We start from the raw sequence: 57,671 nt of genomic DNA, 5'->3' as shown, positions 1-57,671 counted from the left end.
ATATTCCCGAAGTATTGATCGACAATACCGACCGTAACCGCACATCACCCTTTGCTTTTACCGGCAATCGCTTCGAGTTCAGGGCTGTGGGTTCATCGGCAAATTGCTCGACAGCCATGATCGTATTGAATGCTGCCGTAGCTGCCCAATTGACCGAATTCAAGAGCGAAATCGACAAAAAAATGAAAAAGGGCATGAAAAAAGAAGAAGCCGTTTACGACACGATACGGCTCTATATCAAGGAAAGCAAACCTGTCCGATTTGAAGGGAACAATTACAGCGAAGAATGGAAAATTGAAGCCGAAAAACGCGGCCTCGATTGCCAAACCGGCGTTCCGCTGATTTACGACGCCTACACTTCCGATCAATCGGTAAAGATGTTTGAAAGCACCGGAGTCATGACAAGAAAAGAACTGGAAGCCCGCAACGAAGTAAAATGGGAAACTTACACCAAAAAAATTCAAATTGAAGCACGGGTGTTGGGCGATCTGTCCATTAACCATATCATTCCCGTAGCTACACGATATCAATCGGTTCTGCTCGACAATATCTGTAAAATGAAAGCGGTATACGACGAGAAAAAAGCAGCCGGATTGACAAAAGAAGACGCTTCACTCGTCGAGGAAATAGCCACACACATTGCGGCTATCAAGAAAAATGTGGACGATATGGTGGAGGCACGAAAAGTAGCCAACAAGATCGAAGACGCAAGAGAAAAAGCCATTGCCTACCACGATACGGTGCTCCCCTACTTTAATGTCATACGTTATCATGTAGATAAGCTCGAACTCGTTGTTGACGACCAGATGTGGCCACTCCCAAAATATCGCGAATTATTGTTTACGAACTAATTGTAAGGCTATCTGTTGAGTAAGCACACCTGATTGTTTTTCGCCAAAATTCAGCCGGTTTTTTCATTCCGGTGAATTCTCTACAAAAGTGAAGTACTATAAACTAAACCCCTAAAGTTTTTTGTTTACCTTTAGGGGTTCAGTTTTTAACGGACACTCTTCTATTTACGAAAATAAGCCGACTATCCTTCCGTTTTAAACAAACTCATCTCCAAAACGGAACTTTACTTCGGTAACAAAATGTTTGATGCGTTGTTCTTCGCTTTTTTTACAAATAAGCAAAGCATTATCCGATTCTGCCACAATGTAGTCTTCCAACCCTTGAATAACCACCACTTTCCCGTCACTCATGGCAACAATGTTGTCATAACTTTCAAAATACAAGGCTTTGCAATTCAAACTGGCGTTGTTGTTTTCGTCTTTTTCTGCCATCTCATGCAGCGACCCCCATGTTCCCAGATCACTCCATCCGAAATCAGATGTTATGACATAAACATTTTCGGCTTTTTCCATTAAACCGTAATCGATAGAGATATTCGGACAAAATGGGAAGCATGCATCGATAAAATCTTTTTCCTTCGGTGTATTAAACACATCTTTTCCCTCGTTGAATTTGTTGAATATATCGGGCAAATAATTTTTATAAGCCTCTAAAACAGTATTTACATTCCATAGAAAAATTCCCGAATTCCACACAAATTCTCCGCTCTCATAAAACTTCTGAGCCAGCTCGCGATCCGGTTTTTCGGTAAACGTTTTAACTTTGTGAACGCCGTCGATATTCTCTTCGCTCACTTGAATATATCCGTAACCTGTTTCAGGTCGGCTCGGCATAATACCCAGCGTCAGCAACACCGGATTTTTTGCCACAAACTCCAATCCTTTATTAATATCGGCAATAAACCGATCCTCCTTGAGAATCAAATGGTCGGAAGGAGCAACCACGATATTGGCATCCGGGTCGATCGATCTGATTCGATAGCACGCAAAGGCGATACAAGGTGCAGTATTCCTCCTCATTGGCTCTCTGAGTATCTGGTTCTCGGACAATTCCGGCAACTGTTGCCGCGTTATTTCGGCATACGCATCGTTAGTTACAATAAAAATATTTTCAATGGGAACAATTTTTTTAAAACGATCGAAAGTACTTTGCAATAACGATCTCCCTGTTCCGAAAAAGTCCAGAAACTGTTTGGGCTTTTGTTCTTTACTGAAAGGCCAGAAGCGGCTTCCAATTCCTCCGCCCATAATTACACAATAATTGTTATTTCTCATCATCAATGTTGAAAAGATTAATACGCTATATTAAATACGTTTGTTTCAAAAAAAAAAAATATTTTCCGCAAATTCATTATGTTAACACTTTTACAACCCTTTTTGTTTTCATGTTCATTCATGCTTTAAAGGTAAAGAATAAAAATAGATTTACAAAGCCGTCCGGATCAAAAAAAATAGAGAAAAGAGTTTTTATTTATCGAAAATATATGTACTTTTGCATCCGATCTTTTCAAGAGATGCCCAGATGGCGGAATTGGTAGACGCGCTGGTCTCAAACACCAGTGGATTCACCTCCATGCCGGTTCGATCCCGGCTCTGGGCACAGATTAGGAACATTAGTTATTCTTCAGACAATTAAAACTGATAGGAACCCGAGCCGGAATTTTTTATTGCGTTAAATTCTGGTCTCGGCATTTTTATTTTTCAGAGCAAGATGAGGATTCTCTACCAAGAGAAATCTACCCTTCAAGTGTAATTACGAATTCATTCCCATCACCTTCAAGAAAAAGACGATAACGACTGTTGCCTAACCTCTCTATTTTCCCCTGTGAAGATTGCGGCACACTTTTGCTTGAAAAAACCAAATATCCTTTACCGCCGGGTGAAACGACCTTTATTGTTTTTTTATCCATAAACACCCGAATATCACCATATGGTGTGGGAACAGACCCTTTTATCCACTCCAAACCGCCCAAGGAAGGTTCAATGGAAAATTCTTCATACCCGGGTTTGACGGGTGATACCCCTAAATAATATTTCCCAAGCAGGTAAAGCGGACTTGCACCCCAGGCATGACATAAACTTTTGCCGAAGGGACGACCATACATAGCATAATGCTCGCTCCCTTTCTCCGCAGGGTTGTATTTTTCCCAAAATGAAGTAGCTCCCAATTTCAGCATCCCACCCCAATATGTTTTGATTTCTTTTGTGACATATGGCTGTTCGCCAAGAGCACAAAGCGAGGCCAGCTCATAAAATCGCATATAAGGTGTAGTGATTTTCATGACGGAATCGTTCAACAGGACATTTTTTTTAATAGCCTGTTTTTTTTCGTCATCAACATAATCAAACAATACAGCAAAAATATTGCCGTAGCGGGTAACCTGTTCACTTTTCATGCCGCCTTTTCGGTTATGAACAAAAGCTTTTTTTTGAGTGTCCCAAAAGTAAGTCTCGAGTTTAGAAAAAAGCGCATTGCTCAAAACAGTATACTTCTTTTCGTCTGTTTCGTTACCTGTAATGCCCGCGCAAAGCGCCATCGTCTGCAGACTTTTGCAGAAAAGCAATTGTTCGAAGCAAAGTTCGCCTTGTTTATCCATAAATCCGTCGGCCCAATCCACAAAAACCCAGTCTCCGGACAATCCTTCCACCATACCTTCGGCATTTGTTCTTCCAAGTACAAAATCCATTAAACCGACCATCCTTGGATATATTTGTCGGATAAAATGAAGATCGCCGGTATAGAGATAATAATCGTAAATACTCATAAACCAGTAGAAAGTGTAATCCATAATGGTATTGATATGCGAAGTTACAGGATCTTTCCCGCGCAACAGGTTGATCGTGCGTGTTACTGTATTTGTATCGAAAAAAAGGTAATAATTCATGAGGTAACTTTGAATAGCATCACCCGACCATGCCCACCTGTCACGCTTGATACCGTCGAGAAAAACTTCGCGACTAGTCAGATGCAACGTATAAGCAGCAACATCCCAAATGCGGTTTATTTCCTCATCGTTACAACGAAAAGACCCCCTGTAATCAAGAGGTGCGTATTCATACTTCATTGATATATTTTCGAAACGCACACTATCCTCGTTCTCGATATACACATAGCGGAAAGCTTTTGAATCGAGGAGCGTCAACTCCTCGGGATTATCGCTATTCACCTGTATTTTATCCAGCGTTTCGCATGCATCGACAGAAAGCGCTTCTTCACGCGATTCGCCGTAATAAATGCAAACCTCACCCCTCCCACGCAGTTGATGAAACGTTACATAGCCGAAAGTTTCTTTACCGAAATCGACTAATGTTCCCTTACCGGTTTCGGTTATGCTTAGAGGACTCATGGCCACTTGGCTCAACTTGAATAACGAAGGGCGTTGCTCGGGACTATTAAAATTCAATGCTGCTGCATTCATGTAAATGGTGGCCGATTTATCGGAAGCTTTTCCCGACTCGTCGATCCATTCCTTATCTTCGAATGTGACTTTCCACGAAGAATCGGTAACCACCGTTTTACCCTCTACATAAATTGTCGGCACGCAAGCCTGATTGTGCACCTTGATATTCAATACATGTTTTCCCTCAGGCAACATCATTCTTGAGGGTGCACCGTTTTGAAGTTTGCCATCGAGTTTCACATTATAACGTCCTTCAACATACAGGCGAATTTCTTCAGGCGCCTTCAAATCGAATTCCTTAGAAAATTCTACCAGCACATAATGGCTGTCCATTTTCCAGAAGGGTGGAAAAAATGCGCCTCTTTCCGTCCTTCGGTTGTTGACATTGTTTCCCAGCCAGATATCGTAATCACCCGGATATCCTATCCAGGTTGCCTGTCCGAAACAAAACAATTTTACCGACAAAAGGAGCAAACCAAAAAGAAAAAATCGTTTAACAAGCATAGATTTTAAATTATTTATACCGTAAATATTGATATTTCGGTTTTAATCCGGCATTTATCTTCACCGAATCATGTACCATAGGACCATTATTTTCCCAAACGACACCGGGACCATTGGCATTCTGTAAGAATTTTTCAGCATCGCACCAATTGTTTTTCACTTCAATATATGAAGATCCCTCATCGGTATAAAGATAAAACCAATGATCAGGATTATGAGCATAAGGCGAAAGTACGATGTCGTGAACATAATTTTCGGCTATTATGCTATGGGGTTGCGAAGAAAGCGTGTAAATTCCCGCAACATCGTGCATGTGTTTGGCAAAATGATGCACATTATTGCCCATAACACGATTGTTTCTCATGCAGTTGTCGCTTCGGGTCCACCCCCACCCCATGCTGATGCCAGTATAAGGCAAATCGCATAATTCATTGTGACGGATAAGAATGTCTCTCACATATCCGGCACAAATTCCTACACATCCCCAGTCTTCGTTGCCGATATCGGTAATATAATTGTTTTCGATAAACTGACCGGTACAAATCTCTCGCTCGTCCTGTGGACGATAGGGCAAATGGGTTTCAACGGAAGGCTCGGAAAACATGCCGATCTGCATGCCGTTTCCGGCAATATCGCGAAACAGACAACCAACAACTCTTGTATCATGCGTTGTTTTCTTGAAATCTAAGCCACAAGAACCAAGATGCTCAAATGTGCAGTTCTCGAAAACAATGTGGTGAGCACCTTCTACTTCCACTGCTGCCGGCGGACGGCCAATCCATGCCTGATTATCCAGCGGATGATCTTCTGCATCCCTTTGAAGTTTAGGGACCAATCGATAAGCATCGAGCATGTACATCCCCGCCTGTAAGGGTACATGCCCTTTCTCGGACGGACGCAGCCAGGTAGTATAATTGAAATGGATATTCTCGAAACGAATATGGGCTACCTGTCTGTCAGCTGTCCCCATAACTTCCACAAGTGTTTCCGCAAAGGGTATAACGGCAGAAACGCTTTCCATTTTTTCTCCGGGCAAGGGATAATAATAAAGGCGGGAATCAGCTTTATCGAAATACCATTCGCCAGGTCGGTCAAGCAGCTCCATGGCATTGGTGATATAAAACGGCGAGTTGACACCTTTACCCATCATTGGTCTAGGCCAGGGATGTTCAAACTGAATCCGGTTTTCGGGGGAATGAAACGTTATCCCCGCCGAATCCCCGTTGAATATGATCGATTGGATCCTCAAAACAGCTATCTCCCACATTTGATGCAATACGAGTTCCGCATGAGGAGACTTCGCTATACTCGCTACCGAACTTGTCGGCACCCAAAGAATTTCGTTTTGGATATCATCAGATATAATCCTGTCCATCTGCCTGAAATCAGTAATATTTCGTGTCCTCGTTGCTTTTCTTCCGTTGACCCACAATTGCCTGAAGTTAATCACGTTACCATTAACTAAGGGAACATCAACCATCCAAATTTTATTCAGCACATCAGCAGGCAAACCCCCAATTCTGCCGGCTAGTTTCCATCCGGATAACTTCACGCCGCCGCTGATAACCACATGATCGCCATCAATCCCTTTGATAAGTGTTGGAGAACTCGGCGTTCCCGAGTCTTCCGGACGTATCAAAAGAGGTTCATACTGGCAATATATTCCTTTCCCCAAGAAAATATTTATTCCGCTCGTTATCGACGGATCGTTCAGCCGCCTCATTTCTCTTGCCTTACGCAAAGCGGCATGCAGCGTTTGAAGGGGATGCTCTCGCGATAATCCGCTGTTTCTGTCGTCGCCGGAAGGTGAAACCCAGATATCTGCACTCAACAGTTTAACTACTGCCATTATAGCCACAAACAACGTTACTATTCTTCTTTTCTTCATTATATTCATTGCATTCATCTCGATACCGGCATCCAAACCGTCATTTCGCCTTTTCCTCTGTTACCCCAGGCATAATACGGAATCAACCGTATCGATATCGTTTGTTTCTCATTTTTCATCGGTCGATAAAGGGTATTTCCCCACGAAGTGTTATCCGATATAACGTTGGCCTTGCCCTCGAGACAAACAACCGGACTGTCGGCGATTTCCATTTTTTGCGGAGTCAGCTGAATGTTTGCCGGCAACATAATTGCATCGATAGTATGCCCACTTTCCATATCGACCGATTCCATACAATATACCAACGGACCTCTCTTGACGACTACCTGATTGCGGGTTTCTTCAACCAAAGGATTGGATTCGATCAACTGCGTTTCCATGTCCAAATTCAATACGATAATGTCTCCTTTTGCCCACTTTCTATTTATTTCGGCATACGAACCGGATTTTAAGGAAATATTCACAGGTTTTCCGTTAACTTTCAATTGTGCATCGGAACACCATGCCGGAATACGAAAATAAAGAGAAAAATCCTTTTCTTTGGAAACCTCATCCAGTTTAATAGCAATTCTCCCATCCCAGGGATAATCGGACGTCTGAGTAAGCCGTATCTTTAATCCGTCAGGTAATGTCGTATTTAATTCGTTGCCTCCGTAAAGATGAAACCAAATTCCCGAATCGGAAACGGAATAGCAATAATTCTGCACTTCACAGAGTGTTCTCACCGTATTTGGAGGACAACAGAAACAACTGATGTACGATGTTCTTTCTTTTGGCCAACGCAGCACGTAGGGAAAATCCTTCGAGATGCGCAACGGATTGGTGTAAAAAAACTTTTTGCCGTCGAGACTTACCCCCGAAAGGATGCTGTTATAGAGTGCAGTTTCCACAATCTCGGCATATTTTTCTTCACCCGTCAGTTGCAGCATCCGCCAATTGAACAGCAAATTTCCAATGTTTGCACAAGTTTCGTTGTGAGCAGTAATGTTGGGCAGTTGGTAAGCACGACCGTAAGCTTGATGTATTTTCTGAATGGAATCGGGTTCATAACACGTACCGTCGGGAGAAACTCCATCGTATAAAGCCCCGCAACCTCCGGTTATATACATTTTTCGGTTGACGATATCCTGTTGAATCAACTCCAAATTTTCTTTCAATTTTTGTTCTCCTGTTTCGGCATACACATCAGCAACACCCGCATACAGATAATTGGCTCTCACAGCATGCCCCATTGCGGTTGTCTGCTCACGAAAAGGAATCCTGTCCTGATTATCGTCGGTTCCGTTTTCGACCATTCCACGGATATCGATGAGGTTTTTTGCCAAATTCAAATAAGCCGGATTACGAGTAGTCCGGTACATTTCAACCACGCCCATATAGTGAGAAGGACATATGGCATTTCGTGCCAATTCGGCAGACGCCGTTTCATAAAAACGACACAGAAAATCGGTTGCTTTGACAGCTATATCCAACAATGTCCGTTTACCTGTAGCTCGATAATGCACACAAGCTGCCGTCATGAGATGTCCGAGATTATAGGTTTCAAAATTTAACCTATCGCTAAACGCCGTTTCTTCATTCGTTTGGTTTCTATCTTCTATAATTACGGGAGTATGAATATAGCCGTCGGCACGCTGTGCTTTTCCTATAGTACGAATGATGCGATCCATTAAACTGTCGAGTTTTGGATCGTTGGTCATGGCATAAACCGAAGCCATGCCTTCAAACCATTTATAAAAATCGCCATCGTGAAAGGGAGGACCGGAATGGGCACCCTCCTTCTCTCCGGCAGCAATTTCGAAATTTCTGAAAGAATGGGATATTTCCGGATCATTCAGCGTTTTCCACATACTGAGAATCAGGGTATCTTTATACACTTCAAACCGCTCTGCCCAAAAGCCTTTCGTCCATCGCACGTCTGTCATAGCCACATTCTTCAGTTTAACATGATTACTGTGGCTTGTATTCATCAAACCTTTTTCCTGCGCCGTCAACAATAACGGAAAAAGTAAAAAAAAGCATACGATCTTACCGGTTTTCATCATCAAACACCTATTTTCATCGATTATCACGAAGTCTTATATAATATAAACGTTAATCGATGCGGCTTTGTACTCAAAAAAAGTAAGATCAGAATGCACCATGAAAAAGACTTGCCGATTATGCCGAAATACTATTTCCTAAAAGGGGGCTTAACAACTTCTGCTTTAACAGGTTTGTTACGGATATTGATATAAAGGGGCGTTCCGGGCTTGGCATATTCGGGCTTTACATATCCCAACCCGATGCCGACTTTCAATACCGGAGAGATGGTTCCCGAAGTAACCTTACCGATCGTCTCGCGATTATCGTTCTCTATTTCGTATCCTTGACGGGGTATCCCTTTATCTACCAACATAAAACCGCATAGCTTACGAGGTACTCCGGCAACTTTTTCGGCTTCCAGTGCTTTGCGTCCGATAAAATCGTTACCGTCCACAAATTTGGTAATCCATCCCAATCCCGCTTGAAGAGGAGTGGTCGTTTCATCAAGATCGTTACCGTAGAGGCAAAAACCCATTTCCAAACGTAGTGTATCTCTTGCTCCCAAGCCGGCAGGTTTTATCCCGAATTCTTTCCCTGCATCGAAAATAGCATCCCATATCTGTTTCCCGAACTCGGGATAAAAATAAAGCTCGAAACCTCCGGCACCTGTATATCCTGTGTTGGAAATAATGACCTTGTCCACTCCGGCTATTTTCCCGGTAACAAAAGAATAATACGGAATCGATGAAAGATCGACATCAGTAAGTTTCTGCAGCGTATCTTTGGCTTTCGGGCCTTGCACAGCCAATTGTGCCATATAATCGGATGCATTTTCGAGTGATGCCCCCATCGTATTCTGTTGCAAGCACCAAGTCCAGTCTTTTTCGATATTGGCCGCATTGACCACCATCATGTATTTTTGATCTTCGTAGCGATACAATACAAAATCGTCGATGATGCCTCCGTTTTCGTTCAACATGCAGTTGTACTGTGCCTTTCCAACACCAATAGCCAATGCATCGTTAGTGCCTATTTTTTGAACAAATTCGGCAGCTTTGGGTCCTTTCACCCAAAACTCACCCATATGAGAAACATCAAAAACGCCGACAGCATTCACCACCGTCAAATGTTCATCGATTATTCCCGAATATTCGATGGGCATGTTGTATCCTGCAAATTCATGCATTTTTGCACCCAGTGCAATATGCAAATCCGTAAAAGGTGTTTTTTTCATATCTGTATACTATTGATTATGCTTCTTCTGCTACTATTTCCACTATTTTTTCGATTACTTGTGTGGCTTTTTCCAACGACTGAACAGGAATAAATTCATAGCGGCCGTGAAAATTGAGTCCTCCGGCAAAGATGTTGGGACAAGGCAATCCCATAAACGACAAGCGTGCGCCATCCGTACCCCCGCGTATAGGTTTCACTCGAGGTGTCACCCCAACGTTCTGCATTGCACGAAAGGCATAGTCAATGACATGCTTCACAGGTTCAACTTTTTCGCGCATGTTGAAGTACTGATCACGCAGTTCGAGTTTCAGTCGATTGGAATAACGCTCATTAAGAAACGACACGGCATCCTGCATGATTTTTTTGCGCATTTCAAACCTATTGCGTTCATGATCCCGTATAATAAACGAAACCACAGCCTCCTCAACCGTTCCATTCAAAGAAATCAAATGGAAAAATCCTTCATACCCTTCCGTAAATTCAGGACGTTCATTTGCAGGCAACAGATTTATCAATTCATTTGCCACATGCAAGGCATTGATCATTTTATTTTTGGCATAGCCGGGATGAACATTCCGCCCTTGAATGGTAATTTTTGCCGAAGCCGCATTGAAATTTTCATATTCAAGCTCGCCAACTTCTCCCCCATCTACCGTATACCCCCATTCGGCTCCGAATTTTTGCACATCGAACTTATCGGCGCCGCGACCGATTTCCTCGTCGGGAGTAAAGGCAATACGCACTTTACCGTGTTTGATTTCGGGATGATCGAGAAAGTGTTGCATGGCGGTAATGATCTCAGCGATACCCGCCTTGTCATCAGCTCCAAGTAATGTAGTTCCATCGGTTACAATCAGATCTTCACCTATATGATCCAACAGTTCAGGGAAATCATGAGGCGACAGAACGATATGCTGCTCCTCATTAAGCACGATATCATTGCCTGTGTATTGTTTTACAATATGGGGTTTCACATTTTCTCCACTCATGTCGGGACTCGTATCGAAATGGGCAATAAACCCTATTGTCGGGATACGCTTTTCACTATTTGCCGGCAATGTTGCCATTAAGTAGCAATTGTTGTCCAATGAAACGTCGGTCATCCCCATTTCAATCAGTTCTCTTTCGACTTCCTTCGCCAAATTAAACTGTTTTAACGTACTCGGCGTCTGATTGCTATTCTCATCGGACTGCGTATCGATTTTTGCATATTTAATAAATCTGTCAACTACATTTACCTTCATCGTGATGATTTTTTTTTAATAGATAATCAAATTCGTATTTTAGTTTTGAAATTTTGGGAAAAAGATTTACCTTTGCATCAGGGTAAGTCCTATACGGCCAGCTCCCAAAGAATCCCCCAGGTCTTGATCGAAGCAAGGGTATTTGGTTGAAGCGGCGCGATATAGTAAGCTTACCCTATTTTTTATCCTTTTTTCCATACTTCCATCTTCTCACAAGCACCTTTCGGGTGTCATATTCATAAATATAGCGAATATAAATATTATTTTCTATAGAAAATAAATGATTTGCAACAATTCGCGACAACTTCTTGCAGAGCGTTAAATTTTTGCATATAAAAAAACGGCCAATATCCCATAACCCTTTGATGCTTTTATGAAAGGCTGCTTCAAAATATTGCGTAATGCATATTTATAAGCTTTACCAAGGAAAAACCGATCGGCATATTCATTGATCTTTTCAACCGTCTTATCTGTCATCGGCATCTGCTTTGTACGTTGCATGTAAGAAACATATTCTTTTGCAATAAACGTAGACACATGAGGAGAAAAACTCAACCGGGACAGATTTTTCAGATAGCGTTTACCATACTCGATAAACTCCATCCTGTTGGTATCCACAATATAAAATTCATATCTGTCGGAATCGATAGTATACTTCCATAGAATATTCCCCGGGCTATAATCTTTATGAAAGATTCCTGCACAATGAAGTTCTGCCGTATATTGGGAGAATGCCGTAAGCAGCGCATCATTTTTCTCGACACCGTCTAAATAAAGGCGCATGGTGTTATATTTTTCAAGATAAGAGCAAAGAAAATAGCTATTACGTAATTTCCCGTACCTGAATTCTTCAATATACGCTATTGGGGTGGGTGAATGGAATCCTCTTCTTATGATTTCCAGGCTGTTTTCATACGATCGTTCGGCTTTTGATTTACGAAATGTAGCATAAACAATGCTGTTAATGAAATTGGGTATTGCAAATTTTTTTACGATAATATCACCGTTATCAAGCGTAAACCTTTTTAAGGTATTACGTCCTTGATAAACAATGTCGCCATCTTGATCGAACAATTTCGGAATTGTATTCACAAACTCCGAAACAGTACGATTCGTGTTGTATGCAGGAGCAATAATCGTTTTGACCGTATGTCGCCGGAAAAAATTATGCATATCGTGAACTCACCTCGAAACCCTACTGAATAAGTCGTGCGACAAAGTTAATACTTTTTGTCATAATCTTCGTAAACAGGACCGCTCATAACGTTACGATATAGATTCAGCCTTCAGTCAGACCAAAAACAGAAAGCAAAACTCACGAATATAATCAACTAAAATACGTATTTTTGCATAAAATATCGAATTAACATGTCTGTTTACGCTCCATTTGCCAAACCATTATATGTAATGTTAAAGCCGGTTGGCTCATTCTGCAATTTGTCTTGCGATTATTGCTATTATCTCGAAAAATCGAAATTCTATACGCAAAACAAAAATCATGTAATGAGCGACGAACTCCTTGAACGGTTTACCCGAGAATACTTGGAATCACAAACCATGCCTCAAGTACTTTTCACATGGCACGGAGGAGAACCTTTGATGAGACCGCTCTCTTTCTATAAAAAAGCATTGGAATTGCAAAAACAATATGGCAGAGGAAGGCAAATCGATAATTCCATACAAACCAACGGAACACTGCTTACGGACGAATGGTGTGCCTTTTTCAAAGAAAATAATTTTTTGGTCGGAATATCTATTGACGGTCCTCAAGAATTTCATGATGAATATCGTCGCGACAAGATGAACAGGCCAACATTTCAACGGGTAATGCGAGGCATCGAACTGCTAAAAAAACACGAAGTTGAGTTTAACTGCATGGCCGTTGTGAACGATTATAATGCCGATTATCCCCTTGAATTTTATCGATTCTTCAAAGAAATCGGATGCCAATTTCTTCAGTTTACACCTATCGTTGAACGAATGACCAACGGACAGCTCCATCCTGCACTTGCCTCTGTTACAGAAAAAAAAGCCGAATTAGCGCCTTTTAGCGTTACACCACAACAATGGGGAAATTTTTTATGCACAATTTTCGATGAGTGGGTAAAAAACGATGTGGGAAAAATATTTGTTCAGATCTTTGATTCTACTCTTGCCAACTGGGTAGGAGAACAACCCGGGGTTTGTACAATGGCAAAAACATGCGGACATGCCGGTGTAATGGAATTCAACGGCGATGTTTACTCATGCGACCATTTTGTTTTTCCGGAATACAAACTGGGAAATATTTATACAGAACCATTGGCCGGCATGATGTATTCCGAAAAACAGTTGAAATTCGGGAACGATAAATTCGACAAACTACCACGTCAGTGCAAAGAATGCGATGTGCTGTTTGCCTGCTATGGTGAATGTCCAAAAAATCGGTTTTCAACCGATAAATATGGCGAAACGGGACTAAATTATTTGTGTAAAGGATACTTCCAATTTTTTCACCATGTAATGCCTTATATGGATTTCATGAAAAAAGAATTGATGGAACAACGACCTCCGGCCAACATAATGAAATGGATCAAGCAAGGGAATCCATAATAATAATCTGTTTGTATAATTAAAAAACCGGATTATCACATAATAATCCGGTTTTTTACGGTTATATTTACTCAACACTATCAGTTTTCTCCCTTTCGTGCAGAATAACTGATTTTGAGTGCATATGCTTTCCTTAGAGCCTGTTTTACATCACTGATGTACTTCATCTTTGTGTTTTCGTCTGCCTTGATGGAAACTGTCATAAATTGCTGATCCGCTTCATTCAACCTCGACTTTTCTTGAGCAATATAATCCTGAATGTCCGAAACCTCCGCAAGTTTATCGTTCAATTGCATCCGCGTTGCACTCCCTAACCTGGGATCGAGCGGAATACCTATATTGATATAGGTTACCAGAGACTTCTTCTCCAGCTTCTGAACTTCCGATGCTGTAGGAAGAGTGAATCTTACAATTAAAGTTTCCGAACGCATGGATACAGTTACCATAAAGAAAAACAAAATAGCAAAGACCAAGTCCGGCATTGAGGCAGTATTTAATTCAGGCACTTCCCGAGAACCGGCTGATTTATTAAATTTTCCCATTACTTTCCTCCTCCCTGTTGTACATAATCTTTAGGTTCTGCCTCCGAAATCCGCTGTGGATACAATTTGTTGATCTGTTCTTGCTGTTCCGGGAGCAATTCATTATACGATCTGCCAAAATATTTTTTGGCTGCTTGATCACGCAATTCGTTATAAGCTTTTACCAATTCGTTTTGAACGGCAATATAGGCTTTGTAACTGGTTGTTGCATCATTTTGTAAAGATATCACGTGATCGGGAGTAACCAAAACTTTACCAATGGGGGGACCGAAATCCTCTTCAATCAGTTCGGGCAGGTCGGGACGATTGTTTGCATTCAAAACGAATTCTTTTACTTTCTCTTTTAAGGGCACTTTCCCCCCTGTTCCTTGCAATTCGGCAATATTGTTATACCATTCATCACCGGCTTGGGTTCTCACCATAACCTGGTTTTGATAGTTAACCAATACCACCATCAGGTTTCTTCGTTGAACGTCCATTTTCTGGAGCTGTTCCTCATTTTGCGGAGGAGGAGGCAACCGACGTGCCAACCCGCTATCGGTGTCCATTGAAGAAGTCATGAGGAAGAAAGTAAGCAAAAGAAAAGATACGTCCGCCATCGAACTTGAATTAAGATTCGGCGTCTTTCTTTTTTTCTTCTTTGCCATAATTTCTTTTATCTTTTAAATTAAATTCCCTCACAAAAGGGATAAAATTATTTTTTCCCCGATTTTAACAGCGGAGAAAAAAGGAGAGCCAAAACATTAACCACCACCATAAGATAGATACTGTATAGCCACATATCGGTAATTTTCAAGAAAATAGGAACATTCTCCGATCCTGTGTAACCAACAATATTCAAAGGTGTACCGCTACCTATTGCGAAAGTGATAATCAACATTGCAACAAACACCAAAACGACCAAGAGCGACCTAAAAGCACTTTTGGGTCTCGCTTTCCATGAGGAGATAAAATCGGAAACAGCAAATGCAATCAGTACTAATACTGAAATCGCCAACAAAGCATAAACCCAATACATCAATAAATCCGTAAACCTGGGTTCAGAAATTGTCGGCACAACCCGCTCTTCAACCGGAACCTCGCCCCCCAAAAGAAAAACCGCCAATATCAAAACCGTAATTCCCATGATGGCATATAATACCATTTTGGAGGTTTTATGTATTTTTGTTACTGCCATAATAAATTACAATTTTTTATATTTAACATTGTATTTGATCACTTGATCAAGAAAAGTAATGGAAGCATCTTCCATTCTGTTAAGGATACCTTCCAGTTTATTGAGAAGATAATTATAAAATACCTGAAGAATAATGGCAACGATAAGACCAAATACCGTCGTGATCAACGCAACTTTCATACCGGCAGCAACAATTGTCGGGCTGATATCACCTGCTCTCTGAATATCGTCGAATGCCTGAACCATACCGACAACTGTTCCCAAGAATCCGAGTGAAGGAGCAATAGCGATAAACAAGGTGATCCACGATAAATTTCTTTCGAGCAAACCGCTCTGTACTCCACCGTAAGATACAATGGAACGTTCTACCACATCCGGGCCTTCTTCGAGACGGAGTAAACCCTGATAAATAATGGAAGCTATCGGGCCTCTCGTTTCACGGGCAATATCTTTTGCACCTTCTACATCACCATTACTGAGGGCTTCGCCGATTTTTTTAAGAAGAGTTTGAGAATCAACATCAGCCAAACTTAAATAAATGATTCTTTCCAACGCAAAAGCCAAACCTAAAATGAATACCAGTGCAATAGGAGACATAAAAGTTACACCCCCTTCGATAAACTTCACTTTAAGAGCCTGATGAAAACCGCCAGATGAGGTTTCTTCAACAGCCGGTTCAGCTTCGCTTGCTGCAGGTGCCGCAGCTACTTGTTCGCTTTGAGCAGCAGTATCTGCAACTGCAGTAGAATCTTGCGCTAAAATAACCGATGGCAATCCTACCGACATCATGCCGAGAATTGCTAAAATTGCAAATAACTTTTTCATTGTGTGTTCAATTTTTTAGGATTAATGATCTGAATTTGTTTATAAATTAATTATTCTACTTATTATTATATTCATTATTTCTCTGAATATCCAAACGCAACAAAAACTACTAAAATTTCCCTCTTTACTGAATATTCTCTGCGGAGAGAGCGGGATTCGAACCCGCGATACACTTTTGGCGTATACACGCTCTCCAGGCGTGCCTCTTCAACCACTCGAGCATCTCTCCTAACGGAGATTTTCAGAAAACGGCCGCAAATTACAAAAAATATTTCATTTGCACTCCATTCAATAGACAAAATTAAAGAATTTATCCCATATATATCGCTTAAATTCCATTTAAATTTTTATAAAAACTGCCTCAAATCAACAAAAACCTCGAATAAATTCCTATTCCCAATTACTTATATCAACTAGTTTTGCCGCATTTTGCGTAGTAATTCGGGCAACCTCTTCTACCGGGATACCAAAAATATCGGACAACTTCTTCGCTATCTTCGTTAAATAAGCCGGTTCGTTACGTTTTCCTCTGTAAGGTACGGGAGCCAAATAAGGGGCATCCGTTTCCAACACAATCCGTTCGATATCGCAATCTGCCAACACATCGGACAAACCGGAATTTTTAAAAGTAACTATTCCGTTTATTCCAACAAAAAACGAAGGCAGCTTCAGTATAGTATTTAACTCTTCTTTTGAACCTCCAAAACTATGAAAAACACCTCGAAGTAAATGCATGCCCACATTTTCGATACTTTGCAATACTTCACTATTTGCATTTCGTAAATGAATTACCACCGGCAGATTCATTTCAATACTCCATTGCAGCTGTTTTTCAAAAGCTTTGATTTGCTGCATCTTAAAGGTTTGATCCCGGTAAAGATCGATGCCTATCTCGCCTATACCGATATAAGGGTTTGTTTTCAGTTCATGATAAATGATATCCAATTGATATTCCCAATCTTCCTTTACAGCTGTTGGATGTAACCCCATCATCGGGATAAAAAAGGAAGAATCGGATTGAACCGTTTGTTTAAGTAATTCTATGGAGTCGATATCGATGTTGGGCAACAAAATTTTAAGCACACCGGCATTTTTAGCCCTGATGACCACGTCATCAAAATCGTCATGAAAATCAGGCAAGTAAAGATGTGCATGCGTATCGATAAAATTCATTCTTCTACTGTTTCCCCTTTCCTGTAGTAATACACCACCCCATATTCCCGATTCCTTTCAAGACGTTCGCTCAGGGGCAAATCTTTGTTAGTTTTTTCTACCTGCTCCCAAATATCGAAAATAATGCTGTCTACGATTTCTCTTGCTTCCGTCACCTGATTTTGCAGGCGCAGTGTCGCCTTTTGATGTATTTTCTGAGTTTGATACCCTTCCTTAAAAAGCGAAAACATTACCTTCACTTTCGCAATAGTAGGATTAAATATGGGTACTCCACCCTTTTGAATACGGGATTCTTCCCCTGCGATTATTTTTTCGCCCCACTCAAGAAGAAGTTCGTTTGAAGAAAAATCAGGAACCAACATATGCTGATTTTCCAAGCCATACAATTTCAAATGTTCAGCTTTTATTTCGGAACGAATAATACACATATATAACACTTGCACAAAATGCGAAAGATACATGCGTGCATTTTTTGCTTTCTGCTGAAATAATATATTTGCCTTTACCTGTATATCAAAAGCTTGTTGATATTGATCGTATAGCCGCTCAAAGCGCGAAAGCACATTTTTGGCCTCCTGAAGTGTTTTCATTTCAACCGCCAATTCTTGAAAATCTGTACTTGAACATTTTTCGACAGCAGTTTTCAAAGCACGAATACGTGCGTTATCGGTATTGGGTAATCTGCGATAAGGCATTATCAATTCACTTTTTAAGACTTTTCCGAAATAAGCTATTTCACGCTTGGGTTAATTATTTATCCCGTTGCATCAAATTATCAGCCAAAAGTAACAGCTCTTTTTTTCGATCATCTGCAACAGGTAAATTTGATAAACAATCGAATGCCGAAAGATAATATTTTTCTATGAGACTTTCTGAAATTGCCTTCAAATTTAATTCATCATAAATATTTTTAACAGCATTTATTTTTGAAAACCGATCAACATCTTTAGCAACAAGCCATTTGTTGAGCTCTTTCCGTTGTGAAGGGTTGGAATTCTCAAGTGCTTTGATCAACAAAAAAGTCTTTTTATTGCAAACAATATCGCCACCTATATTTTTACCGAATGTTTCGGCATCACCATATACATCCAACAAATCATCCTTAAGCTGAAAAGCCATCCCGATATTAATGCCAAACCGATATAAAAGATCCGAGTCGAAAGTTGAAGCATTACCCAGTATTGCACCCATTTTTAAAGAACATGCGATCAGAACCGCTGTTTTCAACCGAATCATTTCCATATATTCGGCTTCCGTTACATCCATCCTTTTTTCGAAGTCCATATCATACTGCTGGCCTTGACAAACCCCCATGGCAGTTACGGAAAAAAGAGAAAGAACCTCGGGTAACACAACCGGAGGAACATCGGCAATATATGTATAGGCTTGTATCAACATGGCATCACCCGATAAAATAGCGGCATTATCCCCCCAGAGTTTGTGTACCGTAGGATTCCCTCGACGCATATCCGCCCGATCCATCAAATCGTCATGCAGTAAAGTAAAATTATGAAAGATTTCTATACCTACTGCAGGAGAAAGCGATAAACCGATATCGTCACTAAAAAGGTTGGTTGCCATGAGAGTCAGTATGGGACGTAACCTTTTTCCGCCACAAGATAAAACATAACGAATAGGATCATACAAAGCCTGTGGAGACAAATCCAGCGGTATTTTTTTTATGGCATCATGAATTCTATTTTCCAGATCACGTATACTGTAGGTCATTTTATCGATAAAATAAAAGTGAAATTGCAATAAAAGCTGCTTTTTTGTTAAAAGCAGCTTTTATCAATACCGTTAATGTCTTTATTTATTATTGTTGCAAGCGGAATACGATAGGCAACGTAAAACGCACTCGCACGGCTTTACCTCGTTGCTTACCCGGTTTCCATTTCGGCATTGACTGAATCACGCGAACGGCTTCTTTATCAAGTGAGGGATCGACTCCTCGCACAACTTGAACGTCAGTAATACTGCCATCTTTTTCAACAACAAAAGAACAAATTACACGACCTTGAATTCCATTTTCCTGCGCTATTACCGGATACCTGATATTTTCACTCAAAAACCTCATCAGAGCGGCTTGTCCTCCCGGAAACTCCGGCTGTTCTTCTACAACAACGAAAATTTCCTCTGTTGCTTCTTCTTTAGGTTTTGGAGGAGGCGGTGGTATAAAAGTTTGAATCTGAGCCTTACTTTGATCATCTTCTATATTAATATTGAAATGGGTTTCGACTTTCTCTTCTACCACTTCAATAATTTCAGGCGCTTCGGGTTCAGGTGGAGGCGGCGGCGGCGGCGGTGCAGGATCACGTCTTGTGATTTCGATTTCTTCCTCGGCTATAACGTCTTGAACAATCACATTTTTATCTACCGGGGCTATTTTCGAAGACCATTCAAATGCAACGAATACCCCGGCCAAAGCAATAACAAGACCCATTAAAAAAGCCATGTCTTTTTGGTTTTCGATATTCGCTTTCGGCGATTTTTTTATTTCATCCTTATCCATGATATAAATAATAGTTTATGCATTTAAAACTTATTCATTTTGTTCTATGAAACAAAGATAGATTTTTTTTCTTTATGATGTTCTTATTTTAATAGAAAAATTTGAAAAAAACATCCTAATCCCATCTTTTACCGTATTTATACGGTAACGAGTTTAATTTTTCAACTTATAAATGTCGGCAAGATTTCTCCCATAACCATCATAATCCAACCCATATCCAACAAGAAAATCAGGAGGTACCTCCATCGCGATATAATCCGGTTGAAGATCATATTTTAATGCTCCGGGTTTCAACAACAAAGAGGCAATCTTTATTTCGCATGGATGATGTTTTTTCAGTTCTTCTATCAATGTCGCCAACGTATTCCCACTATCAACGATATCTTCCACAATAACAACGGTTCTGTTTTCGATCGATTCTGTCAAGCCGAGTATCTCTGTTACAGACTCCGTGCTTGAAGTTCCCTTATAAGAAGCCAAACGGATAAATGTTATTTCGCAGGGAATCGAAACTTTTTTCATGAGTTCGGCTGCAAACATAAAGGCCCCGTTCAATACCACAAGAAAAAGCGGATTCTTCCCTTTTAGGTCAGCGTTGATCTGATCCGCAACTCGAGCTATATTATTCGCTATTTTTCCCGATTCGATAAACAGCTCAAACTCTTTATCCTTTATTTTTACACTCTTCATATCCAAAAATCAAAATCACAAGGAATAACGAAGCGACAAAATTACAACTTTTTATGGATTTTAAAAGGAAACAGGTGCCGGTGATTGTTTGTATTCGATTTTTTGCTGACAGAAACCTCTCCTCACTTATGCAGGAGACGTACAAAACAGTTAAAGGACTTTAAAAATATCCCGACATAGCCGCAGCATATTTACTAAACAGTCGCTTCTTGCTCGCTCCAAGGCAGGGAGAAAAAGGTCGGATTTTTTGGCTTCGGCATAAAAAATATCTGCATTTTTGCCGAAAAAACAGCAAAATCGATAAGCGGACTTGGTGCAGTCTTGGTACGGACTTGGTACGGACTTGGTATCATTCGATTCGACGCTTTTTCTCAGCGGGTAAAAAAAATGCAGTTACAGGTTATATTCATCTTGTATTATCTTTAAGCGAATCGTATGCCCCATTTATATACTTTAACTTTATTTTGCCCTTTGCTACATCATTCCCCTGCAAACCGACAGCATCCAATATACCCGTTTTAACAGCTCGATAAAGCGTTTGAGGATCGGTCAACGGATCCTCTATATGAGAAGATAAGTTTTTGATTTTTTCAATGATAGCCCATGCTTCGTTTTTTAAATAATCAGCCCGACTGCGTATTTCGGGATCACCTTTAAAATCAGGTAATCCTTTGGCAGCCATCGAATGGACTCTGCGAACCAACTTTATACTTTCAAAAATTTCCTTTGAAGTTGCTCTTCTCATGGCCTCGCAATAGGAAACGACGTGAATGATATGTGGCTTCAAATAAGAAGCATAAAACATCGAAGCCGCCAACTGCCCTCTTGCACTATCCGGATCGGCAGGAAAAGAAAGTAATCCTGTTCGTATCATTCGATACGGAATAAACGCTTCGTCGGCCAACGATTCAACCAGTTCTTGTTTTGCAACAGCTTTTGCCACATCCATTTTGGGCGACAAACCGGGAGGAGTATTCATCATATACTGCTGAATATACCATTTAACGCCAAGTTTCTTCGCCACATAAGCAGCAAGATAAGTGGTGGCAACCGCCAATCCATCGTGAGCATACCTCAACTCCCATTGATGAGCGTCATTGATTTCAACCGGCACATCATGAGCAGCGTTCCATTTTATGCCTTCCATATTTTCACTTATGGCTTCAAACAGATTTCTTTCGGAACGACGATCAAGTTCGGAGTACCAAAAAAGAGGAATTGCCGCCCATGCATTGTTAACCGTTTCTTTCAAAAGCTTGGAAAATTCCACTATTCGATTTGTACCGGAATAACATCTGATTAAGGGATAGTTTCCGGTTCGACTTGCTTGATAAAGCCTCACAAAATCGGTTCTCGAGCGTATCGGTGCTCCACCCGCTCCATCCTGTGCGGGATGCATTTTATGGGGTTCGAAAAAATATTGCTGACAATTCTGATCCGGTGCCAAAGAGATAATCTCCAAAAGTTCGGACTCCGCCATTTTTTTGACTTCCTCTATGGTTTCCTCCATAGTTTGCAGTCCGATATGATGTCTTATCAAGGGATAAGGATATTTAAATGCGATTCTTTCCGGCAAATTATCCGGATAATTCCTTTTTTCTTGAAATTTTATCTGACCGCGTAAAAAGAGGACAACATCCTCCTCTTCTTCTGACCCATCGAATATTTTCTTAAAAATGCCGGATTGAGCTGCAATTTCGGAAGTTTCTGCAGTTCCACCGAAAATAAAAACAACATTATCGCCAACATCTATTTTTTCTATTTCCTTTAAAAATTCATGCAATAGATTTGACCAAGCAACCGCTCCCAATCGGTAACTTAATGCCACAATGGATGGCTTTTCTTTTTCGATGCTTTCGATCACTCGACTTATCGGCACGGCTGCGCCCAAATTAACGGTTTCATACCCTTCCTTTTTTGCAAGTTCCAAAAAATTCAAAAGTCCGGCAACATGAACATCACTTCCCACAGAAGCACCTAAAATTTTTTTCATCCTTCCCCCTCCTCAACGAATTTGATTATTTTTTCTATGCTCCACCCTTTCAATCCTAAATCCTCGACCGTTCGCCCTGTTTCCCAAAAGTTGCCATCCAACATAACATTCGCTATACTTATCATGGAATCAATAACAGGAGTTTCTACTCCAAATTCTTTTCCGAAAGAAGAAATCGGGACCAGACTCATTGGCACATCTTCCAAAAGATAACGATTATCCAAGCTGGTGGGTGCATATATCCCCCGATAACCCTCGTTATTGCGGATGGTATGATATAAATTTTGGCCACTGACATCGTAGGCATAACTCAACCATTCTTTAACGGTCATCGGTTGAACATTAAAAAGCTTCATCACCCGACATCGTTCCTCATCAATTTTTTCGAGTACTTTGGCAACAGAAGGAGAAATGCCTTCAAAATAAAATTCGAACTTGCCTGCAGTTGTTTCAACCCGAGCAGCATTCAAAATTAAGGTAGCAGGGTGCAAAACAACGCCTATGTTATTAAAACTTGTATATATGATGTTTTTAACAATCTCAAATTCGGGCATTACTTCCTGCAATGTTTCGGCTAAATCGGGATTTCTTGACGCGGGGAGAGCCGAAACAGGTACAGCATTTTTTATTCTGAAAATTCGGGTAACACCGGGATTAGACATTCGGGAAGCAAAAATAAAAGTTTGCGCTTCTGCAACAATAACATCCTTCTTTACACCTTTCCTTTTCAACGTATTGTAAAACTCCAACGCTCCACCCGTCCTGCCGGGATTCAAAACGATAATCTGTCCGTCTTCAAGAAAAGGAGCCATCTTTTCTGCAATTTCTTTGTGAGCGAAAGCCGGCACAACAACCATAAAGAGCTTTCTTCCCTTCATCGCCTCATCGATTTTTGTTGTCGCAAAAGATACTTCATATTCTCCATCAACCTGCCCCTCCATTTTGATCTTATGCGTCTCTATTATAGGGTATATTCTCCTTCTCGATCGATTAAAAAGGGCAACATCAAAACCTTTCATGGCCAGATATCCTGCAAGGGCTTGCCCCCCATTTCCTGCTCCGATTACGGTTATTTTAACCATAGCTGTAAAAATTATAAAGGTTATAATACTAAGTGTATATCAAAAAAATAGGCACTTCTTTAATAAATTAAATTATCTCCATCTCTTGCAACAAGACTCTTACAAATACAAATAAAAATCTTTTGCCAACTGAACGAATTCTTCCGAATAATGATGCCTCTCCATTTCAATCACCAAATGCTTATGAATCGTACCGACCTCAGAAGGAACCAACGATAATTCCAATAATAACCGCTTCGGGAAACTGTGTGGTGTGGGATATACATCAGTCTGACGATGAATATACCATCCTGTTTCATGAATTAATCCGTGCAAAAAAGACTTCCTTTCAAAAGGATAAATAAAAGAAAGCTTTCCATGCAATGAAATTATTTTTCTGCTCAGAAAAAGTAAATCTTCAATTGGGAGTGAATAAGCATGACGAGCTTCACTACGCCGTTTATCCGGTGGCAACAACGCATGTGCAAAAAAGGGAGGGTTACACACAATACCATCAAATTTAACGGATGTTTGCTCCACAAAATCACGAAAAGAGATATTGACCACTTCAATCCGATCGTTGAAAGGTGATGCTATCGCATTCTCTTTTGCCTGAACCGCAGCATCGGCATCCACATCAATGGCGATTATATCGGCTGATTCGTTTCGCTGAGCAAGCATTAAAGCAACCAATCCCGATCCTGTTCCCACATCCAATATATTTTTGCTTTGAGCTACCGAAGTCCACGCCCCCAACAATACCCCATCTGTACCTACTTTCATTGCACACCGATCATGATAGACCGAAAATCGCTTAAAGCGGAAACAAGAAGCCGACATATTACAAGTCATGATATATTTGGCATGGATTTTGAGACTTTATTATACATCATTAAACAAAATAGTCCTATTTTTGTTTGCATTATTGCAATGGAAAAGCTTTTCTTTTCATAAAAGCAGAAAATTATATTATAAGTCATTGAAGTAAAGATTGATTATGTTTCAACGAAAAATATACAGCCACGATACTGAAGAAACGAATCCTAATTATATTTCTTTTATTGCTGACGATTTTATGGATAACAACAAAGAAATAGACAATTCGCTTCTACCCGATATCATACCTATTTTACCCCTACGAAACACCGTTATTTTCCCGGGAAGCAGTCTCCCCATTTCGGTGGGTAGAGAAAAATCGCTTAAACTCATTAAGTCGTTGGGGAAAAAACAACGCTATATTGGATTGGTATGCCAAAAAGATGGCACTATCGAAAATCCCGAATCGGACGATTTGTACCCCGTCGGCGTTATTGCCGAAGTAATGAGAGTGATCGAATTGGCCAATGATAATCTCAGCATCATCATTCAAGCAAAAAAAAGATTCGAATGGAATGAAATGGTGCAATCGGAACCTTTCTTTAAAGCAAGGTATAAAATAAGAGAATCTATCCCTGCTTCGAAAGACGATAAAGAATATGTAGCCATTCTCGATTCCATCCGCGACACCATGATCCAAATGCTGCAACTATTGGGCGAACCACCCAAAGAATTGTTGCAAACCCTAAACAATGAAGCTTTTTTGGATATGCTGGTAAGCTATTGCGCTACCAATCTTCCGATCGACAGTCGCGAAAAACAGGAATTACTCGACATTGATGACGAAAAAGAACAAGCCTATCGGCTGCTGATGATCTTGAATCGCGAAATGCAGGTATTGGAGTTGAAAATGAATATTCAGATGAAGACTCGCGAAGATCTTAACCAGCAGCAAAAAGAATATTACCTGCAACAACAACTCAAAACCATTCAGGAAGAGTTGGGAGGAAATGTCCAACAAATCGAAATCGACGAATTTCGTAAAAAAGCGAAAGAGAAAAAATGGAGTAAGGAGGTTGCCGATATATTCGAAAAAGAAGTAAAAAAGCTGGAACGATTAAATCCACAGTCGCCCGATTATTCCGTACAATACGGATATCTACAAACCATTTTGGAATTGCCGTGGAATGAATTTACACCCGACAATTTCGATCTGAAAAATGCACAGAAAATTCTCGATCGCGATCATTTCGGGATGGAAAAAGTAAAAGAACGCATTATCGAACACTTAGCCGTTCTGAAGCTCAAAGGAGATATGAAATCGCCCATCCTTTGTTTGTACGGACCTCCCGGGGTAGGAAAAACTTCGCTGGGAAAATCCATAGCCGAAGCGCTGAACCGTAAATACGTTCGTATTTCTCTTGGAGGATTGCATGACGAAGCAGAGATCAGAGGGCATCGCCGCACATATATCGGTGCCATTCCCGGGAGAATCATTCAAAATATTCAGAAAGCCGGATCCTCCAATCCTGTTTTTGTGCTGGATGAAATTGACAAGATTGGCAGCGATTTTCGTGGCGACCCGGCTTCTGCACTGCTTGAGGTGTTGGATCCTGAGCAAAATTCGGCATTTCACGACAATTATCTTTCCATCGATTACGATTTGTCGAAAGTTCTTTTCATTGCTACCGCCAACAACCTGAACACTGTTCCTCAGCCTCTTTTGGACAGGATGGAACTGATTAATGTGGGTGGATATATCACCGAAGAAAAAATCGAGATAGCTGCACGTCATCTTCTTCCCAAAGAATTGGATAATCACGGCATTCCTCGAGATGCTTTCAATATCCCGAAAAAGACCCTGGAAAAAATAATCGAAAATTATACGCGGGAATCGGGTGTACGTGAATTGGAAAAGCAAATTGCAAAAATTCTACGAAAAATAGCCCGAAAAATAGCCGATAACCAAGAATATCCCAAAGAACTGCAAGTTAGTGATTTAAACGAATACCTCGGTGTGGAGCCCTATACCAAAGAAAGTTATCAAGGAAACGAATATGCAGGTGTTGTAACCGGCCTGGCATGGACAGCCGTAGGCGGAGAAATTTTGTTTGTTGAAAGTTCGCTAAGCAGAGGAAAGGGATCCAAACTCACCATAACCGGCAATTTGGGTGATGTAATGAAAGAATCGGCCATGTTAGCTATGGAATATATTCGTTCTCATGCCGAAGAGCTGGGTATCGATCCGGAAGTTTTCGAAAACTGGAATACCCATATTCATGTTCCCGAAGGAGCTATTCCTAAAGACGGACCTTCAGCCGGTATAACAATGATCACCTCTCTGGCTTCGGCATACACACAGCGAAAAGTGAAAGCCAATCTGGCTATGACAGGAGAAATTACGTTGCGAGGGAAGGTACTGCCGGTGGGTGGCATCAAAGAAAAAATTTTAGCTGCCAAACGTGCCGGAATCAAAGAAATTATTTTGAGTGCAGAAAACAAAAAAGATATAGATGAAATTAAACCCTCTTATCTGAAAGGACTTAAATTTCACTATGTGAATGACGTAAAAGAGGTATTGGATATTGCTTTACTCAAACAGAAAGTAAAAAACCCAAAAGATTTTGCCATCAAAAAAGAAAAAACCGAATTGCAAATAGATAACTGATTATCATTTATTCCATAAAAAAACCCTGCAGTTCAGCAGGGTTTTTTTATGGATATATACACAGATAAAATTAAATTCATTTCTTATCTGAAATCTTTGAGCATCTCCTGAAGACGTTTCCGAGCAAAGAAAATTCGACTTTTTACTGTTCCGATCGGAAGACCCAAATGCTGAGCAATTTCTTCATATTTGTATCCTGCAACATGCATCGAAAAAGGAATTTTATATTCGTCGGTAAAACTATTGATTGCCATATTAATTTCTTTAATCGTATAAGCACCATCGGGGGTATCAAAACCCGAATCTTGAGGCAAGTTCAAATGATATAAATTTTCTGTTTTATCTATGACTGTCTGGCTTCTCACTACTTTGCGATAATTATTCACGAAAATATTGTGCATAATGGTGAAAACCCAGCCCTTAAAATTAATATTTTCGTAATATTTCTCTTTATTGTCCAACACGCGGAGCGTTGTTTCCTGCATCAAATCTCGTGCTTCTTCTCTGTTTGCTGTAAGCGTCAATGCAAAATTAAGCATGTTATCTTGCAACCCAAGGAGTTTGTTTTCGAAAGAATCATTTGATTTCATAAGAATCATTTTTTGTGTGTTAACGGACTTACAGTATTTAGATTATCAAAAATCTTTCCACTTTCATCCAGAACAAAGATAAAAATATATTTTTAAAAAACACAATTATTTTTTCTCTCCTTATAATTAAATAGTGTTAACAAATGAATCGGACATCTTATTCGTTGATTACCAGATATATAGTATGTTAAATAATATAGAAATTAACCGCCTATTACTAATCGATTATATCTATATCTGTAAACTGAAAAATAAATTACAAGAATAACACATACCGGTCATTCGTTATCGACAATAAGACAGTCGTAATAAAGAAAAAATGGTTTATTCCTAAATTGATGACGAAATGGCATATTATTTGCTCCTTACGATAAGGAATAATCATATAAAAAATAAGATATATGGAGAAAGAAGGACGTATCGGGGTAACGACAGAAAATATATTCCCCATCATCAAAAAATTCTTGTACAGCGATCATGAAATATTTTTGCGTGAAGTCATATCCAATGCAGTTGATGCGACTCAGAAACTAAAAACGCTGGCCGATAAAGGCGAATTCAAAGGAGAATTGGGAGATCTGTCCATACGGGTTTCGATCGACAAAAAAGCAAAAACGCTGACGATATCCGATCGAGGAATCGGCATGACCGCGGAAGAACTCGATAAATATATCAATCAGATAGCCCTATCCTCCGCCAATGAATTTCTGGACAAATACAAAGATAGTGCAAATGCTATCATTGGTCACTTTGGATTGGGCTTTTATTCAACCTTCATGGTTTCTAAAAAAGTAGAAATCATTACCAAATCATACAAAGAAGATGCTCCGGCTATTAAATGGTCTTGCGAAGGAACGCCCGATTATAAAATAGAAGAAGCCGAGAAAAAGGATAGAGGAACGGATGTCATTTTATATATTGACGATGAAAACAAAGAATTTTTAGAAAAAGAAAAAATCGAATCCCTATTAAAGAAATACTGTAGATTTCTGCCTATTCCCATCGTTTTCGGGAAAAAACAGGAATGGAAAGACGGGAAGTATGTCGAAACGGATGAAGACAACATCATCAATAATACCAATCCGTTATGGAAACGGAAACCATCGGAATTGAAAGATGAAGACTATCTCAACTTCTATCACGAACTCTACCCGATGACCTTCGATGAACCGTTGTTTTGGATCCACCTCAATGTGGATTACCCTTTCCATCTGACAGGAATTTTGTACTTCCCTCGCATAAAAAGCAACCTCGATTTACAAAAAAACAAGATTCAGCTGTACTGCAATCAAGTATTTGTAACCGATTCGGTTGAAGGTATCGTACCGGAATTTCTAACGCTGCTTCATGGCGTAATCGACTCACCGGATATTCCGTTGAACGTTTCCCGTTCTTATCTGCAGAGCGATAAAAATGTGAAGAAAATCTCCAATCATATTACCAAAAAAGTTGCAGACAAACTGGAAGAAATTTTCAAAAAAGATCGTTCTCAATTCGAAGAAAAATGGGAAGGACTCAAGTTGTTTATCCAGTATGGCATGCTGACGGAAGAAAAATTTTACGAAAGAGCCGTTAAATTCTGTCTGCTAAAAAACATTGACGGTAAATATTTTACCCTGGAAGAATACAAGACGCTTATCGAAAGCAATCAAACGGACAAAAACGGCACGTTGGTTTACTTGTACGCTACGAATAAGGACGATCAATATGCCTTCATCGATGCAGCAAAAGAAAAAGGATACGACGTATTGCTAATGGACGGGCAACTTGACATCCCGTGGATGGGTCTCATCGAACATAAGTTCGAAAAAACCCGTTTTGTACGTGTAGATAGCGACACGGTTGAACATCTGATCGAAAAAGAAGAAACAGCAAAAGTCGAACTTTCCGATAAGGAAAAAGAAGCACTGAGCGAAATAGTGAAATCCCAATTGCCAAAGATGGACAAAACAGAATTTGTCGTGGAATTTAAAGCATTGGGAGAAACCGGCAAACCCATTCAAATCACCCAGGATGAATTTGCGCGCCGTATGAAAGACATGTCAGCTATACAACCGGGTATGTCGTTCTATGGCGAAATGCCGGATATCTATCAGGTAGTGGTCAACACCCAGCACCCGCTAATCAAGGAAATTGTTAGCGAAACAGCAGGAAAAGAAAAAGAGGAACTCATCCCATATGCTTCGGAGAATAAAAAACTGAAACAAATGATAGACCTCGCTCTGCTTTCCAACAACATGTTGAAAGGAGAAGCGCTCAGTGATTTTATCAAACGCAGCATTGATATGATGTAAGGGAATTCACAAGGGTCTATAGAAGAAGTCAAAGTCATTGAGAACCGGTAAATGATTTATCATTGTTTACCGGTTTTTTTACCTCTATCCAATTACTATTTATTTTCCTTCCAAGCCCAATTTATCTTCAATAAAGCAAATAGAATTTGTAAAAAAGGATTTTTTACTTGTTAGCACTCTAATGATAAAATTATCGTGTAAATTTGCAGGACGAAAATAAATAAAATGAATAAACAACCTTACGAGGCAACCTACTCACCTTTCCGGAGTTTTACCCGAGAAGAATGGAGCAAGTTGGAGGAACACCCGATGTTTCCGGTTTCCGACATCGATGTTTCACAACTGCAAGCGCTTAATGAACCGCTTACCATACAAGAGATTGAAGAGATTTATCTTCCGATGATAAGGTTGTTGCAGATACACATTACGCACTACCGCAATCTGCATAACGAACGCGACCAATTCTTCGACAACCCCAGTCAGCGCATTCCCTATATCATCGGCATAGCCGGCAGTGTAGCAGCGGGGAAAAGTACTACTGCACGTGTTCTGCAGAAATTGCTTTCCATGACACCCGAAACCCCGAGAGTTGAACTTGTCACGACCGATGGTTTTTTATACCCGAATACCGAACTCGAACGAAGAGGAATTTTCAATAAAAAAGGGTTTCCCGAAAGCTACGATGCCAAACGGCTGCTATCTTTCCTGGCCGACGTGAAATCGGGACGCGATATTCTTGAAGCTCCCGTGTATTCGCATCTGTATTATGATGTGATGCCCGACCAAATACAGAGAATTGAAAAGCCGGATATCTTAATTGTAGAAGGTATTAATATTCTGCAGGTTACAATAAACAAAAAATCGAGGCACAAAGTTTTTGTCTCCGATTTTTTTGACTTTTCCATTTATGTAGATGCCGCCGAAAAAGATCTTCGCAAATGGTACGTGGAACGTTTCAAAAAACTCCAGGAAACCGCTTTTCGGAATCCTGAATCCTATTTTCATCGTTATGCCTCCTATTCAGAAGAAGAACTGATGGAATTTGCGAATAAAGTTTGGGATGAAATCAATCTTCCTAATTTAAAGCAAAACATTTTACCCACCCGTTTCCGCGCTGATCTGATATTGGAAAAAGGAGAATGTCATTTTGTCAGAGGAGTAAGAATCCGTAAAATCTAAGAAGAGCAACGCTGATTTGCGTTACTCTTCTTATTGGTTTTATTTCTGTGATTTAGTTACCATAGGCACATTTCGGCGCTTGAACCATTTTGAAAAAATCGTTCCCCTTGTCATCAATCAGAATAAAAGCCGGAAAATCTTCAACTTCAATTTTCCATATTGCCTCCATTCCAAGTTCGGGAAACTCCACACATTCCAGTTTTTTAATGTGATTCTGAGCCAAAATAGCCGCCGGTCCGCCGATACTTCCAAGATAAAATCCTCCGTGTTTTTTGCAAGCATCCACAACTTGTTGACTACGATTTCCCTTTCCAATCATAATCATACTGCCTCCGTGCGATTGAAACTCGTCCACATAAGGATCCATCCGATTTGAAGTGGTAGGTCCCATCGAACCCGAAATATAACCTTTCGGAGTCTTTGCAGGACCTGCATAAAACACAGGATGATCTTTAAAATATTGAGGCAGGTCTTCACCTCTATCCAACCGCTCTTTAAGTTTTGCATGAGCTATATCGCGAGCCACGATAACTGTACCGCTGAGCGATAAACGCGTAGAGACAGGGTATTTGCTAAGTTCGGCCAAAACTTCTTTCATGGGACGGTTCAGGTCTATCTTCACTCCTCCCGCATCCCCGGCTTGACGATATTTTTCCGGGATAAACCGACCGGGATTGTCCTCCAATTTCTCCAGCCAGATACCTTCTTTAGTGATTTTTGCCTTAATATTGCGATCGGCCGAGCACGAAACGCCCATTCCCACAGGGCATGAAGCAGCATGACGCGGCAAACGGATAACCCGCACATCGTGAGCAAAATATTTCCCGCCAAACTGCGCACCTAATCCGAATTCTTCAGAAGCCTTTTTCAGTTTTTCCTCCAATTCGTAATCACGAAATGCCTGACCCCATTCATTACCAACAGAAGGAAGATTATCGTAATATTTTGCCGAAGCCAGTTTTACGGTTTTCAAATTAGCCTCGGCAGAAGTACCGCCAATCACAAAAGCAATATGATAGGGTGGACAAGCAGCGGTACCCAGTGTTTTCATTTTTTCAATCAAAAAATTCTCCAGTTTATCCGGTCTGAGCAATGCTTTTGTTTCCTGATACAAATAGGTTTTGTTTGCCGATCCACCGCCTTTCGCAATGCAAAGGAATTCATATTCATCTCCAGGAACGGCATATAAGTCGATTTGTGCGGGAAGATTACACCCCGTATTCACTTCCTCATACATAGTGAGAGGAGCAATTTGTGAATAACGAAAATTTTCATTCACAAATGTATTGTAAACACCCTTTGATAATGCTTCAGCATCATTGCCTTCTGTCCACACGCGTTGACCTTTCTTCCCTATGATAATTGCTGTTCCGGTATCTTGACAAAAGGGAAGGACTCCTTTAGCAGCAATCTCTGCATTACGCAGAAAAGTCAACGCCACAAATTTATCATTCTCACTCGCTTCAGGATCCTCTAAAATCCGGGCTACCTGTTTTTGGTGCTCAGGGCGAAGCAAAAATTCTACATCACGAAATGCCTGCTGCGCTAACAGCGTTAACCCTTCAGGCTCAATTTTCAATATTTCTTTTCCCTCGAAATTCGAAATCGACACATAGTCTTTTGTCAGCAAATAATATTCTGTATCATCTTTCGACAAAGGAAAGGGATCTTGATACTTAAACGGTTTTACAGTCATAATTTAATCGATTTATCATTATATTTGTGTGACTTTTAGATAACAGCGAAGCATTTATTACTCCCGGTTTCGCAAAAATACAAAGAAAAATGGTCTCTCCGAAAAGGAAAGGATACAAAAAATAATAAAAATCAACCGAAAAGTTAATGAGCAAAATCTTCTGCATTTATATTTTTTAAATTTTTAATCCATAAGGGTGTGTACTTTTCTGTAAATAGAATTAAATTTGTAGATTAATTCTGGGAAGACAATAATAAATGACAGATAAAATTAAGCATGAATGCGGGGTTGCAATGATCCGCCTTTTGAAACCCCTAGATTATTATTATAAAAAATACGGCTCGTGGCAATATGGGCTCGATAAGCTCTATTTATTAATGGAAAAACAACACAATCGCGGTCAGGAAGGAGCCGGTCTTGCCGCGGTTAAGTTGGAAGCCTCGGCAGGCAATGAGTTTATTTTCAGAGAAAGAGCCGCAGGTTCAGGTGCTATTGCCGAAATTTTTGGTAAGGTACATGAAACATTTCGTCGTTTTTCGCCCGACAAATTAAAAGATATTGACTTTGTAAAGAAAAGTGTTCCCTTTGCAGCAGAGCTTTTCCTTGCCCACCTTAGATACAGCACAACGGGAAAAAGCGGATTAGCATATTTACATCCGCTATTGCGACGAAACAATTGGGCATCAAGAAGTCTCGCCCTGGCAGGAAATTTCAACATGACCAATGTCGATGAAATGTTTGAACAACTCCTTTCTGAAGGACAACATCCTCGTGATTATGCCGATACTTTTATCATTCTCGAATCGCTGGGCCACTATCTGGATAGAGAAGTTCAATATCAATATGACCATATCAACAAAGAAGGATTAAACGGACAGCAAATCAGTCATTTAATTGAAGAGCGACTGGATATACCATTCTTATTGAAACGAGCCAGCAAAATATGGGACGGGGGTTATGTAATAAGCGGACTCATCGGATGTGGCGATGCTTTTGCTTTACGCGATCCTTGGGGAATTCGACCGGCATTTTATTATTACGATGATGAAGTTGCTGTGGTTGCTTCAGAACGACCGGTCATTCAAACTACATTTAATCTAACCAAGGACGATGTTCATGAACTGGAACCGGGGCAGGCATTAATTGTGAAAAAAAACGGAAAAATTTCCCTGTCTCAGATCATAGAAAAAAAAGAAAAAATTACGCCCTGTTCTTTTGAACGCATTTATTTCTCGCGCGGATCCGATTACGATATTTATCGCGAACGCAAAAAACTAGGTGAGCTACTCATTCCGAAAATATTAGACGCTATTGATCACGATTTCGACAATACGGTTTTTTCATTTATCCCCAACACTGCCGAAGTGGCTTTTTTCGGCATGATGGAGGCATTGGAAAAACATTTTAACAAGGAAAAAGCACAAATCCTTGCAGAGAAAGGCGCTTCATTGAATAAAAATGAAATTGAACAGATTCTCTCCAAACGTGTTCGTGCAGAAAAAGTAGCCATTAAAGATATCAAACTTCGCACTTTCATTACAGAAGGTAATACCCGCAACGATTTGGCTGCTCACGTTTACGATATTACCTATGGTTCATTGGAACGGAACAAAGATAAATTGGTGATTATCGATGATAGCATTGTGCGAGGGACTACATTGAAGCAGAGCATCATAAAAATTCTGGACAGACTCGATCCCACAAAGATCGTTATTGTTTCATCCTCGCCACAAATTCGCTATCCCGATTATTACGGTATCGATATGTCGCGTCTGAGCGAATTCATCGCTTTTAAAGCCGCTATCGAACTATTAAAAGAACGAGGATTACAACATGTGATAGATGAAGTCTATCAAAAATCACTGGCACAAAAAGACAAGAAAAAAGAAGAAATCGTGAATTACGTAAAGGAAATTTATGAACCCTTTACCGACGAAGAGATTTCCGACAAAATAGCACGAATGCTTACCCCGGAAGGGACGAAGGCAGAAGTTAAAATTGTATTTCAAACGATTGAAAATTTGCACAAAGCCTGTCCCGATCATGCCGGCGACTGGTACTTTTCGGGAGACTACCCCACTCCTGGAGGTAACCGAATGGTAAATCATGCGTTCATCAATTACATTGAAGGTGAAGAAAACCGCCCGTATCAATTTAAACTGAATTTTTAACCATTTTAATGATTGAAAAAATAATCATCCTAGAAAATGTTGATCCTGTTGTTTTTTTCGGAATAAACAACATTAATATTCAATTAATAAAAACACTATTTCCAAAACTTCGGATTGTAGCACGGGGAAATGTTATCAAGGTTATTGGTGATGAAGAAGAAATTATCCGTTTCGAAGATAACATCCATAAATTGGAAAAATTCGGTATCGAGACGAATATCCTTAGAGAAGAGGATATTATCGATATCGTAAAAGGCAAAGCGCCCACAATATTCTCTCAAGACAACCTGATTATTTACGGGATCAACGGCAAACCTATTCTCGCACGAACGCCCAACCAAAAAAAACTCATAAAAGCTTTTGACGAAAATGATCTGGTTTTTGCCATCGGTCCTGCAGGATCGGGAAAAACATACACTGCCATAGCACTGGCTGTCAGATCACTTAAAAATAAGCAGGTACGCAAGATCATCCTCAGTCGCCCGGCAGTTGAAGCCGGGGAAAAACTCGGCTTTCTTCCGGGGGATATGAAAGAAAAAATCGATCCCTATCTGCAACCTTTATACGATGCGTTGGAAGATATGATTCCACCGTTGAAACTAAAAGAATATCTCGAGAACAAAGTTATCCAGATTGCACCATTAGCTTTTATGCGCGGCCGCACCCTCAACGATGCCATCATTATTCTGGATGAAGCCCAGAATACGACCAAACAACAGATAAAAATGTTTTTGACCCGTTTGGGTTTAAACGGAAAAATGATTGTAACAGGCGACATCACTCAAATCGATTTGCCGCACTCTCAACAATCGGGATTAATTCATGCAATGAAAGTGCTGCGCGGAATAAAAGGCATATCCACCGTAGAATTCAACAAAAAAGACATCGTCCGCCACCAATTGGTACAACATATAGTTGAAGCATACGAAAAAAGCGAAGCAAGAGAAGAAAAAGAAGCTTTTCCCGATTCCCCTAAAGAAGAATAGTAGAACATTTACTATATTTACGCTGAGATTTCTTCAAAGACATGAATAAAAACGAAAAATATGAAGAATACATTGGTTAAAACAAATTATCATTTTCCGGGACAAACCGCTGTTTATCACGGTAAAGTACGTGACGTATACACCATCGAAAACGACATACTGGTCATGATTGTAACTGACCGAATTTCGGCATTCGATGTAATTCTTCCGGAAGGGATTCCCTACAAGGGACAAGTATTAAACCAGATTGCCAATAAATTTCTGGACGCGACCTCCGACATCGTTCCCAATTGGAAAACAGCTTCACCCGATCCAATGGTTACCGTAGGAATACGCTGTGAGCCCTATAAAGTGGAAATGGTTATTAGAGGATATCTCACCGGAAGCGCTTGGCGCGAATACAAAAAAGGGGCACGCTCTCTTTGCGGTGTTCCGCTGCCCGACGGGATGAAAGAAAATCAAAAATTCGATACCCCTATCATCACCCCCACCACCAAAGCAGCTGAGGGTCACGATGAAAACATCTCCAAAGAAGAAATCATTGCACAGGGACTGGTAAACAAAGACGAATACGAACAAATCGAAAAATACACCTATGCTTTGTTTCAGAGAGGAACCGAAATGGCAGCCGAAAAAGGGCTGATTCTTGTGGATACAAAATACGAATTCGGTAAAAAAGACGGTAAAATTTATTTGATCGATGAAATACATACACCCGATTCGTCCCGTTATTTTTATAGCGACAGCTATCAGGAATGTTTCGAAAAAGGTATAGAACCCAAGCAGCTATCTAAAGAATTTGTTCGCCAATGGTTGATTGAAAATGGTTTTCAAGGACAACCCGGGCAAAAAATCCCCAACATGACGGAAGAATTTTGCAATCAAGTATCGGAACGGTATATCGAACTTTACGAAATCATTACCGGAGAAAAATTCGAAAAAGCCGATACAAGCAACCTGGAAGAACGCATCGAAAGAAATGTGATGTCGTATTTGAAAAAACGATCATCACATTAAAAACGGAATAATATGGGTTATAACTCGGAAAAGGTAATTCCATACAATTCATCCGAATCCAAAACAAAACAAGTGGAGTACATGTTCAACTCCATTGCCCCCACTTACGATAAACTGAATGGTATTCTTTCGCTGGGAATCGATAATTTCTGGAGAAAGGATGCCATTAAAAAATTAAAGCCTTACCATCCGCAACAAATGCTGGACATTGCCACCGGAACGGGTGATTTTGCTATTCTTGCGCAACGAATTCTGTCGCCCGACAAGATTATCGGGATCGATATTTCTAAAAAAATGATGGAAACCGGAAGAAAAAAAATCGAAGCAAATGGTATGGGAAACCGTATCATACTCGAGCAACAAGATTGCACTGCAATGAATTTTCCCGACAACACCTTTGATGCAGCAACCGTAGCTTTCGGTGTACGAAATTTTGAAAATATCGACCGCTCTTTTCACGAAATTCGTCGCGTGCTGAAACCCGGCGGCATATTTTTGTTTCTCGAACTCTCTACCCCACAACATTTTCCCATGAAACAACTGTATCGCATGTATTCCGAACTTTTTATCCCGTTTATTGGGCGCATAATGTCCACCGATAAAAACGCATACCGATACCTACCACAATCCATCAGTGCATTCCCCCAAGGGGAAGAAATGATGACTATTCTCGAAAATAACGGTTTTTATACCCTTCAATACAAAACCTACACAGCAGGCGTTTGCAGCTTATATATCGCACAAAAAAGAACATGATGGATACATACGGACTCATCGGATTCCCTCTAAAACATTCTTTTTCGGCCATGTTTTTTACTGAAAAATTTAAAAAGGAAAATATTGATGCCGAATACCTAAACGTTGAAATTGGAGATATTCAGCAAATCAGAGACGTCATTTTGACTCATAGACATCTAAAAGGATTGAATGTTACTATACCCTACAAAGAGCAGGTCATCCCTTATCTTGATGAACTTTCGCCCGAAGCTAAAAAAATTGGAGCAGTAAACGTCATCAAAATCGATCGAAACCCAAACGATAAACGCACTTACTATCTAAAAGGCTATAATACGGATTATGTGGGATTTAAAAAATCCATAGAGCCTCTTATCAACTCAGATATTCATAAAAAAGCGCTTGTCCTGGGCACAGGCGGAGCATCGAAAGCTGTTGTGCAAGCTTTAATTGATCTGGGAATCGATTGGAAATATGTTTCACGTACAGCCGGTGAAAATAAATACACCTATAATGAACTGACACCCGAAATCATCAACAGCTACCAAATCATCATAAATGCCTCTCCAGTAGGCACTTTTCCAAAGGTAAACGAATGCCCCGACATTCCTTATCAATACCTTACCCGGAATCATCTTCTTTATGATCTGGTATACAATCCGGCCGAAACAGTATTCTTAAAAAAAGGCAAGGACAAAGGTGCAACTATAAAAAACGGCGAAGAGATGCTTCATCTTCAAGCAGAGGCAGCATGGAAAATTTGGACAGCATAAAAAAACCGCTCTCGAGAGATTACACCTCGGGAGCGGTAGTCCGACAAAAAGAACTTTCCCTCCGGATTGTCCATTTTGTCTATCGAGAATGAGATTGTGTTAACCTGCTTAAACAGCGGTTATCTTTTTGCAATGCAACTTTCTCATTTTGCATCCATTTCTACTTGACCTCTTTAGATTCATCTGTTTTTTCACCTTGTTCAGAGACGGTATCCATTGCTATCTCGTTACCCTCAACATCGAAGTAGAAGGTTTTCTTCGATTGATCATCCTTTTTAGTGGCTTCTACTTTCGTGATTTGTTTCTCTTCATTATACTGAATAGCATTTACCTGATAACTTTCAGCTAATGCCTGAATTGCAGCTTGCACCTTCTCATTCAGTTCCTCCAATTTTACATCCTTAAACCCATTGTCTTGTGATTGGTTTGAAATCACTGTCGTCTGATCTTGTTGGATCTGATCCTTGTTTTGGTTTTGAGCTTGTGTTGCTCCAATTATACCAAAAATTAATGCTACTGATAAAATAACTTTTTTCATTGTCTTCAAATTTTAAATGTGAACCTTAATTTTTTGTTGATTTTGTTTTTGTTAATGGCCATCAACATCATCTTATCTTGTTCATCTATTTATATTCAAATAACGTACTAAAATACCAAACCCTATCCCCATGTATCCTATAATACTCATATTCAAATAAATATAAATGGAGAACTTTTTATGCCATAAATTTATATTGTAGAAATGTGTAGAAAACATGTAGAAATATTCCACAATAATGCGAACTGAAACAACCTATTCTTCAAGCGACAGATTATTATTTCTATTTTCGCTTTAGGTGTAGAATATTGCATTTAAAAGAAGTTTATGTTTGATTCAACAGGTGAGACAGAAAAGAATGTGTCTTGTTCTGAAATAAGTTTACGATAGATATGAACAAAAGACAGAACGATACAAATTATAAAATCTCGACTTTTTTTTCTAAGTTTGAAGTAAGAATCTGAAAAATGAATTCTTGATTGATAGGATATATGAAGAAAAATGATGCACCGGAACATACCATCAGAATAAAAATAGGATTGATATTTTTAGTTGTGATCCTTTATTTTTGTGGCATTTTCATCTATTCTTATACCTTGAAAAAAAATATCGACACTCAAGAGAAAGAAATTGCACGTTCTTACCAAACGCTTTCCTCCACCAATCATCTTATCTCGTCCGTTCAACACATTCAAGATATAACCAATACCCTTCTTTTTTCTCCCGATCCACTTTTCAACCAGTATTACGATTCTCTCTATAACGATATTTCACGTCAAATAAGAGAGATGCAAAGTATTTCCTCCACAAAAAGTCAAGATACACTCCTTCAGAATATTCATATCCTACTGGGAGAAAAAAATGCACTCGTCTCCAAACTAGCCGGGCAATTCAGATCGCAAAATCCGTTGAAAGAGTTAACCAAAAAAATAGAAAATATCCAAGACTCATCCGTTGTTTCCACCAATCAAAGTACCACCGTCATCGTCAAAGAAAAAAAGGATTTTTGGAGCCGTCTAAAAAATTTATTTGTGCCACAGTCCGCTGTAGACACAACAATACGTGTGACCACTATAGAAAAAGACACCCTAAAATCGGGAGTGGACAAAGAGATATATGCCGATCTGAAAGTCACCACCCAAAGAGCTTCACGAAATTATTCGTCCCAAATGCAAGGGATTGAAAAACAAGTAAGGAATCTGGTTCTTTCGGAACAGGAAATATCGCTTCAACTCTCCCAACTGCTGACCCGTCTTCATCAAGAAACGATAGAAACGGCACAAAAGGGAATCTCAGAGAGCAGCAGGCTCACCCGGCAGATTTTTATTTTTTCAATCGCTTCAGGCGTTTTCTCACTGCTTTTAATATTAACCTTCATCCTGCTTATCATCAACGACCTGAACAAAGGGCAAAAAGCACGGAGGGATCTGATAAAAGAAAAACAACTTACCGAAAAACTCATGGAAAGCCGGCACAAGCTGCTGCTATCTGTTTCTCATAACATAAAAACACCACTTACTTCTATCATGGGCTATATGGATTTATGGAAATCGACCGAAACATCCGACGACAAAAAACGTCAAATTCAATCGGCGCTGAATTCGGGAAAATATATCCTGACCATGCTCACGAATCTGCTCGAATTCTCCCGCATGGAACAAAACTCAAAAAAACTCAATCTCTCGCATTTCAATCTGACAGACGTGGCCGAAGAAGTAATCGATATGTTTCGTCCTTTTGCGGAAACGAAAAACCTTCAACTTGAATTCGATAATCAGTTGGAAAATCCCTTTATTGTCGAAACCGATTATACCCTGCTTAAACAAATCCTTTCCAATCTTCTGTCCAATGCCATAAAATATACCATTCAAGGAAAAGTTGTATTATCCCTGAAAAAAGGCGAAGGCGAAAAGGTAATTTTCACGGTTGCCGACACCGGTATCGGAATCGACGAAAAAGACCTGCCGGAAATTTTCAAGCCGTTTTCCCGAATACAGAATCCGTTAAAAGAAGAAGGCAACGGTTTCGGCATGTATGTCACAAAAGGGCTCACGGAAGCACTCAACGGAACCATAACGATAACATCGGAAAAAGGCAAAGGGACCTGTGTTACAGTTGAACTGCCTCTCATAAAAATGGCGGTGGATACCCTTTCGGACAACAAAAATCCTACCGAGAACGATCAGACAATTGCGCACCGTATCTTGATTTTTGAAGATCATCCGGCACTGGCAAACATGCTGAAAGAAGTATTGCAGCAAATAGGGCATGAGGTAACTTTATGCACAGATGACACACATATCGAGGAAAGCATCAAAAACATGTCACACTACGACATCATATTTACGGATATGGAACTTCAAAATACCACAGGTAAGGATATTTTGGCACTTATAAAGGAAAGCCATCCCGAGATCCCGGTATGGCTAATGACTGCCTACGACGATTACACTGAAAAAAAAGCCTTATCGGAAGGATTCAATGGATTCATAACGAAGCCTGTCGATATAGAAAAGCTCTTGGAGATACTCTCGCAAAACAAAAAACGGGAAACACCTCCGATCCCATTGTCAACCCATTTTCCCCTTTTGGCATCCTTATTCGACGAAGATGAAAAAGCGATAAAAGAAATCCTTGCCACGTTCGTCAAAACCACGTATGAGGATATCGAAAAGCTGAAACAGATGATTGAAGAAAACAATTTTGAAGGGGCACAACACCTATGCCACAAAATGCATCCTTTTCTTGCCCAATTAAATGCAGAATACCTCTGCAGCGTATTGCGAAAAATGGATCAGCTCCGCGGCCAAGATGACGCTGCTTTTCCTCAATGGAAAGAAGAACTAGGTAAGACGATAAAAGAGCTACAAACTTTTGCCGATAAAATAAACAACGATTACCTGTAAGAAAATCGATCAGAGATCGAGGTTGTATAAATGCATCTTGTTATAAAGGGTCTTACGGTCGATTTGAAGCAAACGCGCCGCCAATGTTTTGTTTCCCTTGGCTTTTTCCAATGCACGCACAATTCTTTCTTTTTCTTCACCGGCATCCCTTGTTAAGGACATATTATTTTCACATTCTTTACCTGTTTTTTCTTCCAAAACAGGCAGATTTTCAGCCGTAATCGTGTCGCCTGTAGTAAACAACACTGCTCTTCGAATAACATTTCGCAATTCGCGCAAATTACCGGGCCATGAATAATTTTCCAATTTATGCAGCGCTTCCGGAGAAATAGACCGAATGTTACGATCGAGCTCGATGTTTGCTTCATCAAGAAAATGAGCAGCATATGAAGAAATATCCTCGATACATTCCCGCAAGGGAGGTACCTCTATCAAAAATTCGTTTAAACGGTGATACAGGTCTTCTCTGAATTTACCTGCAGCAATTGCTTTCTCTAGATTTTCGTTTGTAGCAGTCACAATACGCACATCCACATCCACATCCGTAGTTGAACCTACCGGTCTGATTTTCTTTTCCTGTAAAGCCCGAAGCATCTGCATCTGCACCCCATACGGCAGATTACCAACTTCATCAAGGAATAAGGTACCACCCTTTGCTTCTTCAAAAAAACCAATCTTATCTTCCACTGCAGAAGTAAAAGCTCCTTTTTTGTGTCCAAACAATTCACTCGGTGCAAGTTCCATCGATAAAATACCGCAATCCACTGCTATAAATGGCCCTTCGGCTCGATTACTTTGCTCGTGAAGCATCCGTGCTACATATTCTTTTCCGCTCCCGCTTTCGCCTAAAATCATAACCGCCATTTGTGTCGGGGCAACCAAAGCAACATATTCGTACATCTTTTTCAATAGCGGACTATTTCCTTTTACGAGAGAAGGGATCAGAGCAGATTGGTCTGTTTTAGATTTAACCGTTTTTTTTGAAGTTGTTTTGGTATTTACCGTTTCCTTTACATGCTGAAAAACACTTTCAATTTTTTGTTTGAGAACAGAGGGATTGACAGGTTTCTCAAGAAAATCAAACGCACCCAGTTTAATCGCTGTCACGGCAGTCCGTACTTCTCCAAAACCCGTAAGAATAATCACTGGCGTATTCATCCTTCGTTCTTTCATCCACTGCAATAGCATAATGCCATCTCCATCCGGTAAACGCAAATCGGAGAGAACCACATCGTATTCTCCCTGACTAAGGGTTTCCCGGGCAGAATTTAACCGCGTACACCACTGAACCGAGAAATTGTTTCGTTCAAACCATTTCTGAAGCATGGTTCCGAACCCCATATCATCTTCTACCAAAAGTATCCTTCCCTTCATCGAATATAAAATAACCGGCAAATCAGGTTTGAGATCAACATTATTTCGAACAAAAACAATGTCTTCTAATCCGACAAATTTACAAAACAATCCCCAATAATACTCCACAAATCGGATTAATCATTACCTTTGAAAATAAAAACAACCTATGATTTCAACACCAAAAGAAGAATTGACCGACCGATTGCGAAAAGTTCAACAAATTATGATAGAACTGCAAGCTGATGCCTGTATTATAACAACTTCGGTCAACCGGTTTTATTTGAACGATTTCATTTTTGACGGTTATCTTTATATCTTGCCCGAAAGTGACCCCCTCATCTTTATTAAACGTCCACTGGGCATCGAAGGCCAACATGTGGAATATTTCCGCAAACCGGAACAGCTACCCGAAATGCTCAGTAAATATAACCTTTCACTTCCCAGGCGCCTGCTTCTTGAAGCCGATGCTTTGTCATATTCCACTGCCGTTCGTTTGCAAACGGCACTGAATATGCCCGAGCTTATTAATGCCTCGCAAAAATTACGCGAAATACGCGCAGTAAAATCAAACTTCGAAATTCAACAGATACGCGAAAGTGCAAAAATCCATGCCGAAGTCTATTCCCAAATCCGCTCCATCTATCAACCCGGAATGACCGATATCGAATTTCAGATTGAATTGGAATATCGGATGCGAAAAGCGGGCTCCTTGGGAATTTTTCGTTCTTTTGGCGAAAATATGGATATTTATATGGGAAGCATTCTGGCCGGCAACAATGCTCAGACACCCTCTCCATACGATTATGCATTGGGTGGAGGCGGTATCACCCCGCTGTTGCCACTGGGTGCAAACGGAACACCACTAAAAGAAGGCACTACCCTTATGGTCGATATGGCCGGAAATTATCGTCCTTACATGGATGATATGACCCGCACCTTTGCTATCGGGAAAGTACCGAAAATCGCTTATCAAGTACATCAGGTGTCCATTGACATTCATGACGAAATTCGGGAAACCGCCAAACCCGGCACTCCGTGTGCCGATCTCTATTTATTGGCGGAAAGAAAGATAAAAGAAAATCAACTCGAACCCTATTTCATGGGAACCGTTCAACAGGCAAAATTCATCGGACACGGCGTAGGACTGGAAATAAACGAGCCGCCCGTACTGACACGCCGATCTAAAGAAATCCTTCAGCCGGGGATGGCAATTGCTCTCGAGCCCAAATTTGTTCTTCCCGATATCGGAGCTGTCGGGATCGAAAACACCTATATTGTCAACGAAAACGGATTGGAAAAAATCACGCTGTTCGAAGAAGCACTGATTTCGTTGTGAAATTTTGTAACACACTTGCAATGCTTGGATTTCTATCGGTTTTTATTTCACGATTTTAAACTTTGCAAACTTTAGCAACAATTGTTTTCTCCCGACAGAATCGAAATCAACGAACGCCCGCTTGTCACTTCCGGCAGATTCTATCTCACTAACCACGCCACGGCCGAAACGTTCATGTTCGATGATATCGCCTTTGCAAAGTTCATCGGCTTCTTTCGACAACGATCCGGATGATGTTTGGGTAACCGGAGAAAGTTTCTCGTTTTGAAAATTATAAAGAGGTGTTTGGCTTCTATTTACTGTGTCCTCTTCTCGCTTGCGACGCAACGACCCCCAAAAACCATCCTCACGTTCGGCATGAGCAACAAAAATTGCATCGCTTTCCGATGAAAGGAACGTGTGATCGATGTCGCTCAAAAACCGACTTTTCTGTGTTGAACTTAAGCGACCGTTTCGAAAACGGCTTTTTGCATAGGTAAGCGTACATGTTTTTTTGGCACGTGTGATAGCCACATAAAACAAGCGGCGCTCTTCTTCTAACCCCCGCATCTCGTTTTTTGCCATTGCTACCGGGAACAAATCCTCCTCCAGACCCGCCACAAAAACATGATCAAATTCCAATCCCTTAGCTGAATGCACTGTCATGAGCGTTACCCTTTCCAAATCCGAATTGCCATCGGTATCCTGATCAGTAAGAAGCGAAACTTCCTGTAAAAAGTCCGACAGACGAATATCGTCATTGCCCTCCTCCTGCCGTTGTGCAACAAATATATTCATGGCATTCAACAATTCCTGAATATTCTCGGCACGGCTCATTCCTTCCGGCGTCATATCCTGGTATGTCTCTCCCGCAATGCCGGTTTTTTTTATTACCTCTTGCGCCAACTCAAAAGCATTCAACTTTTCGTTTTGATCGATAAAATGGCGGATTAACGCCCGAAAATCGGACAGTTTTTTCAATGTTCCGGAATTCACATTCAAGTCATACCTTAACGGATCGGAAAGCACTTCCCACATTCCGGTATTGTGTATTTGCGCTGCATCCGAAATTTTATTGACGGTAACATCGCCAATGCCACGCGCCGGATAATTGATAATCCTTCTGAAAGCCTCTTCATCCTGAGGATTAATAATCAATCGGAAATAACCAATAATATCCTTGATTTCCTTTCGCTGATAAAAAGAAAGCCCACCATAAATGCGGTAGGGAATATTTTTCTTACGCAACGACTCTTCAAAAATTCGCGACTGAGCATTGGTTCGGTAAAGAATAGCAAAATTGCCATAAGACACATGATCCTCAACACGCATACGGGCAATTTTATTGGCAATAATCACTCCCTCTTCAAAATCGGAAAAAGCACTGATTACCTCTATTTTTTCACCTTCTTCTTGTTTAGAGAAGACATTCTTGGAAATTTGTCCAACATTTTTTTTTATTAAACTATTGGCCGCATTCACGATATTTTGGGTTGACCGATAATTTTGCTCAAGCTTAAATACCTGTGCTTCGGGATAAGAAGATTTAAATTTTAGAATATTATCGATATTTGCTCCCCTAAACGAATAGATACTCTGCGCATCATCGCCTACAACGAATACACGGTGATGCACTTCGGCCAATTGCTTTACAATGAGATGCTGTGCAAAATTCGTATCTTGATATTCATCCACCAAAATATACTGAAAACGATTCCGATAATTCTCCAATATATCGGGATGATCCCGAAAAAGGATATTGGTAAACATGAGCAGATCGTCAAAATCCATGCTGTTCGCTGCCCGTAAACGCTCCTGATACCGACGGTAAATTTCAAAAATCAGCGGTTGCTTTATTTTACGGTCGTACTCCCTAATTTCAGCGTTTTGTTCGTACATAGCAGGAGTGATCAAGCTGTTTTTTGCCATCGAAATGCAGTGATGCACGCTTCCGGGACGATATACCTTATCATCAAGCTTCATATCTTTTATGATCAACCTGACGAGATTATGCGAATCCGAAGCATCGAAAATCGTAAAATTGGAATCGAAACCGATGCTTTCGGCTTCATTACGCAAAATACGAGAAAAAATGGAATGGAACGTACCCATCCATACCTGCCGGGCCTTCTTTTCTCCCACAAGGTCGGAAACACGCGACTTCATTTCCTTTGCGGCCTTATTTGTAAACGTAAGAGCAAGAATATAGTAAGGGGGAAGACCCTGTTCCAATAGATAGGCTATTTTGTAGGTAAGCACTCGCGTTTTCCCCGATCCTGCGCCGGCTATGACGAGTGACGGTCCATCACAAAATTCAACAGCATCACGTTGAGCTGCATTCAATTGAGCGAGCAATTTGGTTAATGTATTTTTTTCGGACGGTTCCATACTCACAAAAGTACGAATTTTTCGGCGGTTATTCCCCGAAAAATCGTACTTTTGTACCGGTTTTCAACCTGCGAGTTTAATGAAAGGAATATTTAAAATACTCAAACGATTTTTGCCTCCTTACAAAAAGTATGTTGTTCTTACTTTTATTTTCAACATATTAACCGCCATTTTAAATGTATTCTCTCTAGCAACTATCATCCCCATTCTTCAGGTACTGTTTAAAATCAATACTGCCACCTATGAATTTATCTCATGGCATACTCCCGGCGTTTCGTTCATGGATATTCTCCTAAACAATGGATACTGGTATATTACCCAACTGATCGAAACCTATGGAAGCAGTCAAACATTACTGATCCTTTCAACTGTTTTGGTTATCATGACTTTTTTTAAAACGTCAACCGCTTATCTCGGATCGTATTTTACGATCCCTATCCGTACCGGAGTAGTAAAAGATATCCGGAACCAAATCAATGACAAGATATTAGCTTTGCCTATCGGTTTTTTTACCGAGGAACATAAAGGAGACATTCTGGCCAGGATTTCCGGTGACGTCAACGAAGTAGAAAATTCGATCATGAGTTCCCTGGATATGCTCTTCAAAAATCCCATACTTATTCTCATCTATCTGTGTACAATGATTGCGTTGAGCTGGCAGCTTACTCTTTTTGTATTGGTACTGCTCCCGATAATGGGATATGTAATGGGTGCTGTGGGGAAAACACTTAAAAGAAAATCTTTTGAAGCGCAAAATAAATGGGGGGAACTAATGTCGCAAGTGGAGGAAACATTGAGCGGATTGCGAATAATAAAAGCATTCAATGCCGAAAATAAGATTTCGGAACGATTCCGAAAAGGGAGCGACGAATTCAAAAAAATGTCCAACCGAATAGCCCGACGCCAGTATTTGGCTCATCCAATGAGCGAATTTCTTGGTACACTTACCGTTGCCATTGTTCTTTGGTTTGGAGGTTCGCTAATATTAGAAGGAAACGGTCTTATCGATGCAGCCACATTTATTTATTATCTCACCATTTTTTACAGTATCATCAACCCTGCCAAAGATTTTTCGAAATCGGCTTATGCCATCCAAAGAGGGTTGGCTTCCATGGACAGAATAGACCGTATTCTGAAAGCTCAAAACGAGATAGAAAATCCGAAAAATCCAAAAAAACTTCAATTTGAATCTGCTATCCGATACAAGCACGTTTGGTTTGCCTATCAATCGGATTGGGTATTGAAAGATATCGATCTGGTTATCCCTAAAGGAAAAACGATTGCTATAGTTGGTGAATCGGGTTCAGGAAAGTCAACAATGGTTGATCTTCTTTCTCGCTTTTATGATATTCAACAAGGTGGGATTTATATTGATGATATAAATATTAAAGATGTTACTCTTCACGATTTACGTTCGTTGATAGGATATGTAAGTCAGGAAGCCATTCTGTTTAACGACACTTTTTTTAACAATATTGCCTTCGGTACCGAAAATGTTACTCAGGAGGAAGTGGAAAAGGCAGCCCGGATTGCCAATGCTCATGAATTTATCATGGCGACCGAACATGGATATCAGACCATTATTGGTGACAGAGGCGGGAAACTATCAGGCGGTCAACGCCAACGCATCAGCATTGCACGGGCAATCCTGAAGGATCCTCAAATTCTCATTCTTGACGAAGCCACATCGGCATTAGATACTGCATCAGAAAGACTCGTACAAGAAGCATTGGATCAACTGGTTAAAAATCGTACCACCATTACCATTGCCCATCGCTTATCCACCATTAAAAATGCCGATGAGATTTATGTTATGCATGAAGGAAAAATAGTAGAACATGGGCACCATGACGAACTCTATGCTCAAAACGGATATTATCAAAAATTGTGCAATGCCCAAATCGATTTTAATCGATAAAAACAGCTATAAAAGTCGGGGGAGTTGTTACTCAATCACAATCTCATTTTGCGAAACGATCATATTCATTTTAACATCATGCTCATCGTAAGGAATATGATCGAACAATTGAAAATCGAAACAAACCCCTATTTTCGGAGCTTTGATGAGAGGTAACAAGCGGTCGTAAAATCCCTTACCTCTACCCAGCCGATGAAGTTCTCTGTCAAATGCAACCCCCGGCACAAGAGCGAGATCAATCCGATCAAAATCGATAAATTCATCCCCCGTTGGTTCCAAAATTCCAAAAGAAGACGTTATCATCTCTTCCGTTGTTGAAAATTCTTTCAACACCAATTCATTTCCCTTTACAACAGGAAGAATAAAACATTTATTCTCACGATATTTATCAATGAAATCATGCGTTTCCACTTCACCCGGAATACTATAATAGATCAAAATACGAGTAGCATTCTGAAACAACGACGTTAATTCCAGAGTTGAAATAACTTCTGACGAAAAAAACTGTAATTCGGCTTGTGAGAACGTGCTTTTTTCAGCTGCTATTTGATTTCGCAATGCCTGCTTAGAAGAGACCTGTTCCATTTTTCTACACGACATCAAAAAAATGAACAAAAATAATTCGAATTGAAAAGGAAATCACTCTTTATAAAGTTCTCGAACAATTGCTTCGGGTACAGTTTTTCCCGTGACAATCATCTCGATGGCTTTATCAACCACATTATCGTTTTCCAAAAGAACAGCATAAAAGCCCTCTTCTCCCCAAAAATTTCGAATAATATAAGCTTCTAATTGTGATTCCAACAGTTTCCGAGATTCTTCGATATAATAGGGACGCTGTCGCACTCCTTTTGAATCGGCATAACTTACCAGATTCGTCAACAGCGGCTGCATACGCAAATAACGATGAAGGTCTTCCCACGAATTGAATTTGACCAATTTATCCCTGTTTCTATCGCTATAAACCATAGCATATTCCTGAATAAGATCTCGAGCCGCCAAGGCATTAAAATAGGGATTAATTCCGGAAGTATCGCGAGGAATAAAAATATCGGGCATAATTCCGTCGCCTCCGTAAACGATTCGTCCGGCATCCGTCTTATACGGTTTTAAATTGACATTCGAAGCCGTATCCACATTTACATAATCCCCTTGAATATAACGATTGATAGCATCCATTTCGTATTCATCGTAATGCCCTTTTTCGTATTTACGTTGAATGGATCGTCCCGATGGCGTATAATAACGGGCAACTGTCAAGCGAATGGCAGATCCGTCTTTGAATTGGCGTTGGCTTTGGACTAAACCTTTTCCAAAAGACTTCCGACCGATGATCAGTCCACGGTCATGATCCTGGATTGCCCCTGCCAAAATTTCGCTGGCCGAAGCGCTCAATTCGTCAATCAACACAACAATCTGATCGTTTTTACAAGTTCCTGACCCATCGGCATAATGATCGATACGCGGGAATCTGCGCCCTTCGGCATAAACGATCAACTTACCCTTATCTAAAAATTCGTTTGCTATTGCAACAACAGTTTCAAGCGAACCACCAGCATTGCCGCGAAGGTCTATAACGAGAGAATTGCACCCCTGACTTTTCAATTTTGAAATAGCCGAAATAAATTCACTGAAAGTAGTAAAAGCAAAAGTACCCACTTTAATGTACCCGATATTGTCTGTCAACATATAAGAAGCAGGAATACTACTAATGGGAATATCGTCTCGGGTTACAGTTATGTGAATCAGTGTATTTTTAGTTGGTCTGAATATCGTGAGTTTAACTTGTGAGCCTTTTTCACCGCGTAATTTTTTTACTACTTGTTCATTGGTTATTTTTTTGCCGGCTACTAACGTATCGTTAACTTTAACGATACGATCCCACTGTTGGATTCCCGCGGCTTCGGAAGGTCCTCCCGGAATAATGCCGGTAACGACGATGGTATCGTTGAGAACATAAAAACTGACACCTATTCCCGAAAAATGAGACTCCAACTCCTCGTTAACCCGTTTCATTTCTTCAGCAGGTATATAAGCCGAATGTGGGTCGAGTCCACTGACAAGATGAGGCAAAGCATCTTCAACCAATTCTCTCATGTCAACCGGATCGACATACGATTCTTCAATGTAATTGAGGACCGTGTTCAATTTTTCGGTACCAGGGACTTTTATCCCCCGCTCAAATACCAAGAATTTGTTACCAATAAAAATTCCCAAAACTATTGCCAAAGCAACCCATAACGGTAACCATGTTCTCACGCTTTTTTCAGCATCCATCATCAACTATTTTAAATTACACCTTTAGGTAAGTTATTCATCTAAATCTATCGCAACAACTTCAATATTTGCTCTTTTGAGCAGATCAATTCCATCAGAAAGGCGATAAGAATCGGCATATACAACCCGCTTGATTCCGGCTTGAATAATAAGCTTGGCACATTCAATGCAAGGGGCCGAAGTCACATAAAGAGTTGCCCCCTCACTACTATTGTTGGATCGCGCAACTTTTGTGATTGCATTGGCTTCGGCATGCAAAACATAGGGCTTCGTGATGTTATTTTCATCTTCACACACATTTTCAAAACCTGCCGGCGTGCCATTATAGCCATCGGATATGATCATTTTGTTCTTTACCAGGATTGCACCCACCCGGCGACGTTTGCAATAGGAATTCTCGGCCCAGATAAATGCCATACGTATATAACGCTTATCTAACAATTCTTGTTTATCTGCTGTATTATCCATTCTTTTAATCGGCTTTTAAACTCATGTCGAGACTCTTAACCGAATGAGTAAACGCACCAACAGAAATATAATCTACTCCACACTCAGCATAACTACGTATAGTCTCTTCGGTAATTCCACCCGATGACTCTAGCGCAACTTGACCGGCAACCAATTCCACAGCTTTACGCGTATCTTCAACAGAAAAATTATCGAGCATAATCCTATCCACACCACCTACGCGCAACACCTCTTTCAGTTCATCGAGATTACGTACTTCGATTTCGATTTTCAGGTCTTTCCCTTTTTCCTTCAGGTATTCCTTGGCCGCACGAATAGCATTTTCGATGCCTCCGGCAAAATCGACATGATTATCTTTCAAAAGGATCATGTCGAAAAGTCCGATCCGATGATTTTCTCCACCACCAATTTTTACAGCTTGTTTTTCGAGCAAACGCATGCCGGGAGTAGTTTTACGTGTATCAAGCAACTTCGTATGAGTTCCTTCAAGAAGCTTAACATAACGATGCGTTGTCGTGGCGATTCCGCTCATACGCTGCATGATGTTAAGAATAAGGCGTTCGGTCTGCAGAAGCGACTGTACTTTCCCTTCCACGACAAAAGCTATATCGCCAGGCTTTACATGTGCACCGTCTTCAATGAAAACTTCCATTTTTAAAGTAGGATCAAATTTATGGAAAACTTCTCTTGCCACTTCTACACCGGCAAGAATGCCTTCTTCTTTTATAATAAGCTTGGCTTTCCCCCGAGCATCTGCCGGAATGCTACACAAGGTAGAATGATCCCCTTCTCCGATGTCTTCGGCAAAAGCGAGGTCTATCAGCTTATCAATTAATTCCTTTTCTTCCATATTAAAATGTTTTCTGAAAATATTGCATCTTTATGAACACCTAAAACATCTTTTTGTTAACTATACCAATAACAATGAATTGACAAAATTATAAAAATAAAGTATTACATTTGTAATCGGGACGAAAAATTTGTGTTTCAAGGGTAAATTCATAAAGATGAAAATCATTTTACTATCGGTAGGAAAAATAAACGACGCTGCTTATTGTAACCTGATAAATGCCTATGCAAAAAAAATCGTGCATTATATCCCTTTTGAAATGGAAATCGTTCCCGATATAAAAAACACGAAAAACCTTTCCGAAAAAGATCAGCGAATTTTCGAAGGAAACCAAATTCGTAAAACTTTACAACCTAACGATTATATTGTTCTGCTGGATGAAAAAGGGAAACAGTTTTCTTCACCGGAATTTGCCCGGTTTATCGAAAAGAAAGGACTCATGGGGCTGAAACGTTTGGTCTTTGTTGTAGGAGGGCCTTATGGATTTTCGGAAGAAGTATATGGGAGAGCCAATGAAAAAGTATCCCTTTCGAAAATGACGTTCACTCACGAAATGGTACGATTGGTTTTTATTGAGCAGCTTTATCGGGCAATGACAATTCTGAACAACGAACCTTACCATCACGAATAATAAATCAAACCTTTTTTGTCTTTCCCGATCATCCGAAACGCAATGATTTGGCTGTTCTCCGATACGATAAACGCGGTATTGGTAAATCGAATAAACCATCTCAATCGAACTAATGGAAGATATCACTAAAAATGGGTGAAAGCATAATTATAGTAAAATTTTAGTACATTTGCACCATTAAAAAACAAAAATAAGGATGAAAGGGAAAAAAATTATCTTACGAATATTGTGGATATTGATAGCATTAATCGTTATCGCTTCCCTCTATTTTTATTTTACGCTTCCTCACTGGAAAGGCATTTATATTGGCGGGGTTGGGCTATTCCTTACGATTAATTTGCTCATCATTGCCTTTTTTGTCAACAAGAATTTCAAGGAATAATATCCTCAAATTCGAAACGCAAAATATCGGCAATTTCTTTTCCCTTGGTACTATTTCCCAATGGCATTAATCGACTTAGAATAGCAGTAGCCAACTGAGGTGAATTTCTTCCTGCAAATTTCAGGGCGTTCAAGGCAGCCTGAAACAAAAACAATGAATCGGAAAAAACGTCAGCAAGCGCTCTATCGATAATCGTATTCTTACCGACTCTTTCAAATGTCGGAGCATGTATAATAGCAAGTCGGGCAAACAACCAATACGCCGTTGTCCGCATATCTTCATCCTCTTGATTTACCCAACTATCGACCAACTCGTCAGAAAAAACCGTTTTCCGGAATAAATTCATACACACCTGCTCACGAATTTCCTGATTGGGAATCTCCCTTACCCACCGTTCAGCATCTTCTCGGGAAAATTCGTCGGGAGGATAAAGCAACGTCGCCATAATTTTGAGCTCGCGTACATCTTGTTTCCACAACGATTCGGCCAACTCTTTATCGGGAATATAATGAGACGCAATTCTGCAAATATCCGGCAATTTTACTCCAAAATTCATACCGTAACTCATCCCTTTTTCCCGCATGCTTGCCGCCACGACACCGTTCATGGAAAGACGAAGATCCTTTCTGATACTGCGGATCGTTTCTTCTACTGTATAACTCATTTTTAAAATAGAAAACAAAAGCAAAAATAACCCATTAAAAAGAAATATACAATCCCTTATAAGAAAATTGATTAAATTTGCCCACCAAGTACGTAAAATCAAAAACTACTCATGAGACTTTTGCTTATCAGTAATTCCACGAATCCCGGGGAAAGTTATTTAGCATATGCAAAAAATCAAATAAAAGATTTTTTGAGAGAAAAAAAACAAAAAGCCATTTTCATCCCCTATGCCGCTGTAACATTTTCATTCGATGAATATGAAAAGAAAGTGAACAGCGTGTTTGACGAAATAGGTCATCACATCATCGGCATTCATCGATTTGCCAATCCGAAAGAAGCTATTGAAAATGCCGATGCCATTGTAGTTGGAGGCGGTAACACATGGCATCTGGTTAAAATGCTGCAGGATAACAAACTGATGGGAACAATCCGTAAAAAAGTAAAGGAAGGAACACCCTATATCGGGTGGAGTGCCGGAGCAAACATCGCATGTCCTACACTTAAAACGACCAACGACATGCCGATTGTCGAACCCGCTAAATTTAAAACCCTCAACTTGGTTCCTTTTCAGATCAATCCCCATTACACCGATGAACATCCGACAAACTTTGGTGGTGAAACACGCGAAGTTCGTATCAACGAATTCATTGAGGTAAATAGAAACGTATTTGTTGTAGGATTGCGTGAAGGAACCATGCTTCAACGTGACGAAAACAACCTCACACTCATCGGAAATCGGAAAGCCCGTATTTTCAAGCATGGAGAAACCCCGAGAGAATTGTCTCAAGAGGACGATTTTGGTTTTCTCCTTTCTGAAGTCGAATCACAATAATATAATCTCCAATAAACAACATTTTCATGCCATCGGAATTAATTCGAAATTCAAAAAAAAGAAGAAAGTTCACGCTAATAAATTTTATTCATGACAGCCGATCAGTAGGCATTTTATTACTCTTTAGTACGATTTTATCGTTAATATTCACCAATATTCCTACAATCGGAAATATTTACCATAATTTTTGGGAAGCAGAAATTCCACTTCTCGATTCCTTAAATTTACCCCATACCTTTCTTCACATCATCAATGATGTACTTATGGCAATCTTCTTTTTTCAAGTAGGAATGGAAATTAAACATGAAACAATATCCGGAGAATTTTCCATACGTAGAAGAATGATACTTCCCGTAGCGGCTGCCATATGTGGCGTTATAGTCCCCGCCATTATTTATTCTGCAATCAACGCAGGAACACCCTTCCAAAAAGGTTGGGCAATACCCACAGCTACAGATATTGCTTTTTCGCTGGGTATTCTGAGTTTATTGGGAAATGCCGTTCCTCACTCTCTGAAAATTTTCCTTACCACCCTTGCCATCACTGACGACCTTTGCGCTATTTTGATTATTGCCCTATTTTATGGATCTCAAATTAGTTTGATTTGGCTGGCGGGAGCAGCAATATGTACAATCGCACTCTTTTATATTATTCGAAAATTCAAATCATCCACGGGAAGAATATTAACCGCAGTAGGAGCAATTGCTTTATGGCTCTGCCTCTATCGTTCAGGCATTCATGCCACATTTGCAGGAGTTATCCTTGCCATGCTTTTGCCTGAAAGAAAAATCCATATCTATGGAAAGAAAATTCATATTCCTGTTAACTTTATCATACTGCCTTTATTTGCGCTGGCAAACACAAGTATCCTTATTTCGGCTGCCTCCATGGGTCATTTGATTTCAACCTTATCGTTAGGAATATTTCTGGGTTTGTTCCTCGGAAAACCGACAGGTATTATGCTGGCTGTATTTTTCTTATCGAAAAGCAAAATCATTAAATTGAATTCTTCCGATTGGGTTCAATTTATAGGAGTTGGCATTCTTGCCGGAATTGGATTTACCATGTCGATATTTGTTTCGACGCTTGCCTTCGCCGACAAAAACATTCAAGATACAGCCAAGCTTGCTGTACTTATTACTTCCGGTTTTTCCATGATTGTGGGATACTTATGGCTAAAAATTGTAACTCGCTCAAAGAAACTCGAACAAAAGTAATTCGACAATAATAAAAAAACTGCCATTCAAAATACACCTGAAGGCAGCTACCGATTCGAATCCGGAACCATTGTTTGAGTGCCAATAAAAAAAGGATCCATTCGTGTTTTGAAGTGAATCCTTTTTTTATATTTCTAATCCTGTACTCGGAGCGGGACTTGAACCCGCACAACCGCAATGGTCACAAGATTTTAAGTCTTGCGTGTCTACCGATTCCACCATCCGAGCAAACCTTAATCATTAAGACGATTTTTCGGAATACAAAAGTACAATTTTTTCAAGGGAATCCAAACATTTTCGGATTTTTTCTCAATCTCTACAGGAATCAATCTACCAACTTCAATAAAAGACAAAAAAATGAAATCTTCTCCTTTAACTTAGAAAAATAAATTGGTATCTGATTTAGTTTTAAATCGTTCTGTTTTTCTGAATGGAATAGAAAATCCTCTTTTTCAAATCTTCAGATTCATCCTGTTGCAAACACGATTTATCTTCGTTTTCGAACAAAATAATCTTTTTGGCTGTTTCGGCTATATCGGCAAGTTTAGGATCATCCCTTAATGTTCTGTCCCAATAATCAACAGCAGTGTCGGATTTATTGATTACATAATCAAGAAAACTTTCGTTAACCAAGAAATCGTTTACATCGTATTTTTTCACAAATTTCTCTGTTTTGCATTTTTTCTAAGACGAAATACAAAAACAGAATGTACTCATTTTTATTCTTTTATCAATTCATCAGTTTTAAATGGCAAGTGCACGTAACCTTTCCAGCCCTCTATGGATAAGATTTCTCAGCGACTGATAATTGATTCCCATAATATTGCAGATATCGTCATATTTTCGTTCCTCAAGGTAGTAAAGGGTAATAGCTTCTCGCTGACGAGAAGATAATTTACCCAATAAAAACAGGACTTTATTATTTACCAACTCTTTTTTTTCTGAAGAAATATACTCGGCTTCTACATTATCCGGAGCAAGCGGTTGATAATCATCAATTTGTTTTTCGGTAAGATGACTATTCTTTCTTAGCTCGTCATATAGTTTGTTTTTTAAGGATACAAACAGATAAGATTTGAAATTTAAAACATTATGCAGTTCTTCTCTTTTGTTGTAAATTTTAATAAACACATCATGAATACAATCTTTTAACAATTCACGGTTGATATTCCGGTGATATCCACCCAGTGATTCCGGTGATACCCACCCACTGGCTGAACTATCAATTTGGCAAAGTTATCTTTTTTTTCTTAAACTATCTCCTTTTAATTCGATTCTATGTGAAGGA

At 40.0% G+C, this 57,671-nt stretch carries 48 protein-coding genes and 3 tRNA genes (1 of these 51 running past the window's edge); 18 read left to right on the top strand and 33 right to left on the bottom strand.

The window, feature by feature from the left end; all coding sequences use genetic code 11:
* Nucleotides 1-851 carry the end of a glutamine synthetase III family protein gene (locus tag OLM34_RS08005; RefSeq protein WP_264406469.1) on the top strand. The gene continues 1,345 nt to the left of window position 1, outside the view, so 851 of the gene's 2,196 nt are visible here — the last part of the coding sequence; its start codon lies off the left edge, out of view; it ends in the stop codon at nucleotides 849-851.
* Between the two features lie 195 nt (nucleotides 852-1,046).
* Here OLM34_RS08005 and OLM34_RS08000 read toward each other — a convergent pair whose 3' ends face one another.
* Nucleotides 1,047-2,129 (bottom strand): mannose-1-phosphate guanylyltransferase, encoded by a 1,083-nt coding sequence (locus tag OLM34_RS08000; RefSeq protein WP_264406468.1) that lies wholly within the window; start codon nucleotides 2,127-2,129, stop codon nucleotides 1,047-1,049.
* Nucleotides 2,130-2,367: 238 nt separating this feature from the next.
* On the opposite strand from OLM34_RS08000, the gene OLM34_RS07995 reads away from it, so the two are divergent.
* A tRNA-Leu gene (locus OLM34_RS07995) sits at nucleotides 2,368-2,451 on the top strand.
* Between the two features lie 136 nt (nucleotides 2,452-2,587).
* On the opposite strand, the gene OLM34_RS07990 is transcribed toward OLM34_RS07995, so the two are convergent.
* The 6 genes from OLM34_RS07990 to OLM34_RS07965 form a co-directional block, all read right to left on the bottom strand.
* Nucleotides 2,588-4,756 (bottom strand): alpha-L-rhamnosidase-related protein, encoded by a 2,169-nt coding sequence (locus tag OLM34_RS07990; RefSeq protein WP_264406467.1) that lies wholly within the window; start codon nucleotides 4,754-4,756, stop codon nucleotides 2,588-2,590.
* Nucleotides 4,757-4,766: 10 nt separating this feature from the next.
* Entirely contained in the window at nucleotides 4,767-6,644 is a 1,878-nt protein-coding gene (locus OLM34_RS07985; protein WP_264406465.1) for a right-handed parallel beta-helix repeat-containing protein, read from the bottom strand.
* 14 nt (nucleotides 6,645-6,658) lie between these two features.
* Nucleotides 6,659-8,689, bottom strand: coding sequence for an aceric acid hydrolase (locus OLM34_RS07980; RefSeq protein ID WP_413777208.1), 2,031 nt, complete (start codon nucleotides 8,687-8,689; stop codon nucleotides 6,659-6,661).
* Nucleotides 8,690-8,817: 128 nt separating this feature from the next.
* On the bottom strand, nucleotides 8,818-9,903 hold the full coding sequence (gene gcvT, locus OLM34_RS07975) for a glycine cleavage system aminomethyltransferase GcvT (RefSeq protein WP_264406464.1): 1,086 nt from the start codon (nucleotides 9,901-9,903) through the stop codon (nucleotides 8,818-8,820).
* Nucleotides 9,904-9,919: 16 nt separating this feature from the next.
* Nucleotides 9,920-11,149, bottom strand: coding sequence for a peptidase T (gene pepT / locus OLM34_RS07970; RefSeq protein ID WP_264406463.1), 1,230 nt, complete (start codon nucleotides 11,147-11,149; stop codon nucleotides 9,920-9,922).
* 318 nt (nucleotides 11,150-11,467) lie between these two features.
* A complete protein-coding gene (locus tag OLM34_RS07965) occupies nucleotides 11,468-12,322 on the bottom strand; it encodes a lipopolysaccharide kinase InaA family protein (RefSeq protein WP_264406461.1) in 855 nt (284 codons plus the stop codon).
* Between the two features lie 195 nt (nucleotides 12,323-12,517).
* Here OLM34_RS07965 and OLM34_RS07960 point away from each other — a divergent pair, with 195 nt between their 5' ends.
* Nucleotides 12,518-13,741: an anaerobic sulfatase-maturation protein gene (locus tag OLM34_RS07960; protein WP_264406460.1), complete on the top strand. Its 1,224-nt coding sequence runs from the start codon at nucleotides 12,518-12,520 to the stop codon at nucleotides 13,739-13,741.
* A gap of 80 nt (nucleotides 13,742-13,821) precedes the next feature.
* Here OLM34_RS07960 and OLM34_RS07955 read toward each other — a convergent pair whose 3' ends face one another.
* The 13 genes from OLM34_RS07955 to OLM34_RS07895 all read right to left on the bottom strand — a co-directional run bounded on the left by OLM34_RS07955 (nucleotide 13,822) and on the right by OLM34_RS07895 (nucleotide 24,554).
* Nucleotides 13,822-14,283 (bottom strand): ExbD/TolR family protein, encoded by a 462-nt coding sequence (locus tag OLM34_RS07955; RefSeq protein WP_264406459.1) that lies wholly within the window; start codon nucleotides 14,281-14,283, stop codon nucleotides 13,822-13,824.
* On the bottom strand, nucleotides 14,283-14,930 hold the full coding sequence (locus OLM34_RS07950) for an ExbD/TolR family protein (protein ID WP_264406458.1): 648 nt from the start codon (nucleotides 14,928-14,930) through the stop codon (nucleotides 14,283-14,285). The genes OLM34_RS07955 and OLM34_RS07950 overlap by 1 nt, the downstream gene beginning before the upstream one ends.
* 47 nt (nucleotides 14,931-14,977) lie before the next feature.
* Nucleotides 14,978-15,460, bottom strand: coding sequence for a hypothetical protein (locus OLM34_RS07945; RefSeq protein ID WP_264406456.1), 483 nt, complete (start codon nucleotides 15,458-15,460; stop codon nucleotides 14,978-14,980).
* Nucleotides 15,461-15,466: 6 nt separating this feature from the next.
* Entirely contained in the window at nucleotides 15,467-16,285 is an 819-nt protein-coding gene (locus tag OLM34_RS07940) for a MotA/TolQ/ExbB proton channel family protein (RefSeq protein ID WP_264406455.1), read from the bottom strand.
* A 141-nt stretch (nucleotides 16,286-16,426) separates the two neighbouring features.
* Nucleotides 16,427-16,514 (bottom strand) — tRNA-Ser (locus OLM34_RS07935).
* Between the two features lie 161 nt (nucleotides 16,515-16,675).
* Complete coding sequence (locus OLM34_RS07930) at nucleotides 16,676-17,458, bottom strand: TatD family hydrolase (protein ID WP_264406453.1); 783 nt, start codon at nucleotides 17,456-17,458, stop codon at nucleotides 16,676-16,678.
* Nucleotides 17,455-18,153, bottom strand: a complete 699-nt coding sequence (locus OLM34_RS07925) for a hypothetical protein (protein WP_264406451.1) — start codon at nucleotides 18,151-18,153, stop codon at nucleotides 17,455-17,457. The genes OLM34_RS07930 and OLM34_RS07925 overlap by 4 nt, the downstream gene beginning before the upstream one ends.
* Before the next feature lie 55 nt (nucleotides 18,154-18,208).
* The gene (locus OLM34_RS07920; protein ID WP_264406450.1) at nucleotides 18,209-19,186 is read right to left on the bottom strand and encodes a polyprenyl synthetase family protein; all 978 of its coding nucleotides are present in this window, start codon (nucleotides 19,184-19,186) and stop codon (nucleotides 18,209-18,211) included.
* 88 nt (nucleotides 19,187-19,274) lie between these two features.
* Nucleotides 19,275-19,970, bottom strand: a complete 696-nt coding sequence (locus tag OLM34_RS07915) for an energy transducer TonB (protein WP_264406448.1) — start codon at nucleotides 19,968-19,970, stop codon at nucleotides 19,275-19,277.
* Between the two features lie 153 nt (nucleotides 19,971-20,123).
* A complete protein-coding gene (gene hpt / locus OLM34_RS07910) occupies nucleotides 20,124-20,660 on the bottom strand; it encodes a hypoxanthine phosphoribosyltransferase (protein ID WP_264406447.1) in 537 nt (178 codons plus the stop codon).
* Between the two features lie 406 nt (nucleotides 20,661-21,066).
* Nucleotides 21,067-22,653 carry a cobalamin-dependent protein gene (locus OLM34_RS07905; RefSeq protein WP_264406446.1) on the bottom strand — a complete coding sequence of 529 codons (1,587 nt, stop codon included), beginning with the start codon at nucleotides 22,651-22,653 and terminating at the stop codon, nucleotides 21,067-21,069.
* Nucleotides 22,650-23,735 (bottom strand): NAD/NADP-dependent octopine/nopaline dehydrogenase family protein, encoded by a 1,086-nt coding sequence (locus OLM34_RS07900; protein ID WP_264406445.1) that lies wholly within the window; start codon nucleotides 23,733-23,735, stop codon nucleotides 22,650-22,652. The genes OLM34_RS07905 and OLM34_RS07900 overlap by 4 nt, the downstream gene beginning before the upstream one ends.
* Nucleotides 23,736-23,834: 99 nt before the next feature.
* On the bottom strand, nucleotides 23,835-24,554 hold the full coding sequence (locus tag OLM34_RS07895) for a tRNA1(Val) (adenine(37)-N6)-methyltransferase (protein ID WP_264406444.1): 720 nt from the start codon (nucleotides 24,552-24,554) through the stop codon (nucleotides 23,835-23,837).
* A 157-nt stretch (nucleotides 24,555-24,711) separates the two neighbouring features.
* Between OLM34_RS07895 and lon the strand changes: the two genes are divergently transcribed.
* Nucleotides 24,712-27,198 (top strand): endopeptidase La, encoded by a 2,487-nt coding sequence (lon, locus tag OLM34_RS07890; protein WP_264406443.1) that lies wholly within the window; start codon nucleotides 24,712-24,714, stop codon nucleotides 27,196-27,198.
* A gap of 83 nt (nucleotides 27,199-27,281) precedes the next feature.
* Here lon and OLM34_RS07885 read toward each other — a convergent pair whose 3' ends face one another.
* Entirely contained in the window at nucleotides 27,282-27,788 is a 507-nt protein-coding gene (locus tag OLM34_RS07885) for an RNA polymerase sigma factor (protein WP_264406441.1), read from the bottom strand.
* A 401-nt stretch (nucleotides 27,789-28,189) separates the two neighbouring features.
* On the opposite strand from OLM34_RS07885, the gene htpG reads away from it, so the two are divergent.
* The gene (htpG, locus tag OLM34_RS07880; protein WP_264406439.1) at nucleotides 28,190-30,082 is read left to right on the top strand and encodes a molecular chaperone HtpG; all 1,893 of its coding nucleotides are present in this window, start codon (nucleotides 28,190-28,192) and stop codon (nucleotides 30,080-30,082) included.
* A 225-nt stretch (nucleotides 30,083-30,307) separates the two neighbouring features.
* A complete protein-coding gene (gene coaA, locus OLM34_RS07875; protein ID WP_264406438.1) occupies nucleotides 30,308-31,261 on the top strand; it encodes a type I pantothenate kinase in 954 nt (317 codons plus the stop codon).
* Nucleotides 31,262-31,313: 52 nt separating this feature from the next.
* Here the strand turns inward: coaA and OLM34_RS07870 are convergent, their stop codons facing one another.
* Nucleotides 31,314-32,957, bottom strand: coding sequence for a fumarate hydratase (locus OLM34_RS07870; protein WP_264406437.1), 1,644 nt, complete (start codon nucleotides 32,955-32,957; stop codon nucleotides 31,314-31,316).
* A gap of 257 nt (nucleotides 32,958-33,214) precedes the next feature.
* On the opposite strand from OLM34_RS07870, the gene OLM34_RS07865 reads away from it, so the two are divergent.
* From OLM34_RS07865 to OLM34_RS07845, 5 genes are read left to right on the top strand one after another with little or no spacing between them, the layout of a single operon-like run.
* Nucleotides 33,215-35,128, top strand: coding sequence for an amidophosphoribosyltransferase (locus tag OLM34_RS07865; RefSeq protein ID WP_264406436.1), 1,914 nt, complete (start codon nucleotides 33,215-33,217; stop codon nucleotides 35,126-35,128).
* A gap of 8 nt (nucleotides 35,129-35,136) precedes the next feature.
* On the top strand, nucleotides 35,137-36,114 hold the full coding sequence (locus OLM34_RS07860; protein WP_264406435.1) for a PhoH family protein: 978 nt from the start codon (nucleotides 35,137-35,139) through the stop codon (nucleotides 36,112-36,114).
* Nucleotides 36,115-36,174: 60 nt separating this feature from the next.
* On the top strand, nucleotides 36,175-37,131 hold the full coding sequence (locus tag OLM34_RS07855; RefSeq protein WP_264406434.1) for a phosphoribosylaminoimidazolesuccinocarboxamide synthase: 957 nt from the start codon (nucleotides 36,175-36,177) through the stop codon (nucleotides 37,129-37,131).
* A gap of 12 nt (nucleotides 37,132-37,143) precedes the next feature.
* Nucleotides 37,144-37,887 (top strand): bifunctional demethylmenaquinone methyltransferase/2-methoxy-6-polyprenyl-1,4-benzoquinol methylase UbiE, encoded by a 744-nt coding sequence (ubiE, locus tag OLM34_RS07850; RefSeq protein WP_264406433.1) that lies wholly within the window; start codon nucleotides 37,144-37,146, stop codon nucleotides 37,885-37,887.
* Nucleotides 37,887-38,639: a shikimate dehydrogenase family protein gene (locus tag OLM34_RS07845; protein WP_264406517.1), complete on the top strand. Its 753-nt coding sequence runs from the start codon at nucleotides 37,887-37,889 to the stop codon at nucleotides 38,637-38,639. The genes ubiE and OLM34_RS07845 overlap by 1 nt, the downstream gene beginning before the upstream one ends.
* Before the next feature lie 160 nt (nucleotides 38,640-38,799).
* Here OLM34_RS07845 and OLM34_RS07840 read toward each other — a convergent pair whose 3' ends face one another.
* Nucleotides 38,800-39,177 (bottom strand): hypothetical protein, encoded by a 378-nt coding sequence (locus OLM34_RS07840; RefSeq protein WP_264406432.1) that lies wholly within the window; start codon nucleotides 39,175-39,177, stop codon nucleotides 38,800-38,802.
* A gap of 491 nt (nucleotides 39,178-39,668) precedes the next feature.
* Between OLM34_RS07840 and OLM34_RS07835 the strand changes: the two genes are divergently transcribed.
* The gene (locus tag OLM34_RS07835) at nucleotides 39,669-42,083 is read left to right on the top strand and encodes a hybrid sensor histidine kinase/response regulator (RefSeq protein WP_264406431.1); all 2,415 of its coding nucleotides are present in this window, start codon (nucleotides 39,669-39,671) and stop codon (nucleotides 42,081-42,083) included.
* A gap of 9 nt (nucleotides 42,084-42,092) precedes the next feature.
* On the opposite strand, the gene OLM34_RS07830 is transcribed toward OLM34_RS07835, so the two are convergent.
* Nucleotides 42,093-43,457 (bottom strand): sigma-54-dependent transcriptional regulator, encoded by a 1,365-nt coding sequence (locus OLM34_RS07830; protein ID WP_264406514.1) that lies wholly within the window; start codon nucleotides 43,455-43,457, stop codon nucleotides 42,093-42,095.
* Between the two features lie 148 nt (nucleotides 43,458-43,605).
* Here OLM34_RS07830 and OLM34_RS07825 point away from each other — a divergent pair, with 148 nt between their 5' ends.
* The gene (locus OLM34_RS07825; protein WP_264406430.1) at nucleotides 43,606-44,775 is read left to right on the top strand and encodes a M24 family metallopeptidase; all 1,170 of its coding nucleotides are present in this window, start codon (nucleotides 43,606-43,608) and stop codon (nucleotides 44,773-44,775) included.
* Between the two features lie 42 nt (nucleotides 44,776-44,817).
* Here OLM34_RS07825 and OLM34_RS07820 read toward each other — a convergent pair whose 3' ends face one another.
* Entirely contained in the window at nucleotides 44,818-47,142 is a 2,325-nt protein-coding gene (locus tag OLM34_RS07820; RefSeq protein ID WP_264406512.1) for an ATP-dependent helicase, read from the bottom strand.
* A 79-nt stretch (nucleotides 47,143-47,221) separates the two neighbouring features.
* Here OLM34_RS07820 and OLM34_RS07815 point away from each other — a divergent pair, with 79 nt between their 5' ends.
* Entirely contained in the window at nucleotides 47,222-49,060 is a 1,839-nt protein-coding gene (locus OLM34_RS07815) for an ABC transporter ATP-binding protein (RefSeq protein ID WP_264406428.1), read from the top strand.
* A gap of 27 nt (nucleotides 49,061-49,087) precedes the next feature.
* On the opposite strand, the gene OLM34_RS07810 is transcribed toward OLM34_RS07815, so the two are convergent.
* Genes OLM34_RS07810 through nadC form a run of 4 tightly spaced genes read right to left on the bottom strand, consistent with a single transcriptional unit; the run spans nucleotide 49,088 to nucleotide 52,655 of the window.
* A complete protein-coding gene (locus OLM34_RS07810; RefSeq protein ID WP_264406427.1) occupies nucleotides 49,088-49,645 on the bottom strand; it encodes a 5-formyltetrahydrofolate cyclo-ligase in 558 nt (185 codons plus the stop codon).
* Nucleotides 49,646-49,699: 54 nt separating this feature from the next.
* On the bottom strand, nucleotides 49,700-51,340 hold the full coding sequence (locus OLM34_RS07805) for a S41 family peptidase (protein ID WP_264406425.1): 1,641 nt from the start codon (nucleotides 51,338-51,340) through the stop codon (nucleotides 49,700-49,702).
* A 30-nt stretch (nucleotides 51,341-51,370) separates the two neighbouring features.
* Nucleotides 51,371-51,805 (bottom strand): deoxycytidylate deaminase, encoded by a 435-nt coding sequence (locus tag OLM34_RS07800; protein WP_264406424.1) that lies wholly within the window; start codon nucleotides 51,803-51,805, stop codon nucleotides 51,371-51,373.
* A 4-nt stretch (nucleotides 51,806-51,809) separates the two neighbouring features.
* Nucleotides 51,810-52,655, bottom strand: coding sequence for a carboxylating nicotinate-nucleotide diphosphorylase (nadC, locus tag OLM34_RS07795; protein ID WP_264406423.1), 846 nt, complete (start codon nucleotides 52,653-52,655; stop codon nucleotides 51,810-51,812).
* Nucleotides 52,656-52,812: 157 nt separating this feature from the next.
* On the opposite strand from nadC, the gene rlmH reads away from it, so the two are divergent.
* Both rlmH and OLM34_RS07785 read left to right on the top strand, forming a co-directional pair.
* Nucleotides 52,813-53,286, top strand: coding sequence for a 23S rRNA (pseudouridine(1915)-N(3))-methyltransferase RlmH (gene rlmH, locus OLM34_RS07790; protein ID WP_264406422.1), 474 nt, complete (start codon nucleotides 52,813-52,815; stop codon nucleotides 53,284-53,286).
* Nucleotides 53,287-53,482: 196 nt separating this feature from the next.
* The gene (locus OLM34_RS07785) at nucleotides 53,483-53,668 is read left to right on the top strand and encodes a hypothetical protein (RefSeq protein ID WP_264406421.1); all 186 of its coding nucleotides are present in this window, start codon (nucleotides 53,483-53,485) and stop codon (nucleotides 53,666-53,668) included.
* On the opposite strand, the gene OLM34_RS07780 is transcribed toward OLM34_RS07785, so the two are convergent.
* Nucleotides 53,658-54,332, bottom strand: coding sequence for a DNA alkylation repair protein (locus OLM34_RS07780; protein WP_264406419.1), 675 nt, complete (start codon nucleotides 54,330-54,332; stop codon nucleotides 53,658-53,660). The genes OLM34_RS07785 and OLM34_RS07780 overlap by 11 nt on opposite strands.
* A gap of 111 nt (nucleotides 54,333-54,443) precedes the next feature.
* Between OLM34_RS07780 and pepE the strand changes: the two genes are divergently transcribed.
* Nucleotides 54,444-55,166: a dipeptidase PepE gene (gene pepE / locus OLM34_RS07775; RefSeq protein WP_264406418.1), complete on the top strand. Its 723-nt coding sequence runs from the start codon at nucleotides 54,444-54,446 to the stop codon at nucleotides 55,164-55,166.
* Between the two features lie 26 nt (nucleotides 55,167-55,192).
* Nucleotides 55,193-56,383, top strand: coding sequence for a Na+/H+ antiporter NhaA (gene nhaA / locus OLM34_RS07770; protein ID WP_264406417.1), 1,191 nt, complete (start codon nucleotides 55,193-55,195; stop codon nucleotides 56,381-56,383).
* A gap of 143 nt (nucleotides 56,384-56,526) precedes the next feature.
* Here the strand turns inward: nhaA and OLM34_RS07765 are convergent.
* From OLM34_RS07765 to OLM34_RS07755, 3 genes are all read right to left on the bottom strand, one after another.
* Nucleotides 56,527-56,611 (bottom strand) — tRNA-Leu (locus OLM34_RS07765).
* A gap of 180 nt (nucleotides 56,612-56,791) precedes the next feature.
* Nucleotides 56,792-57,043, bottom strand: a complete 252-nt coding sequence (locus OLM34_RS07760) for a hypothetical protein (RefSeq protein ID WP_264406416.1) — start codon at nucleotides 57,041-57,043, stop codon at nucleotides 56,792-56,794.
* A gap of 84 nt (nucleotides 57,044-57,127) precedes the next feature.
* Nucleotides 57,128-57,514 (bottom strand): RNA polymerase sigma factor, encoded by a 387-nt coding sequence (locus OLM34_RS07755; RefSeq protein ID WP_413777207.1) that lies wholly within the window; start codon nucleotides 57,512-57,514, stop codon nucleotides 57,128-57,130.
* Between the last annotated feature and the right edge of the window lie 157 nt (nucleotides 57,515-57,671).

This window comes from Anaerorudis cellulosivorans (genome assembly GCF_025943985.1).
GTDB classification, from domain to species: Bacteria; Bacteroidota; Bacteroidia; order Bacteroidales; family Dysgonomonadaceae; genus Anaerorudis; species Anaerorudis cellulosivorans.
Note: the sequence above shows the minus strand (reverse complement) of the source record. Positions and strands in the feature narration are given on the sequence as shown.

Coding starts and splice junctions, on each gene's coding strand:
- OLM34_RS08000 (WP_264406468.1), bottom strand. CDS start 2,129: ATGATGAGAAATAACAATTATTGTGTAATTATGGGCGGAGGAATTGGA.
- OLM34_RS07990 (WP_264406467.1), bottom strand. CDS start 4,756: ATGCTTGTTAAACGATTTTTTCTTTTTGGTTTGCTCCTTTTGTCGGTA.
- OLM34_RS07985 (WP_264406465.1), bottom strand. CDS start 6,644: ATGAAGAAAAGAAGAATAGTAACGTTGTTTGTGGCTATAATGGCAGTA.
- OLM34_RS07980 (WP_413777208.1), bottom strand. CDS start 8,689: ATGATGAAAACCGGTAAGATCGTATGCTTTTTTTTACTTTTTCCGTTA.
- gcvT (WP_264406464.1), bottom strand. CDS start 9,903: ATGAAAAAAACACCTTTTACGGATTTGCATATTGCACTGGGTGCAAAA.
- pepT (WP_264406463.1), bottom strand. CDS start 11,149: ATGAAGGTAAATGTAGTTGACAGATTTATTAAATATGCAAAAATCGAT.
- OLM34_RS07965 (WP_264406461.1), bottom strand. CDS start 12,322: ATGCATAATTTTTTCCGGCGACATACGGTCAAAACGATTATTGCTCCT.
- OLM34_RS07960 (WP_264406460.1), top strand. CDS start 12,518: ATGTCTGTTTACGCTCCATTTGCCAAACCATTATATGTAATGTTAAAG.
- OLM34_RS07955 (WP_264406459.1), bottom strand. CDS start 14,283: ATGGGAAAATTTAATAAATCAGCCGGTTCTCGGGAAGTGCCTGAATTA.
- OLM34_RS07950 (WP_264406458.1), bottom strand. CDS start 14,930: ATGGCAAAGAAGAAAAAAAGAAAGACGCCGAATCTTAATTCAAGTTCG.
- OLM34_RS07945 (WP_264406456.1), bottom strand. CDS start 15,460: ATGGCAGTAACAAAAATACATAAAACCTCCAAAATGGTATTATATGCC.
- OLM34_RS07940 (WP_264406455.1), bottom strand. CDS start 16,285: ATGAAAAAGTTATTTGCAATTTTAGCAATTCTCGGCATGATGTCGGTA.
- OLM34_RS07930 (WP_264406453.1), bottom strand. CDS start 17,458: ATGAATTTTATCGATACGCATGCACATCTTTACTTGCCTGATTTTCAT.
- OLM34_RS07925 (WP_264406451.1), bottom strand. CDS start 18,153: ATGCCTTATCGCAGATTACCCAATACCGATAACGCACGTATTCGTGCT.
- OLM34_RS07920 (WP_264406450.1), bottom strand. CDS start 19,186: ATGACCTACAGTATACGTGATCTGGAAAATAGAATTCATGATGCCATA.
- OLM34_RS07915 (WP_264406448.1), bottom strand. CDS start 19,970: ATGGATAAGGATGAAATAAAAAAATCGCCGAAAGCGAATATCGAAAAC.
- hpt (WP_264406447.1), bottom strand. CDS start 20,660: ATGAAGAGTGTAAAAATAAAGGATAAAGAGTTTGAGCTGTTTATCGAA.
- OLM34_RS07905 (WP_264406446.1), bottom strand. CDS start 22,653: ATGAAAAAAATTTTAGGTGCTTCTGTGGGAAGTGATGTTCATGTTGCC.
- OLM34_RS07900 (WP_264406445.1), bottom strand. CDS start 23,735: ATGGTTAAAATAACCGTAATCGGAGCAGGAAATGGGGGGCAAGCCCTT.
- OLM34_RS07895 (WP_264406444.1), bottom strand. CDS start 24,554: ATGTCGGCTTCTTGTTTCCGCTTTAAGCGATTTTCGGTCTATCATGAT.
- lon (WP_264406443.1), top strand. CDS start 24,712: ATGTTTCAACGAAAAATATACAGCCACGATACTGAAGAAACGAATCCT.
- OLM34_RS07885 (WP_264406441.1), bottom strand. CDS start 27,788: ATGAAATCAAATGATTCTTTCGAAAACAAACTCCTTGGGTTGCAAGAT.
- htpG (WP_264406439.1), top strand. CDS start 28,190: ATGGAGAAAGAAGGACGTATCGGGGTAACGACAGAAAATATATTCCCC.
- coaA (WP_264406438.1), top strand. CDS start 30,308: ATGAATAAACAACCTTACGAGGCAACCTACTCACCTTTCCGGAGTTTT.
- OLM34_RS07870 (WP_264406437.1), bottom strand. CDS start 32,957: ATGACTGTAAAACCGTTTAAGTATCAAGATCCCTTTCCTTTGTCGAAA.
- OLM34_RS07865 (WP_264406436.1), top strand. CDS start 33,215: ATGACAGATAAAATTAAGCATGAATGCGGGGTTGCAATGATCCGCCTT.
- OLM34_RS07860 (WP_264406435.1), top strand. CDS start 35,137: ATGATTGAAAAAATAATCATCCTAGAAAATGTTGATCCTGTTGTTTTT.
- OLM34_RS07855 (WP_264406434.1), top strand. CDS start 36,175: ATGAAGAATACATTGGTTAAAACAAATTATCATTTTCCGGGACAAACC.
- ubiE (WP_264406433.1), top strand. CDS start 37,144: ATGGGTTATAACTCGGAAAAGGTAATTCCATACAATTCATCCGAATCC.
- OLM34_RS07845 (WP_264406517.1), top strand. CDS start 37,887: ATGGATACATACGGACTCATCGGATTCCCTCTAAAACATTCTTTTTCG.
- OLM34_RS07840 (WP_264406432.1), bottom strand. CDS start 39,177: ATGAAAAAAGTTATTTTATCAGTAGCATTAATTTTTGGTATAATTGGA.
- OLM34_RS07835 (WP_264406431.1), top strand. CDS start 39,669: ATGAAGAAAAATGATGCACCGGAACATACCATCAGAATAAAAATAGGA.
- OLM34_RS07830 (WP_264406514.1), bottom strand. CDS start 43,457: ATGAAGGGAAGGATACTTTTGGTAGAAGATGATATGGGGTTCGGAACC.
- OLM34_RS07825 (WP_264406430.1), top strand. CDS start 43,606: ATGATTTCAACACCAAAAGAAGAATTGACCGACCGATTGCGAAAAGTT.
- OLM34_RS07820 (WP_264406512.1), bottom strand. CDS start 47,142: ATGGAACCGTCCGAAAAAAATACATTAACCAAATTGCTCGCTCAATTG.
- OLM34_RS07815 (WP_264406428.1), top strand. CDS start 47,222: ATGAAAGGAATATTTAAAATACTCAAACGATTTTTGCCTCCTTACAAA.
- OLM34_RS07810 (WP_264406427.1), bottom strand. CDS start 49,645: ATGGAACAGGTCTCTTCTAAGCAGGCATTGCGAAATCAAATAGCAGCT.
- OLM34_RS07805 (WP_264406425.1), bottom strand. CDS start 51,340: ATGATGGATGCTGAAAAAAGCGTGAGAACATGGTTACCGTTATGGGTT.
- OLM34_RS07800 (WP_264406424.1), bottom strand. CDS start 51,805: ATGGATAATACAGCAGATAAACAAGAATTGTTAGATAAGCGTTATATA.
- nadC (WP_264406423.1), bottom strand. CDS start 52,655: ATGGAAGAAAAGGAATTAATTGATAAGCTGATAGACCTCGCTTTTGCC.
- rlmH (WP_264406422.1), top strand. CDS start 52,813: ATGAAAATCATTTTACTATCGGTAGGAAAAATAAACGACGCTGCTTAT.
- OLM34_RS07785 (WP_264406421.1), top strand. CDS start 53,483: ATGAAAGGGAAAAAAATTATCTTACGAATATTGTGGATATTGATAGCA.
- OLM34_RS07780 (WP_264406419.1), bottom strand. CDS start 54,332: ATGAGTTATACAGTAGAAGAAACGATCCGCAGTATCAGAAAGGATCTT.
- pepE (WP_264406418.1), top strand. CDS start 54,444: ATGAGACTTTTGCTTATCAGTAATTCCACGAATCCCGGGGAAAGTTAT.
- nhaA (WP_264406417.1), top strand. CDS start 55,193: ATGCCATCGGAATTAATTCGAAATTCAAAAAAAAGAAGAAAGTTCACG.